This window comes from Candidatus Methylomirabilota bacterium (genome assembly GCA_035315345.1).
In the GTDB taxonomy this organism is placed as follows: domain Bacteria; phylum Methylomirabilota; class Methylomirabilia; order Rokubacteriales; family CSP1-6; genus CAMLFJ01.
The window spans coordinates 1-56,783 of sequence record DATFYA010000152.1 but is presented as its reverse complement, the minus strand read 5'-3'; the positions used below and the strand labels follow the sequence as shown (position 1 = coordinate 56,783).

54 protein-coding genes and 1 pseudogene (1 of these 55 running past the window's edge) are annotated in these 56,783 nt (G+C 70.5%); 26 read left to right on the top strand and 29 right to left on the bottom strand.

Annotated features, from left to right (window positions below; translation table 11 throughout):
* The 5 genes and pseudogenes from VKN16_20160 to VKN16_20140 all read right to left on the bottom strand — a co-directional run.
* On the bottom strand, positions 1–315 hold the start of the coding sequence (locus VKN16_20160) for an acetamidase/formamidase family protein (GenBank protein ID HME96520.1). Its footprint begins 792 nt before the window's first position; 315 of the gene's 1,107 nt are visible here — the first part of the coding sequence; it begins with the start codon at positions 313–315; the stop codon falls past the left edge of the window.
* 16 nt (positions 316–331) lie between these two features.
* Positions 332–508, bottom strand: a pseudogene (locus VKN16_20155) (amidase).
* Between the two features lie 80 nt (positions 509–588).
* Positions 589–2,412 carry a hydantoinase B/oxoprolinase family protein gene (locus VKN16_20150; protein ID HME96519.1) on the bottom strand — a complete coding sequence of 608 codons (1,824 nt, stop codon included), beginning with the start codon at positions 2,410–2,412 and terminating at the stop codon, positions 589–591.
* A gap of 98 nt (positions 2,413–2,510) precedes the next feature.
* Positions 2,511–3,032, bottom strand: coding sequence for a hypothetical protein (locus VKN16_20145; GenBank protein ID HME96518.1), 522 nt, complete (start codon positions 3,030–3,032; stop codon positions 2,511–2,513).
* 11 nt (positions 3,033–3,043) lie between these two features.
* Positions 3,044–5,164 carry a hydantoinase/oxoprolinase family protein gene (locus tag VKN16_20140; GenBank protein ID HME96517.1) on the bottom strand — a complete coding sequence of 707 codons (2,121 nt, stop codon included), beginning with the start codon at positions 5,162–5,164 and terminating at the stop codon, positions 3,044–3,046.
* 155 nt (positions 5,165–5,319) lie between these two features.
* Between VKN16_20140 and VKN16_20135 the strand changes: the two genes are divergently transcribed.
* Together VKN16_20135 and clpB are read left to right on the top strand one after the other, a co-directional pair.
* Positions 5,320–6,390: a DnaJ C-terminal domain-containing protein gene (locus tag VKN16_20135; GenBank protein HME96516.1), complete on the top strand. Its 1,071-nt coding sequence runs from the start codon at positions 5,320–5,322 to the stop codon at positions 6,388–6,390.
* A gap of 1 nt (position 6,391) precedes the next feature.
* On the top strand, positions 6,392–8,989 hold the full coding sequence (gene clpB, locus VKN16_20130; protein ID HME96515.1) for an ATP-dependent chaperone ClpB: 2,598 nt from the start codon (positions 6,392–6,394) through the stop codon (positions 8,987–8,989).
* A 94-nt stretch (positions 8,990–9,083) separates the two neighbouring features.
* Here the strand turns inward: clpB and VKN16_20125 are convergent, their stop codons facing one another.
* Entirely contained in the window at positions 9,084–9,458 is a 375-nt protein-coding gene (locus VKN16_20125) for a response regulator (protein ID HME96514.1), read from the bottom strand.
* Between the two features lie 338 nt (positions 9,459–9,796).
* Between VKN16_20125 and VKN16_20120 the strand changes: the two genes are divergently transcribed.
* The 4 genes from VKN16_20120 to VKN16_20105 all read left to right on the top strand — a co-directional run bounded on the left by VKN16_20120 (position 9,797) and on the right by VKN16_20105 (position 15,432).
* Positions 9,797–11,299 carry an amidohydrolase family protein gene (locus VKN16_20120; protein ID HME96513.1) on the top strand — a complete coding sequence of 501 codons (1,503 nt, stop codon included), beginning with the start codon at positions 9,797–9,799 and terminating at the stop codon, positions 11,297–11,299.
* A gap of 154 nt (positions 11,300–11,453) precedes the next feature.
* A complete protein-coding gene (locus tag VKN16_20115) occupies positions 11,454–12,737 on the top strand; it encodes an MFS transporter (protein ID HME96512.1) in 1,284 nt (427 codons plus the stop codon).
* 54 nt (positions 12,738–12,791) lie between these two features.
* Positions 12,792–15,197: a GAF domain-containing protein gene (locus VKN16_20110; GenBank protein HME96511.1), complete on the top strand. Its 2,406-nt coding sequence runs from the start codon at positions 12,792–12,794 to the stop codon at positions 15,195–15,197.
* Between the two features lie 13 nt (positions 15,198–15,210).
* On the top strand, positions 15,211–15,432 hold the full coding sequence (locus tag VKN16_20105; GenBank protein ID HME96510.1) for a hypothetical protein: 222 nt from the start codon (positions 15,211–15,213) through the stop codon (positions 15,430–15,432).
* Positions 15,433–15,440: 8 nt separating this feature from the next.
* Here the strand turns inward: VKN16_20105 and VKN16_20100 are convergent, their stop codons facing one another.
* Genes VKN16_20100 through VKN16_20080 form a run of 5 tightly spaced genes read right to left on the bottom strand, consistent with a single transcriptional unit; the run spans position 15,441 to position 20,674 of the window.
* A complete protein-coding gene (locus tag VKN16_20100; GenBank protein HME96509.1) occupies positions 15,441–16,232 on the bottom strand; it encodes an SDR family oxidoreductase in 792 nt (263 codons plus the stop codon).
* 25 nt (positions 16,233–16,257) lie between these two features.
* Positions 16,258–17,004 (bottom strand): hypothetical protein, encoded by a 747-nt coding sequence (locus tag VKN16_20095; protein ID HME96508.1) that lies wholly within the window; start codon positions 17,002–17,004, stop codon positions 16,258–16,260.
* On the bottom strand, positions 16,998–18,767 hold the full coding sequence (locus tag VKN16_20090) for a gamma-glutamyltransferase (GenBank protein ID HME96507.1): 1,770 nt from the start codon (positions 18,765–18,767) through the stop codon (positions 16,998–17,000). Before VKN16_20090 ends, VKN16_20095 begins: the two co-directional genes overlap by 7 nt.
* 44 nt (positions 18,768–18,811) lie before the next feature.
* On the bottom strand, positions 18,812–19,681 hold the full coding sequence (locus tag VKN16_20085) for an LLM class F420-dependent oxidoreductase (GenBank protein ID HME96506.1): 870 nt from the start codon (positions 19,679–19,681) through the stop codon (positions 18,812–18,814).
* 3 nt (positions 19,682–19,684) lie between these two features.
* Positions 19,685–20,674: a glycosyltransferase family A protein gene (locus VKN16_20080; GenBank protein ID HME96505.1), complete on the bottom strand. Its 990-nt coding sequence runs from the start codon at positions 20,672–20,674 to the stop codon at positions 19,685–19,687.
* A gap of 71 nt (positions 20,675–20,745) precedes the next feature.
* On the opposite strand from VKN16_20080, the gene VKN16_20075 reads away from it, so the two are divergent.
* The 4 genes from VKN16_20075 to VKN16_20060 all read left to right on the top strand — a co-directional run bounded on the left by VKN16_20075 (position 20,746) and on the right by VKN16_20060 (position 24,856).
* Positions 20,746–21,411: a NeuD/PglB/VioB family sugar acetyltransferase gene (locus VKN16_20075; protein ID HME96504.1), complete on the top strand. Its 666-nt coding sequence runs from the start codon at positions 20,746–20,748 to the stop codon at positions 21,409–21,411.
* A gap of 26 nt (positions 21,412–21,437) precedes the next feature.
* Positions 21,438–22,667, top strand: a complete 1,230-nt coding sequence (locus VKN16_20070) for an aminotransferase class I/II-fold pyridoxal phosphate-dependent enzyme (GenBank protein ID HME96503.1) — start codon at positions 21,438–21,440, stop codon at positions 22,665–22,667.
* Positions 22,668–22,676: 9 nt separating this feature from the next.
* A complete protein-coding gene (locus VKN16_20065; protein ID HME96502.1) occupies positions 22,677–23,402 on the top strand; it encodes a gamma-glutamyl-gamma-aminobutyrate hydrolase family protein in 726 nt (241 codons plus the stop codon).
* Positions 23,403–23,518: 116 nt separating this feature from the next.
* On the top strand, positions 23,519–24,856 hold the full coding sequence (locus VKN16_20060; GenBank protein ID HME96501.1) for a type II CAAX endopeptidase family protein: 1,338 nt from the start codon (positions 23,519–23,521) through the stop codon (positions 24,854–24,856).
* 6 nt (positions 24,857–24,862) lie between these two features.
* Here the strand turns inward: VKN16_20060 and VKN16_20055 are convergent, their stop codons facing one another.
* The gene (locus tag VKN16_20055; GenBank protein HME96500.1) at positions 24,863–25,795 is read right to left on the bottom strand and encodes a metallophosphoesterase; all 933 of its coding nucleotides are present in this window, start codon (positions 25,793–25,795) and stop codon (positions 24,863–24,865) included.
* Positions 25,792–26,136: a cupredoxin family copper-binding protein gene (locus tag VKN16_20050; protein ID HME96499.1), complete on the bottom strand. Its 345-nt coding sequence runs from the start codon at positions 26,134–26,136 to the stop codon at positions 25,792–25,794. Before VKN16_20050 ends, VKN16_20055 begins: the two co-directional genes overlap by 4 nt.
* 171 nt (positions 26,137–26,307) lie before the next feature.
* On the opposite strand from VKN16_20050, the gene VKN16_20045 reads away from it, so the two are divergent.
* Both VKN16_20045 and VKN16_20040 read left to right on the top strand, forming a co-directional pair.
* Entirely contained in the window at positions 26,308–26,844 is a 537-nt protein-coding gene (locus tag VKN16_20045; GenBank protein ID HME96498.1) for a sigma-70 family RNA polymerase sigma factor, read from the top strand.
* Positions 26,841–27,629, top strand: coding sequence for a zf-HC2 domain-containing protein (locus VKN16_20040; GenBank protein HME96497.1), 789 nt, complete (start codon positions 26,841–26,843; stop codon positions 27,627–27,629). Before VKN16_20045 ends, VKN16_20040 begins: the two co-directional genes overlap by 4 nt.
* Here VKN16_20040 and VKN16_20035 read toward each other — a convergent pair.
* Both VKN16_20035 and VKN16_20030 read right to left on the bottom strand, forming a co-directional pair.
* The gene (locus VKN16_20035) at positions 27,557–29,200 is read right to left on the bottom strand and encodes an amidohydrolase (GenBank protein ID HME96496.1); all 1,644 of its coding nucleotides are present in this window, start codon (positions 29,198–29,200) and stop codon (positions 27,557–27,559) included. The two genes, VKN16_20040 and VKN16_20035, sit on opposite strands and share 73 nt — an antisense overlap.
* A 22-nt stretch (positions 29,201–29,222) precedes the next feature.
* Positions 29,223–30,074 carry an MBL fold metallo-hydrolase gene (locus VKN16_20030; protein ID HME96495.1) on the bottom strand — a complete coding sequence of 284 codons (852 nt, stop codon included), beginning with the start codon at positions 30,072–30,074 and terminating at the stop codon, positions 29,223–29,225.
* 105 nt (positions 30,075–30,179) lie between these two features.
* On the opposite strand from VKN16_20030, the gene VKN16_20025 reads away from it, so the two are divergent.
* The 3 genes from VKN16_20025 to VKN16_20015 are packed head-to-tail and all read left to right on the top strand — an operon-like array spanning position 30,180 to position 32,892.
* Positions 30,180–31,175 (top strand): TRAP transporter substrate-binding protein, encoded by a 996-nt coding sequence (locus VKN16_20025; GenBank protein ID HME96494.1) that lies wholly within the window; start codon positions 30,180–30,182, stop codon positions 31,173–31,175.
* 5 nt (positions 31,176–31,180) lie between these two features.
* Positions 31,181–31,618 (top strand): TRAP transporter small permease, encoded by a 438-nt coding sequence (locus VKN16_20020; GenBank protein HME96493.1) that lies wholly within the window; start codon positions 31,181–31,183, stop codon positions 31,616–31,618.
* Positions 31,615–32,892 (top strand): TRAP transporter large permease, encoded by a 1,278-nt coding sequence (locus tag VKN16_20015; protein HME96492.1) that lies wholly within the window; start codon positions 31,615–31,617, stop codon positions 32,890–32,892. Before VKN16_20020 ends, VKN16_20015 begins: the two co-directional genes overlap by 4 nt.
* Before the next feature lie 170 nt (positions 32,893–33,062).
* Here the strand turns inward: VKN16_20015 and VKN16_20010 are convergent, their stop codons facing one another.
* From VKN16_20010 to VKN16_19950, 13 genes are all read right to left on the bottom strand, one after another.
* A complete protein-coding gene (locus VKN16_20010) occupies positions 33,063–33,752 on the bottom strand; it encodes an ABC transporter ATP-binding protein (GenBank protein ID HME96491.1) in 690 nt (229 codons plus the stop codon).
* Positions 33,753–33,754: 2 nt separating this feature from the next.
* The gene (locus tag VKN16_20005) at positions 33,755–34,501 is read right to left on the bottom strand and encodes an ABC transporter ATP-binding protein (GenBank protein HME96490.1); all 747 of its coding nucleotides are present in this window, start codon (positions 34,499–34,501) and stop codon (positions 33,755–33,757) included.
* Positions 34,498–35,424: a branched-chain amino acid ABC transporter permease gene (locus VKN16_20000; protein ID HME96489.1), complete on the bottom strand. Its 927-nt coding sequence runs from the start codon at positions 35,422–35,424 to the stop codon at positions 34,498–34,500. The genes VKN16_20005 and VKN16_20000 overlap by 4 nt, the downstream gene beginning before the upstream one ends.
* Positions 35,421–36,287, bottom strand: coding sequence for a branched-chain amino acid ABC transporter permease (locus tag VKN16_19995; protein HME96488.1), 867 nt, complete (start codon positions 36,285–36,287; stop codon positions 35,421–35,423). Before VKN16_19995 ends, VKN16_20000 begins: the two co-directional genes overlap by 4 nt.
* 22 nt (positions 36,288–36,309) lie before the next feature.
* Positions 36,310–37,527, bottom strand: coding sequence for an ABC transporter substrate-binding protein (locus tag VKN16_19990; GenBank protein HME96487.1), 1,218 nt, complete (start codon positions 37,525–37,527; stop codon positions 36,310–36,312).
* A gap of 102 nt (positions 37,528–37,629) precedes the next feature.
* Positions 37,630–38,466, bottom strand: a complete 837-nt coding sequence (locus VKN16_19985; GenBank protein HME96486.1) for an extradiol ring-cleavage dioxygenase — start codon at positions 38,464–38,466, stop codon at positions 37,630–37,632.
* Between the two features lie 195 nt (positions 38,467–38,661).
* Positions 38,662–39,063: a RidA family protein gene (locus tag VKN16_19980; GenBank protein ID HME96485.1), complete on the bottom strand. Its 402-nt coding sequence runs from the start codon at positions 39,061–39,063 to the stop codon at positions 38,662–38,664.
* Complete coding sequence (locus VKN16_19975; protein ID HME96484.1) at positions 39,060–39,467, bottom strand: acyl-CoA thioesterase; 408 nt, start codon at positions 39,465–39,467, stop codon at positions 39,060–39,062. The genes VKN16_19980 and VKN16_19975 overlap by 4 nt, the downstream gene beginning before the upstream one ends.
* Positions 39,468–39,477: 10 nt before the next feature.
* The gene (locus VKN16_19970; protein HME96483.1) at positions 39,478–40,962 is read right to left on the bottom strand and encodes a benzoate-CoA ligase family protein; all 1,485 of its coding nucleotides are present in this window, start codon (positions 40,960–40,962) and stop codon (positions 39,478–39,480) included.
* Between the two features lie 11 nt (positions 40,963–40,973).
* A complete protein-coding gene (locus VKN16_19965; protein HME96482.1) occupies positions 40,974–41,690 on the bottom strand; it encodes a hypothetical protein in 717 nt (238 codons plus the stop codon).
* 98 nt (positions 41,691–41,788) lie between these two features.
* Entirely contained in the window at positions 41,789–43,108 is a 1,320-nt protein-coding gene (locus VKN16_19960) for a response regulator (protein ID HME96481.1), read from the bottom strand.
* Positions 43,109–43,121: 13 nt separating this feature from the next.
* Positions 43,122–44,258: an acyl-CoA dehydrogenase gene (locus VKN16_19955; protein ID HME96480.1), complete on the bottom strand. Its 1,137-nt coding sequence runs from the start codon at positions 44,256–44,258 to the stop codon at positions 43,122–43,124.
* Positions 44,259–44,261: 3 nt separating this feature from the next.
* Positions 44,262–45,461: an acyl-CoA dehydrogenase family protein gene (locus tag VKN16_19950; GenBank protein HME96479.1), complete on the bottom strand. Its 1,200-nt coding sequence runs from the start codon at positions 45,459–45,461 to the stop codon at positions 44,262–44,264.
* A 144-nt stretch (positions 45,462–45,605) separates the two neighbouring features.
* Between VKN16_19950 and VKN16_19945 the strand changes: the two genes are divergently transcribed.
* The 11 genes from VKN16_19945 to VKN16_19895 all read left to right on the top strand — a co-directional run bounded on the left by VKN16_19945 (position 45,606) and on the right by VKN16_19895 (position 56,165).
* On the top strand, positions 45,606–46,835 hold the full coding sequence (locus VKN16_19945; protein ID HME96478.1) for a M20 family metallo-hydrolase: 1,230 nt from the start codon (positions 45,606–45,608) through the stop codon (positions 46,833–46,835).
* A gap of 115 nt (positions 46,836–46,950) precedes the next feature.
* Positions 46,951–47,217 carry a hypothetical protein gene (locus VKN16_19940; protein HME96477.1) on the top strand — a complete coding sequence of 89 codons (267 nt, stop codon included), beginning with the start codon at positions 46,951–46,953 and terminating at the stop codon, positions 47,215–47,217.
* Between the two features lie 18 nt (positions 47,218–47,235).
* Positions 47,236–48,276 carry a cytochrome c oxidase subunit II gene (gene coxB, locus VKN16_19935; protein ID HME96476.1) on the top strand — a complete coding sequence of 347 codons (1,041 nt, stop codon included), beginning with the start codon at positions 47,236–47,238 and terminating at the stop codon, positions 48,274–48,276.
* Positions 48,277–48,286: 10 nt separating this feature from the next.
* Entirely contained in the window at positions 48,287–50,152 is a 1,866-nt protein-coding gene (gene ctaD / locus VKN16_19930; protein ID HME96475.1) for a cytochrome c oxidase subunit I, read from the top strand.
* A 10-nt stretch (positions 50,153–50,162) separates the two neighbouring features.
* The gene (locus VKN16_19925) at positions 50,163–50,768 is read left to right on the top strand and encodes a heme-copper oxidase subunit III (GenBank protein HME96474.1); all 606 of its coding nucleotides are present in this window, start codon (positions 50,163–50,165) and stop codon (positions 50,766–50,768) included.
* An 11-nt stretch (positions 50,769–50,779) separates the two neighbouring features.
* The gene (locus VKN16_19920) at positions 50,780–51,115 is read left to right on the top strand and encodes a cytochrome C oxidase subunit IV family protein (protein ID HME96473.1); all 336 of its coding nucleotides are present in this window, start codon (positions 50,780–50,782) and stop codon (positions 51,113–51,115) included.
* 2 nt (positions 51,116–51,117) lie between these two features.
* Positions 51,118–52,011, top strand: a complete 894-nt coding sequence (locus VKN16_19915) for a cytochrome c oxidase assembly protein (protein ID HME96472.1) — start codon at positions 51,118–51,120, stop codon at positions 52,009–52,011.
* A complete protein-coding gene (locus VKN16_19910) occupies positions 52,008–52,895 on the top strand; it encodes a COX15/CtaA family protein (protein ID HME96471.1) in 888 nt (295 codons plus the stop codon). Before VKN16_19915 ends, VKN16_19910 begins: the two co-directional genes overlap by 4 nt.
* Positions 52,885–53,823 (top strand): heme o synthase, encoded by a 939-nt coding sequence (cyoE, locus tag VKN16_19905; protein HME96470.1) that lies wholly within the window; start codon positions 52,885–52,887, stop codon positions 53,821–53,823. The genes VKN16_19910 and cyoE overlap by 11 nt, the downstream gene beginning before the upstream one ends.
* A gap of 84 nt (positions 53,824–53,907) precedes the next feature.
* Entirely contained in the window at positions 53,908–55,218 is a 1,311-nt protein-coding gene (locus VKN16_19900) for a UDP-glucose/GDP-mannose dehydrogenase family protein (GenBank protein HME96469.1), read from the top strand.
* A gap of 11 nt (positions 55,219–55,229) precedes the next feature.
* Positions 55,230–56,165 carry a UDP-glucuronic acid decarboxylase family protein gene (locus tag VKN16_19895; GenBank protein HME96468.1) on the top strand — a complete coding sequence of 312 codons (936 nt, stop codon included), beginning with the start codon at positions 55,230–55,232 and terminating at the stop codon, positions 56,163–56,165.
* A gap of 29 nt (positions 56,166–56,194) precedes the next feature.
* On the opposite strand, the gene VKN16_19890 is transcribed toward VKN16_19895, so the two are convergent.
* Positions 56,195–56,783, bottom strand: a 589-nt coding sequence (locus VKN16_19890) for a hypothetical protein (protein HME96467.1), incomplete at its 5' end; no start/stop codon positions are given.

Sequence of the window (56,783 nt, the reverse complement as noted above, 5' to 3'; positions counted from 1 at the left end):
GGGGAAGATGCCGGTGAAGGCGTGCGGCTGCGGCAGGACGTCGACGAACTCGATCTCGAGCAGATCGCCCGGCCGCGCGCCCTTGACCAGCACCGGTCCCGTGATCGGATGGATGGCGCCGCCGTCCATCGAGGCCATGGCCTCCGCGGCCACGCCGGGCCCGAACTGCCCGTCGCAGCCGTCGCGCGTCTCGAGCACCACCTCCTCGCCTTCGCTCACCTCGAGGATGGGCGAGATGTCCGGGTGCCACCGGTTGTGACCGGTCCCGGGCTGATCGATCAGCCGCCTGCTCCGGTCGATCTCGACGCTCTTCATGCTCGCGGCTCTCCCGTCACGCGGTGACCTTCATCCAGTCGTGGGACTGCTCGAACGCGTGCGCGGCGCGGTGGATGGTGGACTCGTCGAACGCCTTGCCGATCGGCATCAGCCCGGCGGGCAGGCCGTCGCTGAGAGCCCGCACGGCAACGGTCATGGCGGGATGGCCGGTCACGTCGAAGGGCGCGGTGTTCGGCCGCATCCCAGTTGACGACCCACGCGGGCCAGCTCGGCGGGAGCCGGAGGCTTCATGCCCATGACGTGCTCCTTCCGTCAGGAGGCCCGGAACGCGCGCCAGCGCGCCTCGGCCTCCGCAAAGCCGGGACCGCGATCGATGAGCGGCAGGTCGCGGGCGCGGCGGGCCCGCTCCTCCTGGGTGGCGGTCTTGTCGATCTCGAGCGTCGCGTCGTCCAGCGCGACTCCGTAGTCGGCGAGCGCCCCGCGCGCGGTGATGAAGCCGCGCGCCACGTCCTGGCGCACCCGCTCCGGCTCGCGGGCCAGCGGGTCGCCCCAGCCGCCCCCGCCGCACGTCTCGAGGCGCAGGAGGTCGCCGCGCTCGAGCACGATGCCGTCGCCCAGGGCGGGCAGCACGCGCTCCTGCGGCGTGTGCGGGTTCAGCACGATGCGGCCGGTGCGTCCCGCGCTCCCGCCCGCAACCCCGTATGGCGCGACCAGCGTGTTCTCCATGCGAGTGGCCAGCTCCGCGCGCTCGGCGAGCACCCGCACGTCGCGCACCACGCCGGTGCCGCCGCGGTAGAGCCCGGGGCCCCCCGAGTCCGGTCGCACCGCGTAGCGCTCCACCCGCAGCGGGAAGTCGCGCTCCACGTACTCGACCGGGTAGTTCTCCTGGGCGATGTAGTAGATGACGTCCACGCCATCGGCGAACGGCCGCGCTCCGAGCCCCACGCCCAGCCCCTCGATGCAGAGGATCGGGCGTTGCCGCACCGGGTCCCACGCGCGGAAGTAGTAGAGCACGTAGACCGGCGAGCCCGCGGGAACGCGGCCGCCGTTGGCCTGGGCGAGGGTGCCGAAGATGCAGGACATCACCCGGAAGCGGGTATTGGCGCGCATGCCGAGGGGCGCCGGGAAGCGCGGCTTGAGGAGGCTCCCCTCGCGGGCGATCCACTCGTCCAGGTTGTGGAGCAGGCCCTCGTTGACCTCCAGATCGGCATCGAGCGACTGCAGATAGCGACCGAAGGCGATGCGCAGCAGCCCGGGATTGGTGGTGAAGTTGATCGGGCCGCGCGCCTGGTCATCGGAATTCGAGCCGTCCAGGCTCACGTGGTCGCCCCGGCGCTCCAGGGTGAGGTCGATGCGATAGGGCCGCTCCTCGCGGCCGCCGTCGCTATCGAGGAAGTCGTGGAAGCGCCACCGCCCCGATGGGACCAGCTCGAGGAACAGCTCGCGCGCCCGCTCCGCGGTCTGGGCGATGCATGCCTCGAAAGCGGCCAGCACGGTGTCGACCCCGTAGCGGCCGCACAGCTCGCCGAGCCGCGTCTCGGCCAGCCGGCAGGAGGCCATCATCGCGCGCGTGTCGCCCTCGACCAGATCGGGCAGGCGCGAGTTGCGCAGGAAGATCCGGTAGGCCTCTTCGTTCAGGTGGCCCTCGCGGACGATCCGCACGGGGGGCACCAGCACGCCCTCGTGGTAGATCTCGGTGGCGTGCGGCGAGATGGAGCCGGCGCGCAGCCCGCCGATGTCCTGGTAATGCCCGAAGGTGGTGGCGAAGCCCACCAGCCGGCCCTCGTGGAAGATCGGCACCGCGAACACCATGTCCTGGTGATGCTGCACCGCCCCGTCGGAGACATACGGGTCGTTGAACCAGTACACGTCGCCCGGCCGCATGGTCTCGAGCGGATACGTCTTCATGATGGCCTGCAGCATGCCGGGCCCGCTGCCCGAGATGTGGCAGGCCACGATGCGCCCCCGGGTGTCGAAGATGCCGACGAAGTAGTCCTTCTTCTCCTTGATGAACGGCGACATCGCGCACCGCTCCATCAGGAGCTCCATGTCGCGGATGGCCGAGCCCAGGCTCCCCCGGATGATCTCGAGCGTGATCGGATCGACCGTCGTCTCGAGTCGAGCGGGCTCAGCCATGCGAACGCTCCTCGCGCATCGGGCCATCAGGGTGCGCCCGAGGCCGCCACATTGTCAACGCGACCCAGGCCGTCGCGGACCCGCCCGGCGCGACGCGCTCATCGGCCGGCCAGCTCGGCGCTGCACGTCTCGTCGCCGGGATTGCGCGGATCGCCACGCTCCGGATAGCGACGCAGGATGTCCGCAGCCTCCGCGCAGTAGTTGTGGCCGATGGCCTGACGATCCCCGCGCAGGCGCTTGAGATAGACCAGGTGCCGGACGGTGGTCCGCACCGCCACCGCCTCGGTGTCGCCCCAGGCCTGCAGCACGCGGACGGCCCACGCGTTCGCGGTCATCTCGGAGTCGAGCGTCCCGCCGCAGGAGCGGCTCAGATGGTGACCCAGCTCGTGTGCGAGCAGCCACCGGGTGTCGCCGTCGGCGCCCAGCTGCAGGACCCGCGTCTCGCAGTGATAGCGGCCGAGGCTGCCGCTGACCAGCGTGACGTGGGCCGGCGGAGCGCCCAGGCGAGTGGTCGCCTCGTCGGCCAGGGCCTGCCAGCGTGTCTGCTCGGATGTGCGCATCGAGGCGCAGCCGGTCAGGACGAGCGCGAGCGTCACGAGCCCGAGGCGCGCCGCGGCCACGATGGCCGCTCCTATGCCGTCTGCGCCGCCGCCCCGCGCTCCCCCACCCCGCGCACCGCCGTCTCGCGTCCCACCACGAGATTGTGGGCGGCGTCGACGCGCGCGTGGAACCCCGGGGCGATCAGCGGAGTGGCGTCGCTCTGCTCGACGATCGCCGGCCCGGTGAGAGTCATGCCCGGGCCGAGCCGGTCGCGCGCGTAGGAGGGCGTGTCGAGGAAGCCGGCACCCCGGAAATACACCGGGCGGCTCCCGACGCGGGCTTCCGCGAGGCGCCCCACCCCGGCCGCCGGCACGTGAGGGGCGCGACGCGGGAGGGCTCCGACCGCGGTGAGCCGCAGGTTCACCAGCTCCACCGGCGCCGACGGCAGATCGTAGCTGTAGAGCCGCCGATGCTCGGCGTGAAAGGTGCCGACCAGTCCCTGCAGCGCGACCGCGGTGATCGACCCCTCGCCGAGCGGGCACGTCAGCTCGAAGCTCTGGTGCTCGTAGCGCAGGTCGGCCGCGCGCTCGAAGCGCCGGCGCTCGGGCGGCACCTGCTCGCCGGCGAGCCAGGCCTGCGCCTGCCGCTCCAGGCCGGCCCAGGCCGCTTCGAGCTCGGAGACCGGGGGGCCCGCGTCGGCGAGCCGCCGATGGGCCACGCCCGCGGTCCTCACGAAGGTAGCGCGGATGTCGGTGTCGAGCAGGCCCCACGTCGACAGCACGCCGGGCCGGGGCGGGACCACCACCGTCGGGATCTCGAGCAGCTCGGCGAGGCGGCAGGCGTGCAGCGGGCCCGCGCCGCCGAAGGCCACCAGCGCGAAGCGGCGCGGGTCGTGCCCGCGCCCGACGGAGACCGTGCGGATGGCGCGCGCCATCGCGTTGTCGATGATCTCGATCACGCCGGCCGCCGCCTCCTCGACGCCCAGGCCGAGGGGCCGGCCGATGCGGTCGGCCATCGCCGCGCGCGCCGCGGCCACGTCGAGCGGCAGCTCGCCGCCCAGCAGAGCGGGCGGGATGCGGCCGAGGATGAGGTGCGCGTCGGTGACGGTCGGCTCGTGGCCTCCACGGCCGTAGCAGACCGGCCCCGGCTCGGCGCCCGCGCTGCGCGGCCCCACCGTGAGCCGTCCCGCGCCGGTCACCGTGGCGATGGAGCCGCCGCCGGCCCCGATGGTGTGGATGTCGACCATCGGCAGCTTGAGCGGGAACGGGCCGATCATCCCGTCCTTCGTGACTTCCGGTCGGCCCGCGCGCACCAGGCAGATGTCGGCGCTCGTGCCACCCACGTCGATCGAGATGATGTCGGCGTGGCCGGCAGAGTGTCCGACCGACACCGCGCCGACCACCCCCGCGGCGGGACCCGAGAGCACGGTCTGCACCGGCTGGCGCACGCACGTCGCGGCGCTCGTCACCCCGCCGTCCGACTTCATGATCAAGAGCGGCGCGCCCACGCCTTCTCCGTCCAGGGCCTCGCGGAGCACGCTCACGTAGCGGCTGACCGGCGGCATCACCGCTGCGTTCAGCGCGGTGGCCATCGTGCGCTCGAACTCGCGGAACTGCGGCAGCACCTCGGAGGACAGCGACACCAGCACGTCCGGACACTCCTCGGCCAGGATCGCCTGCATGCGCTGCTCGTGCGCCGGATTGGCGTAGGCGTGCAGGAAGACCACCGCCACCGCGGGAACACCGAGCGGGCCGATCTGACGCGCGAGCGCCCGCGCCGCCGGCTCGTCCAGCGGGGTGAGCACCGAGCCGTCGGCGTCGAGCCGCTCCGAGATCTCGAACACGCGCTCCGGCGTGACGGGCCGGGTCGGCTTGGACCAGCCGTACAGGTTGCCGTGGCGCGGGATGTCGTGCCGTCCGATCTCCAGCACGTACTTGAAGCCGGCGGTGGTCACGAGCGCGGTCGGCGGCGTCTTGCCTTCGAGGATGGCGTTGGTCGCGGTGGTGGTGCCGTGAAACACGCGCAACACGTCGCCGGGGCCGCGGCCGGCCAGCGCCAGCACCTTCCTCACCGCGGTGATGAACCCGGTCGACAGGTCGCCGGGCGTGGACGGCGTCTTCGCGACCCAGAGCGCGCCGGTGGCCGCATCGGTGAACGTGATGTCGGTGAAGGTCCCGCCGACGTCGATCGCGAGGGTGCAGGTCCTGGTCACGGGCCCGGCCATTGTAGACCCGCCGGGTACTGCGTAAAAGTGACCCCCGCCCCGGCCAAGCGCCGATCCGTCTGCTACACTTCACCCGGAGCGGACGAGGCGGCGCGGGCCACGGGCCGAGCGCCGCCGTGCCGTCTAAATAGGCGTCGCGACGAATGGAATACAAGGACTACTACAAAGCGCTGGGGGTCGACCGGACGGCCGACGACAAGGCCATCAAGACGGCGTATCGCCGGCTGGCCCGCAAGCACCACCCCGACGTCAACCGAGGCAACGCCGAGCGCTTCAAGGAGATCAGCGAGGCCTACACGGTCCTCTCCGACCCGGAGAAGCGCAAGCGATACGACACGCTCGGACCGGACTGGGAGCGGTACGCGCAAGCGGAGACCGGAGGCGGAGGCCGCTCGCCCTTCGAGGGGCGCCCCTTCGGCGGATCTGGTGGGCGGTTCACTCAAGGGGACGCGGCCGGGTTCTCGGACTTCTTCCGCACGATCTTCGGCGACCTGGGCGGCTTCCGTCGCGCGCAGCCGGGCGCGGGGCCCTCGGCCGAGTTCGAGTTCTCGGATCTCGGCGATCTGGGCGGCGGCTTCGGCGGAGGCTTCGGCCCGGCCGGCAAGGGCAGCGACGTGGAGGCGGGCATCCAGCTCACGCTCGAGGAGGCGTTTCAGGGCACGCGGAAGGCGATCTCGATCGAGCTGAACGAGCCGTGCCCGCAATGCGGCGGCTCGGGCAATGTCAACCGCCGCCCGTGCCCGCGCTGCCGCGGCGGCGGCTGGACCAAGGCCACGCGCAACCTGGAGGTCAAGATCCCGGCCGGGGTGGACACCGGCTCGCGGGTGCGCGTGGCCGCGGAGGGACCGGGCGGCGGCTCCGGCAACCGCACGGACCGCGGCGACCTCTACCTGCGGGTCACGGTGGCGCCGCACCCGCGCTTCGAGCGCAAGGGCGACGACCTGCACACCGACCTGGCGCTGCCGATGACGGTGGCGGCCCTCGGCGGCGAGGTCTCGGTACCGACGCTCAAGGGCCCGGTGTCGATGAAGATCCCGCCGGAGACATCGAGCGGCAGGACGTTCCGGCTGCCCGGCCGCGGCATGCCGCATTTGAAAGGCGACGGTGCCGGCGACGAGTACGTGAAGGTGCAGATCGTGATACCGACCGGGCTCAGCCCGAGAGAACGAGAGCTCTTCGAGGAGATGAAGAGGCTCAGAGCGGAGACCAACTGAGATGAGGCTGGACAAGCTGACCGTCAAGGCCCAGGAAGCGATACAGGCCGCGCAGTCCCTCGCCGACCAGGGCAACCACCAGGCCATCGAGCCCGAGCACCTGCTCCAGGCGCTCCTGCAGCAGCAGGAGGGCGTGGTGGGGCCGCTGCTCGCGAAGCTCGGCGCGCGTCCCGAGACGCTCGCGCGCCAGGTGCAGGCGGAGATCGAGAAGCTGCCCAAGGTGCGCGGCGGCGGCGGCCGGCAGTACGCCTCCCCACGCTTCGAGGGCATGATCACCCGTGCCTGGGAGGAGGCGGAGCGGCTCAAGGACGAGTACGTCTCGACCGAGCACCTGCTGATCGCCATCGCGCAGGAGAAGGGCGGCGGGGCCGCCCGCCTGCTCGCCGCGGCGGGCGTGACCCCGGAGGCCATCTACCGCTCGCTGGTGGACGTGCGCGGCAGCCAGCGCGTGACCGATCCGAACCCGGAGGACAAGTACCAGGCCCTGCAGCGCTATTCCAAGGACCTCACCGAGCTGGCCCGCAAGGGCAAGCTCGATCCGGTGATCGGCCGCGACGAGGAGATCCGGCGCGTGGTCCAGGTGCTCTCGCGCCGGACCAAGAACAACCCGGTGCTGATCGGCGAGCCCGGCGTGGGCAAGACCGCCATCGTGGAAGGGCTGGCCCAGCGCATCGTCGCCGGCGACGTGCCGGAGGGGCTGCGCAACAAGCGGCTGGTCGCCGTCGACATCGGCGCGATGGTGGCGGGCTCGAAGTACCGCGGAGAGTTCGAGGACCGTCTCAAGGCGGTGCTGCGCGAGATCACCGAGTCCAACGGCGAGATCATCTGCTTCATCGACGAGCTGCACACCCTGGTGGGCGCGGGCGCGGCGGAGGGTGCGGTGGACGCGGCCAACATGCTGAAGCCGGCCCTGGCCCGCGGCGAGCTGCGCTGCGTGGGCGCCACCACGCTCGACGAATACCGCAAGCATGTCGAGAAGGACCCCGCGCTCGAGCGGCGGTTCCAGCCGGTGATGGTGCGCGAACCCTCGGTGGAGGACACCATCGCGATCCTCCGAGGCCTGAAGGAGAAGTACGAGGTGCACCACAAGGTGAAGATCAAGGACGCGGCGCTGGTGGCGGCCGCGGTGCTGTCGCATCGCTACATCGCGGACCGCTTCCTGCCCGACAAGGCCATCGACCTGATCGACGAGGCGGCCTCGCGGCTGCGTATCGAGATCGACTCGATGCCCGCGGAGCTGGACGAGACCAAGCGCCGCATCATGCAGCTCGAGATCGAGCGGGTGTCGGTGGCGCGCGAATCGGACGAGGTCTCGCGCGAGCGCCTGGCCCGGCTCGACGCCGAGGTGGCCGAGCTGCGGGAACGGTCGGCCCGCCTCACCAGCCAGTGGGAGGCCGAGAAGCACGCGATCCTGACCATCGGCAAGACCAAGGAGGAGGCCGAAGTGGCCCGCGCGGCCATGGCCGACGCGGAGCGGCGCGGAGATCTACAAAAGGCGGCGGAGCTGCGCTACGGCACCCTCATGGAGCTGGACAAGCGCCTGACCGCCGAGAACGCGCGGCTCGCGGATCTCCAGAAGAGCGGCCGCATGCTACGCGAGGAGGTGGACGAGGAGGACGTGGCCGAAACGGTGGCCAAGTGGACCGGGATCCCGGTGACCCGGCTTCTCGAAGCCGAGGTGCAGAAGCTCGTGAAGATGGAGGAGCGCCTGGGCGAGCGGGTGATCGGTCAGCGCGAGGCGATCGTGGCGGTGTCCAACGCGGTCCGGCGTGCGCGCTCCGGCCTCTCGGATCCGAACCGGCCCATCGGCTCGTTCCTGTTCCTGGGCCCCACCGGCGTGGGCAAGACCGAGCTGGCCCGCGCGCTCGCCGAGTTCCTGTTCGACGACGAGCGGGCCATGATCCGCATCGACATGTCGGAGTACATGGAGAAGCACACGGTGTCTCGCCTCATCGGGGCGCCCCCCGGCTACGTGGGGTACGACGAGGGCGGCCAGCTCACCGAAGCGGTGCGCCGGCGGCCCTACTCGGTGGTGCTCTTCGACGAGATCGAGAAGGCCCACGGCGACGTCTTCAACGTCCTGCTCCAGCTGCTGGACGACGGCCGCCTGACCGACGGCCACGGCCGCACGGTCGATTTCCGCAACACGGTGGTCATCATGACCTCGAACCTGGGTAGCCAGTTCTTCCGCGAGGAGACGGATCTCCAGCGGGTGCGCGCGCTGATCCTGGACCTGCTCAAGCAGGCGCTGCGGCCGGAGTTCCTGAACCGCATCGACGAGATCGTGATCTTCCAGCCGCTCGGCCGGGAGGAGATCGCCGCGATCGTGGAGATCCAGGCCCGGCACCTCGTGAAGCGGCTCGCCGACAGGCGGGTCACGCTCGAGCTGCGCCCGGCCGCCAAGGCGCTGCTCGCCCAGGAAGGCTACGATCCGGTGTACGGGGCGCGGCCGCTCAAGCGGACCATCCAGCGGATGATCCAGGACTCGCTGGCCCTGGAGCTGCTGAACGGTACCTTCGGCGAGGGCGACACGGTGGCGGCCGACGTCGACCACGGCAAGGTCGTCTTCCGCAAGACCGCAGAGGCGACGCCGGCCTAGTCCGGGGTCAGGTCTTGCATTACGACATTTTTGTCGCTACGGCCGACGTCGGCGCGCGCCACGAAAATGTCGTAATGCAAGACCTGACCCCGTTCTAGCCGGCGAGGATGGCGGCGACTGCGCGCGAGAGCTCGTCCACGTCGAAGGGCTTGAGCAGGACCTGCACCCGCGTGCCCTGGAGGAAGCCCGCGTACTCGGGTGACTCCACGAAGCCGGAGATGAACAGCAGGTGCGGTCGCGTATCGGGCCAGCGGCGGGTGAGCTCGAGATAGAGGCTCGGCCCGTCGAGCCCCGGCATCTTCAGGTCGCTCACGATCAGGTCGTAGCCCGGCTGGCCGTCCAGGATTCGTAGCGCATCGGCGCCGTCGCGCGCGGTCTCCACCGCGTGGCCGTCCGCGGCCAGCACCGCGGCCACCAGCTCCCGCACCGGCGTTTGATCGTCCACCACGAGCACTCGCTTGGTCATCATGACGGTTCCTACCCGCGAGACGGAGCAAGGCCCGTTCCAGCGCGCCAGGGCTCGTTCCAGTACGCCACCTTATGCGTGTCGGCGCAGTTAGGCGCGATTGAGGCCGCCCGGTCGAGTGCCGTACGTTGTCGCTGGAACACGACGGACGTCCGCCTTCCGTCGCACAAAAACTTCCGGGCGCGCCGCGCGCAGATCGTGCGCGCCGCGGCACCTCCCGCGCGCTCGAACCGGCGACGCGCAGCGACTTGACACGGCGAGGAATGAGCCTAGTCTCCTGGCCAGCGCTCGGAGACCCGGGGCTGCTCGATCCCAACCCCTTCACCCGAAGGAGGTCCACCATGGCCCACTACCTCAGCGACGAGGAGCTGTCGCGAACGGCGCCCGCCGAGGTCGCATCGTTCCCCTCCCCCGTCCCAACCCAGATCGTGTCGAACGGAGAGTTCAACCCGGTGCCTCAGACGCGGGAGCAGCAGCGCGTGGAGGCGCGCATCAAGGAGCTGGCCGAGAGCCTGGGACCGCGGCACGGCATGGACCGGCGCCAGTTCCTCGCCTCGAGCGCCGGGATGGCCGCCGCGTTCCTCGCCATGAACGAGGTGTTCGGGCCGCTCTTCGACGTCAGCCGCGCCGAGGCCCAGACCCCGGGAGTGGCCAACCAGCGGGCGGGCGGGCTCGCCAAGCAGTTCATCATCGACGCCCAGACCCACTTCGTGCGCGACGACTTCAACCAGGCCGGCCTGCTCGACCTCGCCAAGTACGCCAAGCAGAACTGGAATCCCACGCTGTGGGGCGAGAACACGCTGGCCCGCTACAAGTTCGAGAACTACGTCAAGGAGATCTTCGTCGACAGCGACACCAAGGTGGCACTCCTGTCCGGCGCGCCCTTCGACGACCCCGCCTGGGACTTCCTCAGCAACGACCAGATGGCGATGGCGCGCGCCTCGATCAACAAGATCAGCGGCTCGCGACGTCTGCTCGCGCACTCGGTGATCACGCCCAAGCGGGCGGGCTGGATGGACGAGGTCGACCGCTGCATCGCCACCATCAAGCCCGATTCCTGGAAGGGTTACACCATCGGCGACCCGCTGTTCCCCTCCAAGCAGCAGTCCTACTGGCGGCTCGACGACGACAAGCTGATGTACCCGTTCTACGAGAAGATGAGCAAGTCCGGCATCAACACGATCTGCATCCACAAGGGGCTGCTCCCCGCCGACTACGAGAAGTCGTGGCCCGGCGTCTGGGAGTACAACACGGTGTGGGACGTGGGGAAGGCGGCCAAGGACTGGCCGAAGCTCAACTTCGTGATCTACCACTCGGCGCTCCGGCCCTTCCTGGAGACGCCCGACGACGCGCTCGCCGAGTTCGACAAGACCGGCCGAATCCAGTGGGCCACCGATCTGGCCGAGATCCCGTCCAAGTACGGCGTCCGCAACGTGTACGGCGAGATCGGCACCGCCTTCGCGAATTCCGCGGTGGCCAATCCGCGGTTCGCGGCCGCGTTCATGGGCACCATGATCCGCGGTCTCGGCGCCGACCACGTCATCTGGGGCACCGATTCGCTCTGGTACGGCTCACCGCAGTGGCAGATCGAGGCGCTCCGTCGGCTGGAGATTCCCGCCGACATGCAGAAGAAGCACGGCTTCGCCGCCCTGGGGGCCGCCGACGGCCCGGTGAAGACGCAGATCTTCTCCCGCAACACCGCCCGCCTCTATCGCCTCGACATGAAGGCGGCCCAGGGCGCCCTCACGAGCGACAAGATCGCGGCCATCAAGGCCGAATACGTCGCGCTGGGAGGCGAGCGCAGCAACGCCCGCTACGGCTACGTGCATCGTGTGACCGGCTAGGGCCCGCCTCACCGCGCCGATTGGCCGGCCGTCCGGGCCGCCGTTGGATGATCCGGGACAGGCCGGGTCGGAATCTCGACCCGGCCTGTTTGCCATCGAAAGGAGCACCAGCGTAAGCTGGTCGGGTTTTCCCCCATTCGCCGAGGAGGCGCCGGTGAGGGCATCGCGCGGCAAGGTTCACTACGCTTGGGTCGTCCTCGGCGCGCTCGTCGGCGTCATGCTGCTCGCCTCCGGCCTGCGGGCCGTCTTCGGGGTCTTCATCAAGCCGATGGAGACCACCTTCGGCTGGGATCGCGCCGCGCTCTCCGGCGCCGCCGCGGTGTCGCTCCTGCTGCTGGGCGCGGCCGGACCGATCGTGGGCTGGCTCGCGGACCGCTGGGGCCCCCGGCGGGTCATCATGGTCTCGGCCGTCGTGCTCGGCGTGGGCACGCTCCTCACCGCACGCGTCACCGCGCTCTGGCAGGTCTACATCACCGCCGGCGTGCTGATGGCGCTCGGGTCGGGCGGCGTCGGTATGTCCACCGGCGCGGCCATGGCGGCGCGCTGGTTCGAGGGGCGCCGCGGGCTCGTGATGGGGGTCGTGGGCGGCGCGATGTCGGCCGGCCAGCTCGTGATCATCCCGCTGGCGGTCTGGCTCACCATGACCTACGGGTGGCGCCAATCGTTCGTCTACCTCGGCATCCTGCTCTTCGTGATCGCGCTGCCCCTCACGCTGCTCCTGCGCGACGATCCCGCCCAGATGGGCCTGCGCCCGTTCGGGGCCGACGCGCCGCCCACGTCCACCGGCGCCGCGCCGACGCCGGCGGCCACGCGAACGTCGGTGGCCGACGCGATGCAGGTGCCCGCGTTCTGGCTGCTGGCCGGGACGTTCTTCGTCTGCGGCTACACCTCCAACGGCCTGGTGCTGACCCATCTGGTGCCGCACGCCGCCGAGCACGGCTTCAGCGAGATGCACGCCGCGCAGGCTCTGGGCGTGATGGGCGCCATGAACATCGTGGGCACGGTGGCCTCGGGCTGGATCTGCGACCGCTTCGGGCGCAAGGGGCCGCTCGCCTTCTACTACGGGGTGCGGGGCCTCTCCCTGCTCTTCCTGCTGTACGTGTGGAACGTGCCCTCGCTGCACATCTTCGCGGCCGTCTTCGGCCTCAACTACATCTCGACGGTGCCGCCCACCACCACGCTGACCGCCAACATCTTCGGCCGCTACTCGGTGGGCGCGCTCTCCGGCTGGATCTACTTCGCCCACCAGTGCGGGGCGGCCCTGGGCGCCGCGGTCGGCGGCTGGATCTTCCAGGCCACCGGCTCCTACTCGTGGGCATTCACCTCCGCGGCCCTGCTCGCGTTCCTGGCGGTGCCGCTGGCCCTGGCCATCAAGGAGGCGCCGGTGCGGCGGACCCCGAGCCCCGCTCCGGCCGGCCTGCCTGCCACGGCCAGCTGAGCACGCGCCGACGGACGCGGAGAGCCGCCAACCGGCAGGAGTAAAATGATGAGCATGAACGAGCCACGGACGTCGCTGGCGGCGCTGCAGAAGGATTTCCCGTTCGAGAGTCGGCTGAGCCTCGGCCTGCTGATCCGCTTCTGGGAGGAGCAGGCCGCCGACCCCTCGGTGCGCGGCGAGAGCGCGCGCGCCCTCCTCAACCGGCTGCGGCAGGTTCCCGAGCTGAGCCGTCCCATCGACGACATCACCCTGCTCGACGTCCACGCGCCGCTGGTGGACGCGCTGATGAGCGCGGTGTTCCCCGCCGCGTTCCTCGAGCGCGCGTACATGGGCGCCCTCATCCCGTTCACCCTGCGCAGTGTGTACGGCACCGCCGCCTTCGAGAACATCATGGGCGCCGACGGCGTGCTCTACGGCAGCCTGAACCTCGAGATGGCCGCGCTGAAAGACTTCCGGCTGCTCAACGCCTACGCGCTCGCCCTGGAGCGGCTGTACGGGATCGAGTTCCCGGTGGACTACCCGCTCATCCTGACCAAGCCGGAGCCGGACAGCGGCCTCGAGCGTCACTTCAAGATCCAGTTCGACGGCCGCTTCGTGGAGGTGGAGCGTCTGCTCCCGATTCCCCCGCTCTCCGACGACATGCGCAAGCGGCTGGCCGCGCAGGCCCTGGACCTGGACGGGCTCGCCGCGCTGATCCCGCCCGGGAGCGTGCGCTTCTCGGGCTTCACGGTGGTCAAGGCCGCCGACGTGACGGATCAGGAAGTGCTGTCGTCCATCAAGCGGGACCTGATCGACAAGGAGTCGATCGTCTCGAACGCGCGCTTCGAGAAGCTGCAGGCCAAGCTGCGGACCCTGTTCCGCCGCCCCGAGCTGCACCTGAGCCTGGCCGCCTTCGAGGGCGAACGGATCCTGCTCCTCAACTCCGGGCACCAGCTGCAGCAGGGCCACGGCTGCATCTTCGCGGGCTCCGCCCACGGCAAGATCAGCGACTACGTCGGCTCGGTATACGAGCGGGCGAGCCGGCGCCGCGAGCCGATCTTCGTGGAGGACGTGGCCGCGCTGACCACCCGCTCCGCGAAGGAGGAGGCCATCCTCCGCAAGGGCATGCGCAGCCTGGTGGTCGCCCCGTTGCACTACCAGGGCGAGCTCATCGGCATGCTGAGCCTCACCTCGCCCAATCCGGGCGACATCAACGCCCTTCTGGGCCCGCGCGTGCGCGAGGTCCTCCCGCTCTTCTCGATGGCGGTGCGGCGCAGCGTGGCCGACCTGCACTCCCGCGTCGAGAGCTTCATCAAGGAGCAGTTCACCGCCATCCACCCGGTGGTGGAGTGGCGGTTCCGCAAGGCGGTGCTGGAGAGCATGGAGCACGGCTCCGAAGACCACGAGCCGGGCGGCGAGATGGACCCGATCGTGTTCCGCGACGTCTACCCGCTGTACGCGGTGTCCGACGTCCGGGGCTCTTCCACCCATCGCGCGTGGGCCATCCAGGCCGATCTGCTCATCCAGCTGGGCCTGGCCCGCGACGTGCTCCGGGCCGCGCACGACGCGCGGGCTCTGCCCATCCTCGACCAGCTGACCCATCGCATCGACGGCCACGTGGCCGAGATCGAGGTCACCCTGCGATCCGGCGACGAGCTGGGGGTGATGAACTTCCTGAAGGCCGACGTGGAGCCGCTCTTCGACCACCTGCAGACCTTCGGCGACCGGGTCCGCGAGCGGATCGACGCCTACCGCACCACGGTGGACCCGGGAATCGGCCTGGTCTACGCGCGGCGGCGGGAGTTCGACGAGAGCATCACCATGATCAACGAGGCGGTGTCCTCCTACATCGATCTCGAGGAGCAGGCCGCGCAGGACATGTTCCCGCACTACTTCGAGAAGCAGAAGACGGACGGCGTCGACTACACCGTCTACCTGGGCGGCGCCCTCCGCGAGGACGGCAGCTTCGACCCGCTCTACTTGAAGAACATGCGCCTGTGGCAGCTGATGGTGGCGTGCGGGGTCGCGCTGCGGGTGGAGCGGCTGAAGGACCGGCTGCCGGTGCGGCTCGACATCACCAACCTGATCCTGATCCAGCACGCCCCGCTGTCGATCCGCTTCCGCTTCGACGAGAAGCGCTTCGACGTGGACGGCGCCTACAACGTCCGCTACGAGATCATCAAGAAGCGCATCGACAAGGCGATCATCCGCGGCACCACCGAGCGACTGACCCAGCCCGGCAAGATCGCGCTGGTGTACTCGCACGGGAGCGAGGCCGCGGAGTGGCGCGAGTACATCGAGTACCTGCAGCGGCTCGGCTATCTCACCCGGGAGACCGAGGACGTGGAGCTCGACGAGCTGCAGGGCGCCCAGGGCCTGCGCGCCCTGCGGGTGACGGTGGACCTGGCCAACCGCGAGCTGGACGTCCCGAGCAGCGCCGCCCTGCCCCGCGCCCAGGGCGAGAGCACGCCCGCCGCGTAGCGCCATCGCGCGCATGCGACGTTTGGGCGCGACGCTCCTCGCCGCGGTCCTGCTGGCCGGATGCGCCACGTCGGGCCCGCCGCGGCCCCGTCTCATTGCCGCCGACGCGACGCAGACGCCGCGACGCTGCTCGCCCGCCGATCCAGACCGCTGGGCGTGGTTCTGCGTGGTCGGTCAGGTGCTCTACGACGCCGCCGCGTTCTTCACCCCGGTCAACGAAGTGACCATGCGATAGGCGCCCGCTCAGCTGCCCATCACGATTCCGCCGTCCACGTTGATCGCCTGCCCGGTCATGTAGTCGGAGTCGGGCCCGGCCAGGAACGCGACCACGCTGGCCACGTCCTCGGCCCGCTCCGGCCGCCCGAGGGGGATGTGCCGGATGCGGCGCTTCCACGCCTCGCCCTGCCCGAGCCCTTCCAGGGCGCCCCACTCGCGGTCGATCTGCTCCCACATCGGCGTCTCGACCGCGCCCGGGCACACGCAGTTCGAGGTGATGCGCTCGGGCGCCAGCAGCTGCGCGGCCGACCGGGTGAGGCTGACCACGCCCGCCTTCGAGGCCGAGTACGGCGTCATGAGGTGGTTGCCGCCGCGGTACGACGCGATGGACGCGGTCGCGATGAGCTTGCCCCGCAGCTCCGAGCCGGGCATCAGGTCCTGGGTGACCATGCGCTTCGCCACCGCCTGAAGCACGAAGAACACCGCGCGGAGGTTCACGTCCATCACGCGGTCCCAGTCCGCCTCGGTCACGTCGAACATGGGCTGCACGCGGATGACGCCGGCGTTGTTGAACAGCACGTCGAGCCGGCCCCAGCGCCGGTACGGCTCGTCGACCATGCGCGCGATGTCGGCCGGCTTGGTGACGTCGGCCCGCAGCGCGACCTGGCCCAGCTCGCCGGCCAGCGTGTCCACCCCTGCGCCGTCCTGATCGGCCAGCACGAGGCGCGCGCCTTCGCGGGCGAGGCGGCGGGCGCAGGCCGCGCCGATTCCGCGGGCGGCGCCGGTGATCAATATCGTGCGACCTTCGAGGGTGGCCATCGCGTCTCCTTTCGTCGCTACCCGGTCAGGGCACCCCGAGCAGCTTGCGGAACTCCTCCAGCTCCGGCTTCGGCACGTCGGGCCGCGCCTTGAGGCGCGCGTACACGTCGGCGGGATTCTCCTCGATCAGGCGGATCACCTTGGCGAACACCTTCAGGAGGGTGCGGGCCTCGCGGTCGGCCTTCCGCTGGACGAGCGGCCCGCCCACCTTGCCGATCACGCGAATGACTCCGCTGTCGATCTCCACGAACGAGGTCACCGTGGTGGCGACCTGCGGCCGCCCGGTCGGGCTGGGCTGAAAGCCGTAGGCCAGCGCCACCACCGCGCGGCCCTTGATGTCGGGCAAGGCGGACTGGTACGCGCCCTGGGCCATCATCAGGCGCAGGCCGGGCTGCGCGTAGACCGTCCAGAACGTGCCGCGCACACCCCAGCCGTCGTCGAGCCACAGCGCGCCCTGCTCCTGCCAGATGCGATAGCGGGCGGCCTTGAGCGCGCGCGTGACGTGGCTGGCGAACTCGGGGTGATCCAGCAGGTACTCGAAGATCTCGGGGCGGACGGGATAGGCGTCGGCCGACTGCTGGGTCGAGACGAAGGATTGCCTGACGACCTCCTCGAGCCGCTTCCGGTCTCCCGCCGGCACCGCGGACGGGATGGGCAGGGTGACCGCCGCCTGCAGGGGCCGGAAGGTGCCCAGCGTCGCTCCGACGGTCAGGACGAAAGCGGCGACCAGGCAGCGGCGCCGCGCCAGGCGCGCCGTCGGGCGATCTACCAACCGATCGAGTGCGCGCCGCGACGCGGATCCGCGCCGCCCAGGCGAGTGCCGTGGGGGCCCACCACCGACGCGCACACCGCACCGGCCCGCCAGTCGTAGTCCGGCCAGTCGTTGATCACGTGGCCGAGCTGGGCCAGGGCCGCGCGCGTGTCCGGCGCGATCCGGGCCTCCACGTCGAGCCGGCCCGGCGAGTTGGTGTGCGGCCAGAACGAATCGGGGAACGAGCGGGTGGCCAGCCGCGGGGCTTCGATGGCCTGCTGCGGTCGCATCCCGAATGCGGTCGAGTTGAGCAGCACCTGCAGCATGGCCTGCTGCTGCACGTCGCCCCCGGGCGTGCCGAAGGCCATGAAGGCGCGCCCGTCGCGCAGCACCATCGACGGCGCCGGGGTCAGCCGCGGCCGCTTGCCCCCCGCCACCTCGCTCGCGTGCCCGGGCACGAGCCAGCCCTGCGAGCCGCGGGGCGAGACCACGCAGCCGACGCCGGGAACGACCGGCGAGTCCACCCCGCCCGGATCGCTGGGCGTCGCCGAGAACGCGTTGCCCTCGGCGTCGATCACCGAGACGTACGAGGTGTCGAGGGTCCCGGCCGCCGACGGCGCGCCGACCTTGGACGCGGCGCCGTGACCGTTGCGCACCGCCGCCTTGCCCTCCGGGTCACCCGCGGGCGGCATGTCCGGCCACGCGCGATCCTCGCGGATCAGCCCGCGGCGCAGGTCCGCGTAGGCCTTCGACAGCAGCGCCTCGGCGGGCACGTGCACGAAGCGCGGGTCGCCGTAGTAGGCCTCGCGATCCGCAAAAGCCAGCTTCATGGCCTCGACCAGGATGTGCAGCGCCCGCGGGGTGTTGTGGCCGAGCGCGGGCCAGTCGTAGGGCTCGATGAGGTTCAGCATCTGGAGGAACACCGGGCCCTGGCACCAGAAACCGCACGCCGCGACTTCGTAGTCGTGGAACGTGGTGGTCAGCGCCGGCGCCACCTCGGCGTGAAAATCGGCGAGATCCTCGTAGGCGAGCAGTCCGCCCTCGCGGGCATGGTAGTCGGCGATCCGGCGCGCGATGTCGCCCTTGTAGAAGGCGTCGCGGGCGGCCTGAATGGCGCCGACGCGGCCACGCTTGGCAGCGCGCAGCTCCGCGGCCACCATCTCCTTGATGGTGGCGGCCAGCTCCGCCTGCACGAAGAGCTGGCCCGGCGCGTGCGGCTTGCCTCCGGGCAGGAAGATCGCGGCCGAGGTCGGGAAGCGCTGATACCGCTCGGCGTTGTTGGCCATGATCGACGCCGAGAACGCCGAGGTCGGGAAGCCGTGCTCGGCGCACTCGAGCGCGCCGGCGACCGCGTCGGCGAACGACCGCGTGCCCCAGCGCTGCAGGGCCACGCACCACGCGTCGGGCGACGCCGGCACCACCGTGCGCAGCAGGCCGGCCGGCATGTCGCCGCCGTGCTGCGTCCGGAAGTACTCGGCGCTGGCGCGGCGCGGATAGGGCCCGACCCCGGAGACCTCGAACGTCTCGCCCGTCGCCGCGAGGTGGACCAGGATGGGGGCGACGCCCGCAAAGCTCACCATGTCGGGATGGACGACGCCCAACATCAAACCGGCGGCGACTCCGGCGTCGATCGCGTTGCCGCCAGCGGCAAGCACGCGCGCCGCGGCCTGGGCTGCGAGCGGATGGCCGGCCGACACGATCCACTGCCGCCCCATCACCTGGTTCATCGGGCCCGAGCCGGCCGGTGCAGCGCTGCGCTGGTACTGCGCGGAGTCGAGTGTCATGGCGCGTATGCTAGCACATCGGGCGCCTCAATGGCGGCGGGCACTTAGCAGTGCGCGCGGAAGCGCTCGAGGGCCTTCACGTGGTCTTCGGGACGGGTCAGGCCAGAGCCCATCGTGTTCACGCAGAGGTGCGTGATGCCGCGCATCGCCCGCCACGCCGCCATCTCCGGCTCGTGCTGGTCCGGCGCCAGCCGGGCCAGGGCCACCCGTCCCTCGATGCCGAACGTGGCCGGATCGCGGCCGGCCTCGCGGACCAGCCCGTGGAGGCGATCGATGGTCTCCTGCATGGCGGGGCCGGGCCGGACGGTCTGCAGTGTGATCCAGCCGGCGGCGAGGCGGGCCATGCGGCGGAGCACCGTCTCGTGCTCGCCGCCCATCCAGAGCGGAATGGGCCGCTGCACGGGCAGTGGATTGAGGCCGGCGTCGAGCACGCGGTGCCACCTGCCCTCGTAGGTCACCAGCTCGCTGGTCCAGAGCGCGCGCATGACGTGGACCTGCTCCTCGATGCGCTGGCCGCGATTGTCGAGCGTCTCGCCCAGCGCCTCGAACTCCACCGGGCTCCAGCCGACGCCGACGCCCAGACGCAGCCGGCCGCCCGAGAGGACATCCACCGCCGCGGCCTGCTTGGCGACGAGCGCGGTCTGGCGCTGGGGCAGGACGAGCACGCCGGTGACCAGCTCGATGCGGCGGGTGACCGCCGCGCAGAAGCCGAACAGCACGAACGGCTCGTGAAACGGGTGCCGGTAGTCGTAGGGGCTGTCCCAGCCGCCCGGCCGATCGGGATTGGCGCCGACCACGCTGTCGAAGGCGAGGATGTGCGTATAGCCCAGGGCCTCCACGGCCTGCGCGTAGTCGCGGATCACCGACGGGTCCTGGCCGATCTCCGTCTGCGGGAAGACAACGCCGATGCGCATGGCCTAATCGGCCGCCCGCCACAAGCCGCGCGCTTGCCGCCAGCACTGCGCGAGGGCCGTCACCACCGCGGGGGGCAGGGCCAAGGCGGCCAGGTAGAGCGCAGCGCGGGATTCCCGCGGGGCCAGTCGCCGCAGCTTGAGGAGACTCGCCCGCGCGTAGGCACGATCCTGCCGGTATCCGTAGTGGAACGCCTTCAACGCTGCGCCGCGGGCGATCTCGCCCAGGCGCGACGCGACCATCGAGCGGTGCTGCGGCGCGCAGAGGGCCCGGTGACGGCTCAGCACCGACACCGCCATCACCGCCCATTCGATCGACCGCCGCTCCGCGGGCCCGGACACGCTGGAAGCGAGATAACGCCACCGCACCAGCCGGTCCCGGAGAAACGTCACCGGGTAGTCGTGCGCGATTCGCAGATAGTAGTCGAGGTCCGAGGCCTCGCCACGGGTCGTGGCCAGGACGCCGGTGCGCTCCATCACCGCCCGCGGGATGAGGGTCTGGGCCGGGCACGCGACCTGGTTGCTGTCGAGGAACTCGTAGTAGAAGCGATCGGTGATCTCGGTTCCGGTCGCCGCGGCGAACCGCCGCCGGAGCGTCGGACTGTAGAGGCTCTCGCGCAGGATCCGCTCACCGTCGAACTGCACGCCGTCGCACACGATGAGACCGCTCTCCGGGTGCCGCGCGGCTACCGCGATCTGAGTCGCGAGCTTGTCGGGGAGCCAGACGTCGTCGTGATCCAGGAACGCGATGAAGTCGCCCGAGGCCGCCCGGACGCCGGTGTTGCGGGCCGCCCCCGCCCCCGCGTTCTCCTGACGGATATGCGTGACGGCCGACTTGTACGGCTCGAGGAGCGCCCACAGGTCCACCGTGGAGCCGTCGTCCACCACGATGACCTCGCGGCGCGGCCAGGTCTGGGCGAGCGCGCTCTCGACGGCCTCGATGAGCCACGCGCCGCTGTTGTAGGCGGCTATGACCACACTGACCAGGGGTTTCAATGCCGGGCGCTCCTCCAGAATCCGGGTGGCGGTCGGTCCGAAGCCGTGCGATTCTACCACCCCTCATCACCGTGAGCAGATCCCTGGAAGACCCCGGCAAGCACAAGCTGATCATCCTCGGCACGCGGACCTTCGCCGAGGAGGTGGCCGATCTCGTGAGCGACAGCGACGAGTACGCCCTCGAGGCCTTCGGCGAGAACTGGGAGCGGGAGCGCTGCGGGCGTCCGCTGCTGGGCCGCCCCGTCATCTGGGTGGACGACCTCGCGCCCCTCGCGGCCACCCACTACGCGGTCTGCGCGATCGGCACCCCGCAGCGGTCGCGCTTCGTGGACCAGGCCGCGAGGCTCGGGTTCCGGTTCGCGATCCTCCGGCACCCCGCCGCGCGGGTCTCGCGCACCGCGGGCCTGGGCGGCGGCTCCATCGTGAGCGTGGCGGCGGTGATCGCGGCCCACGCGGTGATCGGCGATCACGTGATCGTGAATCGCGGCGCCCTGATCGGCCATCACACTCGCGTCGGCGACTTCACCACCATCTCGCCGGGGGCCAACGTCGCGGGCTCCGTGGAGATCGGGGCGGGCAGCTACATCGGGATCGGCGCGGTCATCTCCGATCACGTCAAGATCGGCGCCGGCTGCGTGGTGACCGCCGGGGCGGTGGTGATCGCGGACGTGCCGGACCGCACGCAGGTCGGCGGCGTGCCCGCGCGCGCGCTCCGGACCCTCGGGGGAGACGCCTGAGCCCGGCCACCGGGGCGACGGACGCGATGGTCGGCAAGGAGCGGGTGGAGGATCTGGCGATCGCGGGCGGGCCGCCCGCGTTCCGCGAGTCCCTCCACGTCGGCCGCCCGAACATCGGTGATCGCGCCCGCCTGCTCGAGCGCATCAACGACCTGCTGGACCGGCGCTGGCTCACCAACGACGGCCGCTACGTCCGCGAGCTCGAGGCGGAGCTGGCCCGGCGGATCGGGGTGCGCCATTGCCTGGCGGTCTGCAATGCGACCCTCGGGCTGCAGCTGGCCGCCCGCGCCCTCGACCTGTCCGGCGAGGTGATCGTACCGGCCTTCACCTTCGTGGCCACCGCCCACGCGCTGCAGTGGCTCGGCATCGCGCCGGTCTTTGCCGACATCGACCCTCGCACCCACAACATCGATCCCGCGCACGTCGAGGCCCTCGTGAACGAGCGGACCACCGGCATCCTCGGCGTGCACCTGTGGGGCCGGGCCTGCGACGTGCGCGCGCTCGCCGCGATCGCGCGCCGCCACCGCCTGCGCCTGCTCTTCGACGCGGCCCACGCCTTCGGATGCTCGCACGACGGACGCAGCCTGGGCAGCTTCGGCGACGCCGAGGTGCTGAGCTTCCACGCCACCAAGTACGTGAACAGCTTCGAGGGTGGCGCGGTCACCACCGACGACGACACGCTGGCCGCGCGCGTCCGGGCCATGCGCAACTTCGGCCTCGCGGGCGGAGATCGGGCGGCCTCGCTCGGCACCAACGCGAAGATGAGCGAGGTGGCCGCGGCCATGGGCCTCACGTCGATCGAGGGCGCGGAGGAGGTCGCCGCGATCAACCGCGCTCACCACGCGGCGTATCGCCGCGGGCTCGCCGGCGTGCCCGGCCTCGCGGTGGTGACCTATCCGGACGGCGAGCGGCACAACCACCAGTTCGTCGTGCTCGAGATCGACGCGGGGCCGGCCGGCCTCCATCGCGACGACCTCGACGAGGTGCTGCGCGCCGAGGGCATCCTCGCGCGTCGGTACTTTCATCCCGGATGCCACCGTGCGGAGCCGTATCGGTCCCGTCCGAGCGCGAGCGAGCTGCCGCACACCGACGCGGTGGCCGCGCGAGTCCTGTCGCTCCCCACCGGTCCCGCCGTGGACGTGGAGAGCATCGCCCTGATCTGTCGGATCATCCGGCTCGCGGTGGACGCGGCCGACCGGGTGCGCGCGCACGTGGCGAACGCCCGGCGCGGCCGGGGCGCCGAGGGCGTGTGCTAACATGACGTCATGTCGCGGTCCGCTCCGCTCATCGGCGTCAGCACGTCGATCACCGTCGCCAAGCATCCCGAGCGCGCGTACCTGAACTCGGCGTACCTGCACGCGGTGCAGCAGGCGGGCGGCGTGCCGGTGCCGCTGCCTCCGCAGCTCTCCGCCGCATCGCTCGAGCAGCTGGGGGCCGGGCTCCACGGCCTGTTCCTCACCGGTGGCGGCGACGTCGATCCCGCGCTCTTCGGCGAGGCCCCTCATCACACGCTCTACGATGTGGCGCCGGCGCGCGACACCCTCGAGACCGCGGCGCTGACCCTGGCTCTGCGCCGCGGGCTGCCGGTCCTCGCGGTGTGTCGCGGCATCCAGGTGCTCAACGTGGCGCTGGGCGGCAGCCTCCACCAGGACGTCGGTACCGATCCCGGTACCGAGATCCCGCACAGCCAGACCGAGCCGCGGGACCAGCCCACCCACAAGGTGAAGGTGACGCCGGGCAGCCGGCTCGCCGAGATGCTCGGCACCGACGAGCTCGAGGTCAACAGCATGCACCACCAGGCGATCAAGCGTCTCGGACGCGGACTCACCGCGGTGGCGTGGGCGCCCGACCAGGTCGTGGAGGGCGCGGAGCTGGACGACCCGACCCGCTTCGTCCTCGGCGTGCAGTGGCACCCCGAGGAGCTGGTGGGCCACTCCGAGCCGGCCCGGCGTCTCTTCGCCGCTCTCGTGGCCGCGGCCCGCCGGTCCTGACCCCGCTCGACGAGCTCGCGCCGCCGGCGCCCGACCTGCCGGCGGATTCTCCGGTCGCGGCCGCGCCCGCGCGCCACTTCTCGCGGTGGGGCACCGCCCTCTACGCGGTGCTCACCGTGCTGCTGGTCGCCTTCTTCTACTATTCGTGGGGCTCGCCGCTCGGCAATCTCCAGCGGCCGGAGGAGTCGCTGGAGCGGCTCGTCTCCCGCGAGATGGATCTGGATCAGGCCTTCCAGCACCTCCCGCCCTGGGAGCGGCGCCTCTACGAGATGACCGGCTCCGATCCCGAGACCTTCGACGACGCGATCGCGCGCTTCGACGAGTTCGAGGACGACGAGCGCTCCGCGCGCACCGATCTCGACCTGGTGGTCCTGCTCGGCGAGGCGGGGCTGCTCGAGCGGACCGGCACCATGATCGAGTCCTTCGAGGACAACGACGCCGTCGCCGGCCAGTACGGTCGGTGGCTCGAGGCGGCCTACCTCGACGCCCCGCGGCCCGAGGAAGCCGTCGCGATGGCGGAGGAGATCCGTCGCGAGCTGCCCCGGGACTGGTTCACCGACACGCTCGTGCGCCGGATCGCCACCCGGGTCGACGACGCGACCCTGCAGGCCGAGGCGGAGGCCGGGATCGAGGAGCGCGGCCGCTCGCTCCTCGTGCGCGTGCGGCTGCTGACCATCATCGGCGCGCTGCTCCTCGCGGCGAGCGCGGTCGTGCTGTGGCGGCTCCTGCGCGGTCGGCACGGCGCCCGGGTCGCGAGCGCGCCGCTGCCGCCGCCGTGGGGGATCGCCGACGGCCTCGGCCTCTTCTTCCGATCCGCGTTCGCCTATCTGCTGATCCCGGCGGTGGTCGTCACGCTGTTGCCCCGCACCCCGGAGGGCACCGCGATCATGGGGCTGGTCGGCGGCCTTCCCATGCTGTGGTGGGCGCGGCGGTACCTGCACGCGCGCGGCCGGACGCTGCGCGGCACGTTCGGCCTGGGCCTCGATGCGCCGCCGGGCGCGGGCCGCCGCCTGATCGCGTGGAGCCTGGTGCTGCTCGCACTGTCGATCGTGGGCGAGAGCCTGCTCTCGATGGGCCTCGGCGCCCTCGGCGTCACCTCGCACTGGGCCGACGGATTCCTCGAGGAATTCCTCTGGGGCTCGCCCGCCACGGTGGCCGCCGGCACGCTCGACGGCGTCGTGTGGGCCCCCGTCTTCGAGGAGCTGGCCTTCCGCGGACTACTCTTCCCCACCCTGCGCCTCCGCCTCACCGGATGGAGCGCGGCTCTGCTGAGCGCGGCCATCTTCGGCATCGCCCACGGCTACGGCGTGCAGGGCTTCGCCGCGGTCACCTGGAGCGGCATGATCTGGGCCCTCGGCTACCAGCGCACCCGCAGCCTGCTGCCCGGCATGCTGGCCCACGCGGCCAGCAACCTCCTCGCCACCGCCAGCTTCCTCCTGCTCCTCCGCTTCTAGCGGCCGCTACGCGAGCGTGGGGTCCACCACCGCCAGGGCATCGCGACCCGCGGCGTAGGTGAGCTCGCGGATGCCCAGCACGCCGCGCAGAGTGTCGGCCGGCACCTTCATCGGTCCCGGGGCCGGCGCGGCGCCCGGCGCCGGCTGCGGGAACGCGGTGGAGCGCGCGGTGTGGAAGGTCACGTTGCCTTCGACCTTCTGCATGATCTGGTGGATGTGGCCGTTCAGCACGGTGACCGAGCCGAAGCGCTTCAAATAGCCGAGGGCCCGCCCCGCATCGTCGGTCACCCAGCCCCACTGCGGATACACCGCCCAGAGCGGCACGTGGGCGAACACCACGATCGGCGTGCTGCTGGCGAGGCCCGCGACGTCACGCTCGAGCCACTCGAGCTGCTCGGCGCCCAGGTTGCCCACCCCGCCCGCCTTGTAGGTGAGGACGTTGACGAGGCCGACGAAGTGGACGCCGCGGTAGTCGAAGCTCTGCCAGCCGCGACCCGGCGGATCGGTGGCGAAGCGTTCGAGGTATTCCGCGCCGCCGTCCGCGAACACGTCGTGCTCGCCCGGCACGTAGAACGTGCGCTCCACGCCCGCGGACTGCAGCGCCTGGCGGGCGGTGTCGAACGCGCCGGCCTTCTGCGCGTGGGTGATGTCGCCGGTGTGGATCAGGAACGCGGGCTTCGGGTCGAGCGCCCGGATGCGCGCGATCGCGGTCTGGAAGGTGGCCAGCACGTCGCGGTTGGCCTCGCCCTTGAACCCGAGGTGGGAATCGCTGATCTGGGCGAAGCTGAAGGTGGCCGGCGGTCCGGCCGCTTCCGCCGCCTCGGCGCCAATCGGCCGCGACGAGAGCACCCCGCCGCTCACCGACCACAGCAGGCCGGTTCCGGTCCACGCCATGCACTGGAGGAATGCTCGACGGTCGACGTCCACTCGCTCGCTCATGATCCGCTCCTCACGATGACCGTGCCGGTCATCAGTGGATGCAAGGTGCAATAGTAGGGGTAGGTGCCCGGCCGCGTGAAGGTGAAGGCCCACGTCTCGTCGGTGTCGAGACCCGGCGACCGGAAGGCGTTGTCGGTCGAGGTCACGGTGTGGGGATCGTCGTCGTGATTGATCCACGTCACGGTGGTCCCCACCGGCACCGTCAGCTCGGGAACGTCGAAGCCGTGCGCCTTGATCTCGACCCGCGTGCCCGCACTCTCCGCGGCCGCGCCCACGCTCGCGACCAGCAGCAGCGCCGCCATCGTCACGATCGTCGTCAAGATTGCTTTGGATGTGCCCATGTCCGGTTCCTCCTCGCTCCTGCCAACGCGAGAGCGCCGCCGCCGTTCCTCGATGAAAAAGATCGGCGGGTGGGAACGGTCGGGCGCTCCGCGCGTTGCGGTGGTGAATGGCGACGGTGGGCGACGATGCGTCGTTGGCACAGCGGCGTGACCGGTGCGTATGATCTCGACATGGCATGGGGGGAGCGGGCGGATCCGGGCCGGCTCGGGCGCGAGGCCCTGGCCTACGCGGACACGCTCTACCACCTGGCCCGCTACCTCACCCGCAGCCCCACCGACGCGGAAGATCTCGTGCAGGAGACCTACGCGCGCGCCCTCGGCGCGGCGCACCAGTTCACGCCGGGCACCAATCTCAAAGCCTGGCTGTTCCGCATCCTCCGCAACACCTTCCTCAGCCAGTACCGTCACGAGCGGCACAACCCGACGGTGGGCGGGCTCGACACGGTGGCCCCGACCGAACCTGCGCCGGCTCAGTGGCTGCGCGATGATCTCGAGCTGGACCGGCTGCGGAAGGTGGTCGGCGAGGAGATCGAGCGCGCGCTCATGAGTCTGAGCGACGAGGCGCGCACCGTGATCCTGCTGGACCTCGAGGGCCTCACCGAGTCCGAGGTCGCGGCAGTGGTCGGCTGCGCGGTCGGCACCGTGAAGTCTCGCCTCGCGCGGGCGCGGGCGGCCCTGCGCGAGCAGCTCCGGGACTACGCGCGATGACCTGCCACGAGGCCCGCGACCGGCTGCTGGACGCCCAGCGTGACCGGCTCACCCCGGAGGCGCGCGCGGCGTTGCAGGCGCACCTGCACGCGTGCGCGGCGTGCGCGCACGAGGAGCGCGCCGAGGCGCTCCTGACCGAAGCGCTCGAGCAGCGCCTGCCCCCGCACGCCGCCCCGCTGGCCCTCAAGCGCCGACTGGCCGCGGGCTGGCCCACGCCGGCCGTCGCGACACCGGGGAGCCGACGGCGCTGGCCGCGCTACCTCGTCCCGGCCGCCGCGATGGCCGCGCTCCTGCTGGTGGCGCTGCCGCTCGTGTCGCGGCGAGCCGACGAGCGCGACGCGGGCCGCATGGTCGCCGAGGCGGTTAACGATCACCTGCGGATCCTCGCGAGCCAGCATCCGCTGGACGTCGAGAGCGGCGGCATGCATCAGGTCAAGCCGTGGTTCGCGGGCCGCCTGGACTTCGCGCCCGTGGTGCGCTTCGAGGGCGATGCCGACTTCCCGCTCCGCGGTGGCGCGGTCGGCTACTACCTTGACCGCAAGGCCGCGGTCTTCGTCTTCGGCCGGCGCCTGCACACGATCTCGCTGTTCGTGTTCCGCGCCGACGGGCTGCCGTGGCCGAGCCAGGGGCTGCAGCGGGTGGGGGGCACGCAGGCCCGCGTCACGACCTCCCGGGGGTTCACCTCGGTGCTGTGGCGAGACGGGGAGCTGGGCTACGCGCTGGTGTCGGACGTCGAGCTCGCGGACCTGATCCGGCTCGCCGAGCGGCTCGCGCCCGGCGCCTGATCCGTCGCGTGCACCACCACGCCGCCCACCATGGTGAGCACGGGCGCGAGGCCGGCGATGCGCGCCTCCGCGCAGGTGAACACGTCGTCGGAGAGGGCGATCAGGTCCGCGCGCTTGCCCGGCTCGAGCGAGCCCTGATCGGCGTCGCGCCCGATGGATCGCGCGTTCCAGATCGTGAACGCGCGCACGGCCTCCTCGCGCGTCATCCGCTGGGCGAGCGGCCAGCCGGGATCGTCGCCTTCGCGGGGCCGCCGCGTCACCGCGGCGTGCAGGCCGTGGAACGGATTGGCGTCCTCGACCGGGAAATCGGAGCCGCCCGCGATGTAGGCGCCCGAATCCAGCACCGAGCGCCAGGCGTACGCGCCGGCGAGTCGCTCGGCCCCGAGGCGCTCCTCGGCCCAGCGCATGTCCGAGGTGCAGTGCGTCGGCTGCATGCTGGGCACCACCCCCAGGCGGGCGAACCGCGGAATGTCGGCGGGGGCCAGGATCTGCGCGTGCTCGACCCGCAGCCGCGGTGGCGGCCCGCCGGCCGCGAGCACGCGCTCGAACACGTCGAGCACCAGCGTGTTGGCCCGATCCCCGATGGCGTGCACCCAGACGTGGAAGCCGCGCGACACCGCGTCGCGCGTCAGCCGATCCACCTCCTCGGGCGGCACCAGCACTAGGCCGGTGTTCGCGGGGTCGTCGCAGTAGGGGGCGTGCAGCGCGGCGCCGCGCGAGCCGAGCGCCCCGTCGAGCCACAGCTTGAGCGCGCCCACCGTGAGGTGGCCGTCGCCGACCGACTCGGGCGCCCCTCGCTCGCGATACTCGCCCCAGGCCTTTCGTCCGGAGAGCGCCGCGAACACGCGGAAGGGAAAGCGGCCGCGGCCGATCAGCCGCGTGTACGAGGCCACCGCGCTCAGATCGAGCCCCGGCTCGTGCGCGCCGGTGAGCCCCTTGGCCAGGCACTCCGCGATCACCGCCTCGACCGCCGCGTCGAAGCGCGCCTCGGACGGCGGCGGCACCCGCGCGCGGATCTGGTCCTGGGCCAGGTCGATCAGGACGCCGGTCGGCTCGCCGTGCTCGTCGCGGAGGATGCGGCCACCCGCGGGATCGCCGGAGTGGCGCGTGATGCCCGCGCGCTCGAGCGCGGCCCCGCTGGCCCACGTGGCGTGACCGTCCACGCGCACGAGCGCCACCGGATGGCCGGGCGCGGCCCGATCGAGCGAGGCACGCGTGGGGAACCGCTGCCCGGGCCAGCGCGTCTGATCCCAGCCGCGGCCGCCGATCCACTCGCCGGGCGCCAGACGCGCGGCCGCCGCCGCCACCATCCGGGCGATCTCTTCCTCCGATCCCGCCGAGGCCAGATCCAGCTCGAGGCGGGCGCGCGCGAGGAGCATCAGATGCCCGTGGCCATCCACCAGCCCGGGGAGCACGCGGCGGCCGCCGAGGTCGAGCACGGCCTCGCCGACGGCCGGGTTGACGTCGGCCCGGCGCCCCGCGAAGGCCACCCGCCCGTCGCGCACGACGAGGGTGTCCACCACGGACGCGTCGGCGTCCATCGTGTGGATGCGTCCGTTGGTCAGCAGCACGGAGACGGCCGGGCGGCGCGGGCTAGACGAGGGCCCAGCGCGAGGGGCCGCCCGCCACCGTCTCCTCGCGCACGCGACCCTCGGCTCGGAGCTTGCGGAGATGCGAGTGCACGGACATCGCGGCCACGCGGTGCAGCGCGTTGCTCACGTCGGCGTAGATGATCTTCACGATCTCCGGGATCGCGCGCGGGCCGCCGCCGAGCGTCTCGAGGATCTGTCGCTCGCGGAGCATCCGGTGATCGATGAACTCGGCGATCTTCGCGGGCCCGTCCTCGATCACCGCCCCGTGGGCCGGATAGATGCGGCGGATGTCGAGCGCCTGTAGCCGGCGCAGCGAGTCCATGTACAGCGCGAGGTCGCCGTCCTCGTCGGGGATCACGGTGGTGGAGCCGTTGAGGATCAGGTCGCCGCTGAACAGCGCGCGCTCTTCCTTCAAGTAGAAGCAGAGGTGGTCGGAGGCGTGGCCCGGGGTGTGGATCGGGACCAGGCTGACCCCGTCGCCCTCCACCGTCTCGTCGGCGCGCAGCATCTCGACGTCGTCGGGCAGGCCCGAGTCGCGATAGATCATCTTCGCGACCGGCACGCCCGGGAACAGCTCGCGCAGCTGCCCGACGCCGCCCAGGTGATCGCGATGGCGATGCGTCAGGATGATGCGCTCGGGTCGCCGCCAGCCGCGCTGACCGAGATACTTCTGGAAGAGCGCCGGGTAGTCCGCTTCCCCCGCCCCGGTGTCGATCAGGATGGGATAGCGGCGGCCCACCAGATAGGTGTTGGTGCCGGGGCCGGTCATCATGCCGGGATTCAGCCCGAGCACGCGGCCCACCAGATCGCTCGGCGTGGCGCTGCGCGGAAAGTCCGGATCGATCCAGCTCATGGCCTCCGAGTGTAGCATCCCGCGGCGCGCCCTTGCGGGGCGCGGGCGCACCGCGGTATAAGCGTGCCAGATCGAAGCCGTCATCCCTGCCGTCGGAGGCCGCTCATGGTCCTGCGCTTTGCCCTCGTCGCCGTCGTCGTGCTCGGGCTCGTCGCGCCCGCGCTCGCCCAGACCGTCACCCTCAAGCTCGCGACCATCGTCGGGAACGACAACCCGTTCACGACCTCCGCGTACAAGTTCAAGGAGATCGCCGAGGCCAAGAGCGGGGGCAAGATCAAGGTGGAGGTCTATCCGGCCGGCCAGCTCGCGAAGAACGAGATCGTGGTGCTCGAGGGCATGCAGCTCGGCACCGTCGACATCGCGGCGGTGTCGCTGCCCTCCGCGGGCGGCAAGTTCGATCCCAGGCTGCTGGCGCCGGACGTACCGTTCCTCTACCAGAATCGCGAGCACGTGTGGCGCGTGATGGACAGCGCGGTCGGCAAGGACATGCTGAAGTACTTCGACCCGCTCGGGGCGAAGGGCTTCTGCTACGGCGGCGGCTTCGGGTTCCGCGGCGTGCTCTCCAACAAGCGGCCGGTGATGGTGCCGGACGATCTCAAGGGCCAGACCATCCGGGTCCCGCCCATCCCGACCCTCGTCGAGGTGTTCAAGCAGTTCGGCGCCAACCCGGTGCCGATGATCTGGGGCGAGGTGTACATGGCGGTGCGCCAGGGCACGGTGGACGGCCTCGAGCTGCCGGTGACCACCGTGGTGTCCGACAAGTTCCACGAGATCACCAAGTACTACTCGAAGACGCAGCACTCGTACCCGGCCGCCGCGTGGCTCATGGCCAAGGCGCGTTACGAAGCGCTGCCGCCGGATCTGAAGAAGGTGATCGACGAGACCATGACCGCCTCGTGCGCCCAGCACCGGCAGGACGAGCTGAAGGCCGAGGTCGAGGGGCTCGCGGCCATGAAGGCCAAGGGCGTGCAGGTCAACGACGTCCGGGACCTGCGCCTCTTCCAGGAGCGCGCCCAGCCGGTGTGGAAGTTCCTCGAGCAGAAGGCGGGCAAGGAGCTGGTCGACCGCGTGATCGCGGAGGCGAAGGCCACCGCGAAGTAGCCCGCGTGATCGTCGACTGGATCTGCCTGGGGCTGATGGTGGCCCTGGTGGTGGACGTCTTCCTGGGCGTCTTCAGCCGCTACGTGCTGCACGCGACCTTCCAGTGGTACGACGAGGTCGCGCGGCTCTGCTTCGTGTGGATGGTGTTCCTCGGCGCCGCGGTGGCCGTCCGTCGCGGCGCGCATTTCCGCCTCCATCTGCTGATCGACCGCTTCGGGCCGCGCCTGCGTCACGCCGCCGACCTCGCGGTGGGCCTGCTGGTGCTGGCCTTCGGCGGCGTGCTGGTCGCGGGGGGCATCGCGATGTACCCGGTGGCTCGCCGTCAGGTCACCGACTCGCTCGAGCTGTCGATGCTGTGGTTCCACGGGGCGCTGCCGGTCGGCGGCGCGCTGATGGTCCTCTTCGCGCTGCCGCAGCTCTGGCGGCTCCTGCGCGCCCGATGATCCTGGTCACCGTCGTCTTCCTGCTGCTGCTCGCGATCGGCGTGCCGGTGGCGGTCACGGTGGGGCTCGCCGGCTACGTCGGCGCGCTGCTGGCGGCGCCGGCGCCCCTGGCCGTGACGGTGCAGACGATCCTCCACCAGGTCGATTCGTTCGTGCTGCTCGCCCTGCCGCTCTTCATCCTGGCCGGCGCGCTGATGGAGACGGGCGGCATCGCGCACCGCCTGGTGCGCCTCGCGGTGGCCCTGGTGGGCTGGGTGCGCGGCGGCCTCGGCATGGCGGTGGTGGCCGCCGAGTACATCTTCTCGGGCATCTCCGGCTCCACGGTGGCCGACGTCTCCGCGGTGGCCGCGACCACCATCCCGGGCATGGTGCGCGCCGGCTACAGCCGCGAGCTGGCGGTGGCGGTGGTAGCGGCCGCCTCCGCGATGGGCATCCTGGTGCCGCCGTGCATCCTGATGATCGTGATCGGGTCGGTGGCCAGCCTGTCGGTGGCCGCGCTCTTCACCGCCGGCTTCCTGCCCGCGGTGGTGATGGCCATCGTGCTCATGGGCTACATCTGGCGCACCGCGGGCCGGGTGGGCATCAGGGCCGAGCCGCGGCCGACCCTCCGCGAGCTGGGCGTGGCCTTCCGCCAGGCCCTGATCCCGCTCGGCATGCCCGCGATCATCTTCGGGGGCATCCTGGGCGGCATCATGACCCCCACCGAGGCCTCGGTGCTCGCGGTGCTCTACGCCGCGGTCGTCGGCCTGTTCGTGTACCGCGAGATCAAGTGGAAGGAGCTGCCCGCGATCATGATGAACGCGGCGATGATCACCGGCGCGGTCGGCCTGCTGCTGGGCACCGCCGGCGTGGTCTCCTGGTTCCTCACCGTGCAGCAGATGCCGGCCGCGATGATCCGGCTGATGACGGTGGTGCCGGGCAGCAGCCTCGTATTCCTGTTCCTCACCGCCGCCATCTTCATCTTCTTCGGAGCGGTCATCGAGGGGTTGCCCGCGGTGGTGATCCTGCTGCCGAGCCTGCTCCCGGTGGCCGGCGGACTCGGCATCGATCCGATCCACTACGCGATCGTGATCGTGGCCGCGGTGGGCATCGGCCTCTTCCTGCCCCCGATCGGCGTCGGCCTGTTCATCGCCTGCGGCATCGCCGACCTGTCGGTCGACCGAGCCACGCGCGCGATGCTGCCGTTCGTGGCGGTGCTGGTGATCGGGCTCGTGATCATCATCCTGGTGCCCGAGATCACCCTGATCCTCCCTCGCCTCTTCCACCTCCTCTAGCTCGGAGGCCCGCCAACGACTGGGGAGTGCGGGGGTCATGTCCGGGCCCGTCGGTGTCCGCTGAATGGGGGAGTGCGGGGGCCATGTCCGCGCCCGTCGGTGTCCGCTGAATGGGGGAGTGCGGGGGCCATGTCGGGGCCCCCGCAGCTGAACACGGGTCACGGTGGTGCTCACGCCACCCCGAGATACCGACGTTTGACCTCCTCGTCGGCCTCGAGCGCGGCCGGCGGGCCCTCGTACACGATCTGCCCCTTGTTCATCACGTAGACGCGATCGGCCACCCGCAGGGCCAGGTGATAGTTCTGCTCGACCAGCAGCAGCGAGAGCCGCTCGGCCTTGAGGGTTTGCAAGATCCGTCCGATCTCACGGACGATCCGCGGGGCCAGTCCCTCCGAGGGCTCGTCGAGCAGGATCAGGCGCCCGTTGGTCATCAGCGCGCGACCGATGGCCAGCATCTGCTGCTCGCCGCCCGACAGCGTCCCGCCGGCCTGGCCCTCGCGCTCGCGCAGGCGCGGGAACAGCGCGAACACGCGCTCGAGCGTCCAGCCCTCCGCGCGGGCGCCCAGCATGAGGTTCTCGCGCACCGAGAGCGGGGCGAAGATACGCCGGCCCTGGGGCACGAGGGCGAGGCCTTGCCGGGCGATGCGGTAGGACGGCCAGCGCTCGATCGCTCGGCCCTCGAACACCACGCGGCCGGTCCGGGGCGGCGTGAAGCCCACGATGCTGCGGATCGTCGTGGTCTTGCCGGCGCCGTTGCGCCCGAGCAGGGCCACCGCCTCCCCCCGCGCCACGCGCAACGACACGCCGTGCAGCACGTGGCTGTCGCCGTAGTAGGTGTGGATGGCTTCGACGTCGAGCATGCTCAGGCGCTGCCCAGGTAGACCTCGTACACCCGCGGATCGGCCTTCACCTCGGCGAAGGTGCCCTCGGTCAGCACCTCGCCGTAGTGCAGCACGGTGACCCGGTCCGCGAGAGAGCCCACCACGTCCATGTCGTGCTCGATGATCAGGAGCGTCACGTCGCGCGGCAGCGCCTCCAGCATGCGCGTCATTCGCTGCGTCTCCTCGGGCGACATGCCGGCGGTGGGCTCGTCCAGCAGGAGAAGCCGGGGCGAGGTGGCGAGCGCCACGCCCACCTCGAGCTGACGCTGCTCACCGTAGGAGAGCAGCCCGGCCGGCACCGCGAGCCGCTCGGTGAGGCCGACGATGTCGGCGACCTCGCGCGCCCGGGCGCGCGGACCCGGCTGCCCTTCGATTCGGCCCAGCAGGCTCCAGGTGCCCGGTGCGCGGGCCGCGGCGGCCAGCCGCAGGTTCTCCAGCACCGCGAGCTTCGGGAACAGGTTGTTGCGCTGGAACGAGCGCGAAACTCCGCGACGGGCCACCGCGTGTGGGCTCAGGCCCTGGATCGGCCGCCCTTCGAGCAGGATGCGGCCGCCGGTCGGGGCCAGCTGCCCAGTGATCAGGTTGAAGAGCGTCGTCTTGCCGGCGCCGTTGGGGCCGATGATGGCGCGCCGCTCGCGCGAGGCCACCTCGAACGAGACGCGATTGAGCGCGCTGAGGGCGCCAAAGGCGCGGCTCAAGCTCTCGGCGGCCAGGAGGCCGGCGGTCACGCCCGCAGCCCGATCCGCCCGCGCAGGGCTCCCACGATGCCCCCCGGGGCGAACAGCACGAACAAGATGAAGGTCGCGCCGAGGATCAGCATCCAGCGCTCGGTGTAGGTGCTGACCAGGCTCTGCAGCAGGATGAACGCGGCGGCTCCCAGCATCGCGCCGCCGAGCGTGCCGGTGCCGCCGATGATCACCATCAGCAGCGCCTCGCCCGACGTCTGCCAGTAGAATGCGTCCGGGGTGATCGAGCCGTTGAACTGGGTGTAGAGCGACCCGGCCACGCCCGCGATGACGCCGGCGATCACGAACGCGACCAGCTTGTAGCGGTCCACCGGGTAGCCGAGCGCCTCCATGCGCGCTTCGTTCTCGTGGATGCCGCGCAGCACGTGACCGAACGGCGAGCGCACCACCCGCCACAGGACGAGCGCGGCCAGCGCCACCAGCACGAGCAGATAGGCATGGAAGCCGCGCAGGCTTCCCAGGTCCCAGCCCGGCACGCGCGGGCGCGGAATGCCGACCAGCCCGTCCTCGGCTCCGAGCCAGGAGACCTGGAAGGTGTAGGCGAAGAACATTTGCGAGAACGCGAGCGTGAGCATGATGAAGTACACGCCGCCGACCCGGATGGAGAAGAAGCCGATCACGAGGGCGGCGAGGCCCGCGGCCAGCGCGGGCAGGAGGAGCGCCGAGACCAGCCCCGGATTCCTGGCCAGCGCGAGCGCGGCCACGTAGCCGCCGATGCCGAAGAACGCGGAGTGGCCGAACGAGACCATGCCGGCGTAGCCCATCAAGAGATCGAGGCTCATCGCGAAGACTCCCATGATGAGGATCTCCTGGAGGAGCTTGACCGGATAGTTGCCGGCACCGAGGGGAAAGAGGGCGAGCGCGACCACCACCAGCGCGAAGGCGGCGAGCCGGAGCCCGGTCACTTGAGCGGCCGGCCGAAGAGTCCCTGGGGGCGGATCAGCACGATGCCGGCCATGACCACGTAGATGATGAGCATGGCTGCGTCGGGCAGCCACGCCTTCCCGAACGTCTCGGCCTGGCCGATGACGAGGCTGCCGACCAGCGAGCCCTTGAGGCTGCCCAGCCCGCCCACCACCACCACGATCAGGGCCGGGATCAGGATGGTGACGCCCATGGACGGGAACGCGGACTGGATCGGCCCCGCGATCACCCCGGAGAGCCCGCCGAGCGCGGCGCCGAAGGCAAACACCGCGGTGAACACGCGGTGGATGTTGATGCCCATGCCCGCGGTCATCTCGGCGTCGAACACGCCGGCGCGAATCACCGCGCCGAGACGGGTGCGCTCGATCAGGACGTAGAGCAGCACCGCCATCACGAGGCCGAACACGATGACGAACAGCCGGTACGACGGGATGATCGTGCCGCCGAGGGAGACCGAGCCGGAGAAGAGGTCCGGAGGCGGGATCGAGCGGATGCGCCCCCCCCAGATCCACTTCACCAGGTCCTCGAAGAGGTAGATGAAGCCGAAGGTGAGCAACACCTGGTCGAGCGGAGGCCGCCGGTAGAGCGGACGGAGACACGAGCGCTCGATGAGCGCGCCGATCAGCCCGACCGCGAGCGGAGCGGCCAGCAGCGCCAGCCAGAAGTTGTCGGTGGCCGCGATGAGCGAGAGCCCCGCGTAGGCACCCAGCATGTAGAAGGAGCCGTGAGCGAGGTTGATCACGTCGAGCATCCCGAAGATCAGCGTGAGCCCGACGGATAACAAGAACAGCAGCACCCCGTATGCCAGCCCGTTCAGGGCCTGCCCGAACAGATCGACCGGCATGCGGGGTGCGACGTCGCCTCGACTACGCGGGCAGCGTGCAGCCCGTGCCCGGGTCGGCCACGTTGGCGACTTTGTCGATCGGCACGTTGTTGAGGCCGCCCGCCACCTCCTTGACCTCGCGGATGTAGACGTACGGCTGGATGACGTTGTGGGTCTTCGGATCGAAGCGGAAGCGGCCCCGGGGGCTGTCGAACTCGCTCTTGGCGATCACGTCGACCAGCTTCTCCTTGTCCTGGGTGTTGCCGTTGACCGCCTTGAGCGCGCGCACGATCACTTCCGCGGTGTCGTAGCCCTGGCAGGCGAACCCGTCCGGCATCTTGCCGCCGAACTTGGCCTGGAACTCCTTCACGAAGCGCTGGTTGGTGGGGTTGTCGAGCACCGGCGTGTAGAAGTGGCCCGTGATCACGCCGAGCGCCGCCTTGCCCTGGGCGGGCAGCACGTCCGGCTCGGTCAGGAAGCCGGCGCCGGTGAGCTTGATCGATTGCTTGAGGCCGAACTGATCGTACTGCTTGACGAAGTTGACCGCGTCCGTGCCGGAAAAGAACGCGAACACCGCCTTGGCCCCCGACTGCCGGATCTTCGTCAAGTAGGGCGCGTAGTCGGTCTCTCCCAGCTTCGGGTAGTCCTCGGCCACCACCTTGCCGCCGGCGGCCACGTAGGTCTCCTTGAACGCGTTCATCATGTCCTTGCCAGCCTGGTAGTTCGGCGCGGTCAGGAACACATCCTTGGAGACGTGCTTGGCCACCCAGCCGCCCATCGGCTGGCAAGGCTGCCAGTTCGAGAACGAGGTGCGAAAGATCCACTTCGAGCACCGCTCGCGGCTGATGGCGTCGGCGCCGGCGTTGGAGACGATCAGGATCGTCTTGCTGTTGTGGACCTTGTCGCGCATGCCCATCAGGATGCCGCTGTGCACCGGACCCGTGAGGATGTCCACCTTGTCGGAGTCGATGAGCTTCTCGGTCTTGCGGACGCCCACCGGCGGCTTCATCTCATCGTCTTCCTTGATCATCTCGATCTTGCGCCCGGCCACCGTCCAGTTCTCGCGGGCGAACACCAGCTCCATGCCCTGGGTGATGGACTCGCCGAGCACCGCGTACACGCCCGAATACGGCAACACGAGGCCGATCTTGACCGGGTCCGATTGCGCGCCCGCGCGTCGCACCCACGGCCCCATCGCCGCGCTGGCGGCCGCGAGCCCGGCCGTCCCGATGAACTTCCGCCGCGTGACTTCATCCATCATGATGTTCCTCCCGAGGTGGTTGAGCGTCGTCGTCGACGCCTGAGCCCTACAAATCTACACGAAATCCGCCGATTTGATAACGAACTGCCGGGCGCGCCGGTTTCAGGCCGCCAGCAGGGAGATCACGTAGTTGCCGCTGCCCGACGACGGCCCGTAGGCGTGCACGATCGGCACGAACCGCTGCCGCGATTCCATGACCACCCCGAGCAGCATGGCCAGGTGCCGGCCGCCCATCTCGGCCTGGCTGCTCGACGTGAACTCGGGCAGCCACGCCCACAGCTTCTCGAACTCGCCGTCGGCCAGCAGCCGGGCGAACCGATGGTCCAGCTCCTGATCCGCGGGCAGCGGCATGCGATCGGGTCCCCGCACCAGCTTGTGCGAGACGCTGCCGCTCGCCACGAAGCCCACGCGCTTGCCGCTCTCCGCGGCGACCCGGGCGGTCAGGCGGCCCCATTCGTGGGCTTCGTTGAGGTCCGCGGACAGGCAGACCGACACCGGGACGATCGGGGTGCGCTGCGACCGGTCGAGGTAGCAGACCATCGGCATCACCGTCCCGTAGTCGAGCGGATAGTGGACGTCGTTGGCGAGCACGCACTGCTGCCCGGCCGCTTTCCCGCCGGCGATGAGGCGGGCGGCCAGATCGTAATCACCGGGATAGTCGTAGCCCACTCCGTGGATGATCTCGGGCGCCTCCTGGGCGGTGAGCACCCCGCGATGCCGCGGGGTCCCGTCCACCACGGTGGGAAACGTGGTGATCAGGTGGCACGAGTTGATCACGGTCACATCGAGCCTCGCCCGCTCCACCACCTCGCCCTGCGCCACGAGGCCGTCGCGCACGGGGCGAAAGGCCTCGGACGCGAGCTTGCCCTCGAAGGCCGCCTCCAGCGTGCAGTAGCGCGGGGTGTGGACGGTCAGGAACGCACCGGCAAGTGGGCTCATGGGCTAGTTCTCCATGGAACCGGCTATTTCTTCAAGCTCTTCAGCTGCGGGGGCCCAGATGGCCCCCGCACTCCCCCACATAGCGGACAACCGCGGCGGACAACCGGCTACTTCTTCAAGCTCTTCAGCTGCGGGGGCCCCGACATGGCCCCCGCACCCCCCCACATAGCGGACATTCAAGCTCCTGCCGGGCGCTCACGGCACCCAGGCCACCGCGTCGATCTCGACGTTCACGCCCTTGCGAGGAGGCGCGGCCTCGACGGTCGTCCTGGCCGGCTGGACGCCCTGGAAATACTCCTTGAAGACGCGGTTGAAGACCGCGAAGTCGTCCATGTCGCGCAGGTAGACCCCGACGCGCACCACGTTGGCGATCGAGGTGCCGCCGGCTTCCAGGACGGCGCGGACATTGTCCAGCGTCACGCGCGTCTGCTCGGCGATGTCTTCGGACACGATGGTCTTGGTCACCGGGTCGAGCGGGCCCTGGCCGGAGACGAAGAGAAGGCCGCCGCACTTGACACCCTGGGCGATCGGCGACTCGGTTCCCTCGGAGAATCCGGTCTTCGGCGCCGACTTCGTGAACACCACCTCTGGCTTCATGGACGGGACTCTCCTTTGAGGAGGGCGACGATGCGCGCCGGAATGGCCCGGGCCGCCAGCGCCCCGTTCGGCGCCTCCGGTCGCGCCACCCACGCGCGAACCTCGAAGCCGCTCGCGCAGCGCCGCTGGCCCACGGACACCTCGTGCTCCACCCGGAACGTCTTCTCGTGCACCTCGCTCACCGTGGTGTGGATCCGCACCTGATCCCCGTAGCGTACCGGAGACGCGAAGCGAGCGCCCGACTCCACGATGGGCACGCCCACGATCCGCTCGGCCGGAAACATCTCGGTCCAGGGCAGCCCGAGCGACTCGAAGAGCGCCTCCGTCCCCAGATCGAACCACTCGAAGAACCGCGGGTAGAACACGATGCCGGCCGGGTCCGACTCGCTCCACCGGACCTTCACGGTCACCGCGCTACTGACCATCGACCATCTGGCGCAGCCGATACCGCTGCAGCTTTCCGGTGTCGGTGCGCGGCAGCTCGGCCACGATCCTGATCTCCCGCGGCCGCTGGTGCGGCGCCAGGGCGCCCTCCAGGAACCGCTGCAGATCTGCCCGCAAAGCCTCCGGCTCCGCCGTCGCATCCCGGGCCACCACGAACACGAACGGCTTGACCAGCCCGCCGGACTCGGCGGCCGCGACCACGCCCGACTCGAGCACGCCCGGGTGCCGGAGCAGGACCGATTCTACATCGGCCGGGACCACCCACTGCCCCGCCACCTTGAAGAAATCGTCCTCGCGCCCGCAGTGCACGTGGACCCCGTCCGGCTCACGGCGGACCACGTCGCCGGTGCGAAACCAGTCGCCCACGAAGGTCCGGCGGGATTGGTCGAGCCGCTGCCAGTACTGGGCCGCCTGCGACGGCGTGCGGACCCAGAGTACGCCCTCCTCGCCCTCGGCCGCCGGGCGCCCGTCGGCGTCGAGCACGCGCGCCTCGGTGCCCGGCACCGGAAAGCCCACGGAGCCCGGCCGGCTCTGCCCGGGCCGGTTCGAGAGCACCATGAAGATGGTCTCGGTCGCGCCGATGCCGTCGAGGATCTCGACCCCGAAGCGCGCGCGCCACGCCTCGTAGATCTCGGCGGGCAGTCGCTCTCCCGCCGAGACGCACGCCCGGACCGAGGCGAAGGCATCCGACGGCAGATTCGCGCGCAGGAACCGGGCATACATGGTGGGCACCGAGAAGAAGAGCGTGGGCCGGAACTCGCCCATCACGCGCGCCACCGCGGCCGGATCGGGCCACGCCGGATCGAGGTAGGTGGCCGCGCGGGCCAACAGCGGGATCAGCAGCGCGTTGCCCAGGGCATACGCAAAGAACAATCGTGACGTCGCGAAGATCCGATCCGCCGAGGTGACGCCCAGCACGTCGATGCCGTAGTGACGGCACGCCGGGAGCGTACGATGGCAGTGAACCGCCGCCTTGGGCGAGCCGGTGGTGCCGGAGGTGTACAGCCAGAATGCCATCGCGTCAGGCCCCATCGGCTCGGGCCGGACCGGCGCCGACGGGGCGTCGGCGACCAGCGAGTCGAAGTCCCGAACCGGCGCGGCCGGCGCGCCCCGCTCGATGTCGGTCGTCGGCTGGGTCACGAGCACCTTGGGTCGGCAGTCGGCGAGCACGGTGCCGAGCGCGGCGGGAGCGAGCCGGGTGTTGATCGGCACCGCCACCGCGCCCAGCTTGATGGCGCCGAAGAACGTGGCGGCCCACGCGGGGCCGTCGGGAAGCCGGATGGCCACGCGCTGCTCCGGCTCGACGCCCAGGGCGCGGAGGCCGTGGGCCGCGCGGTCGGTCAGCCGCTGCAGGGACGCGTAGGTCACCGGCCCGGACGGGGTGACGAGGGCAGCGCGGTCGCCATGCCCCTCGTGCACGGGCCCGTCGATGAACAGGGCGGCTGCGTTGTCCATGCCCGACGCGCTCAGGGCTGGCCGCTTCGCTTGCTACGCGGGATCGCGAAGCCGGCGGCCTCGATGCGATCGGTGATGCCGTGGAACTTGTGCCGCCCGTCGGTGTGGGCCGTCCAGACCGACCCGAGGTCGTCGAAGCCGGAGAGGTACCGGAGCCCGCAGTCCGCCGGCTCGGCCATCTGCATGTCGCCCGCGAGAAAGCGCCGATGGCCCTCGGCGGGATCGATCCAGAAGCCCTCGGAGGCCTCGCCGCCCAGGAGCCGGGGCTCCTGCCCCACGGGCACCGGCGCCAGGAAGAACCGCGCGGTGAAGCGGATCGGGCTCGAGGGCGGCGTGATGAAGTGCGAGAGGTAGCGGAAGGGCGCGAGGTCGAGGCGCCAGCCTTCGCGCGCGAGGAGGACGTGGAACGGCGCGTCCTCGGCGACCAGCGCGTGGCGCAGGCTCTCGACCCGCTCGCGCACGACCGGATCGCTCGTGTCCACCGGCCGGCCGCCCTCGTCGCAGCCCACCAGCAGGCCGGTCTCCTCGACCAATTCGCGGGCCGCGGTCACCCAGAAGGCGAGCGGCGGCAGGCCGTCGGAGACCGGGAACGAGCGCAGAGCCTCGGCGGTCGAGATGCCGCGGCAGCATCGGAGGGCTTCCTCACTGGCGTCGGTCGCCTCGACCTTGCCGCCCGGGAACGCGTAGAAGCCGCCGAGAAAGCGCATGCTCTTCTGCCGCCGGATCATGTAGACCTCGACCGGGCAGGCCGTGGCCGGTCGGACCAGCAGGACGGAGGCGGCGGGCCGTGGAGTCGCCGGAGTGGCTGGCGCGGCCGGCTCGGCGGTCACGCGGGGGGAACGCGGGAGCGGGTGAGACCGGCCAGCTGATCGAGCAGCGCCTCGGCCGATACCGGCTTGGCGATGACGCGATCCACGAACTGCATCGACTCGTGGGCGGAGACGCCCTCTCCCCAGCCGGTGAGGATGAACACCGCGGTCGCGGGCGAGCGCGTCTTGATCCGCTCGGCCACCTCCCAGCCGTTCATCCGGGGCATGCCGAGGTCGGTGATGACCACGTCGTGCGCGGCGGGATCGAAGACCGCCAGCGCCTCCTCCCCGTTGGCCGCGATGGTGATGGCGTGACCCTCGGTGCGCAGCACGTCGGAGAGCACGGTCAGGAGCCGCGGGTCGTCGTCGACCAGCAGCACCCGGGCCGCCTGCTCGGGCGGGGTCTGGCGCTCGGCGGGTCCCTCGGAGGCCGGGATGATCTGGAAGCGGCTGGCGTGTAAGCGCAGCCGCACGGTGGTGCCCTTGCCGATCTCGCTGTCGATGGCCACGGAGCCGCCGTGACGCTCGACGATGTCGTACACGTGGGCCAGGCCCTGGCCCGACTGCAGCCCGCGCGCGTGCTCGGCCAGCCGGCGCCGCATCTCCTCCGACATGCCGATCCCGGAGTCGCGCACCTCGACCACGACCCAGCCCGAGGCCTCCGAGGCGGCGCGGATGGCGAGGGAGCCGCCGCGCGGCATGGCGTCCACCGCGTTGTTGATGAGCCGCACGAGCGCGTCGCGCAGCTCGAAGGCGTTGCCCTCGACCGGGGGCAGCGCCTCCATGTCCTGGGTGACCGCAATGACCGTCCCCTTGCGTTCCGCCTCGTCGCGCCAGCGAGGCGCGGTCAGCTCGAGCGCCTCCGCGATCACCGCGGGCAGGCCCACCGGGCCGAAGGCCACCTGGGGCTGTCGCGACACGAACTCCTGCAGCTTGCGAACCGTCGCCGAGGCCTCCAGGGCCACGTCGCGAATCACCATCAGGCGCCGCCGCGCCGCCTCGGACTCGCTCTCGCGCAGCATCAGCTCGGTGTAGGCGAGGATCGCGGCGAGCGAGTTGTTGAAGTTGTGCGCGAGGCCGCCCACCGTCTCGCCGAGCGCGCGCAGGTCCTCGTTGCGGGAGAGCCCGCGCGGGCCCTCCGCGAGGCGGCGGCCCAGGTCGCGGGCCCAGCTCCGCATGGAGAGCACCGTGCGGTCCATCTCCACCTTGGTGCGGCGGATCTGGCGGGAGATGTCGCGGATCTCCTCATGATCCGCGAAGAGCAGGGCGTCCGGCGCGGTCGCTCCCGCGTCGCGTCGCATCCATCGCCCGACCTGCTCCCGGACGCGCTTGATCATGAGGAGCGGAGCGCTACAGGTTCACCAGCTGGGCCACGCGCTCGCGATGATGGGTCGCGTCGCCGAAGGTGAACTCGGAGCCCTTGGCGCGCTTGAAGTAGAGGTGGAGGTCGTGCTCCCAGGTGAAGCCGATACCGCCGTGCAGCTGGATGCCCGCCGCGGCGACGCGGCGGAAGGCGTCGGAGACGTAGGCCTTGGCCATGCTGACGGCCAGCGGCGCCTCGGGCGAGTTCTCGTCGAGGGCCCACGCCGCGTAGTAGGTGATGGACTTGCTGTTCTCCACGTCCACCAGCATGTCGGCGGCACGGTGTTTCACGCCCTGATAGGAGCCGATCGGCCGGCCGAAGGCCTGCCGGATCTTCGCGTACTCGACCGTCATGTCCAGCACCTTCTGGGCTCCCCCGCACATCTCGGCGCAGAGCGCGACCGTCGCGCGGTCGAGCACGCGGCCGAGCGGGGCCCAGCCGCTGCCCGCGGCGCCGAGCAGCGCGTCTGCCCCCACCGTGACCTCGGAGCAGGTGACCTCGCACAGCTTGCGGGTCTGATCCATGGTGGGCAGCAGCGCGACCTCGAGGCCCTTCGTCGCCTTGGGGAGCAGGAAGAGCGAGACGCCGTCGGCGCCCGCGCCGGGTCGCGTCCGCGCCGCGACCACCAGCGCGTCGGCGGTGTGGGCGTCGTGCACGAAGAGCTTGGTGCCGGACAGCGTGTAGCGCCCGCCCTTCTCGACCGCGGTGAGCGCGATGCCCGCGGGCCCCAGCTGCGCGCTCGGCTCCATCCAGGCCAGGGCGACGCGCTTGTCGCCGGCCGCGATCCGCGGCAGCCATTCCTTCTTCTGCGCTTCGTGGCCCGCCTCCAGGATGGCGAGGCCGCCCAGGAGCACCGAGGAGAAGTACGGTCCCGGCACCACCGCGCGGCCCATCTCCTCCATGAGCACGACGAGATCCACCAGCCCGAGGCCCATGCCGTCGCAGGACTCGGGATAGATCAGGCCGAGCCAGCCCTGCTCGGCGATCTTCTTCCACAGCTCGGGGCTGATGCCCTCGGGGGTCTCCATCAGGCGTCGCACCGTGTCCGAGCCGCACTCGTTCTCGAAGAACTTGCGGGCGGTGTTGCGCAGCAGCTCCTGCTCGTCGTTGAAGCCGAAGTTCATGGCTTAGCCTTTCGGGAGGCCGAGCACGCGCTCGCCGATGATGTTGCGCTGGATCTCGGTGGTGCCGCCCTCGATCGAGTTGGCCCGCGAGCGCAGGAAGCTGTGCTGCCAGAGCCCGTCCGCCACCGCCCACTCGCTGCCGTGGCTGAGCTGACTGAACGGCCCCTCGATCTCCATGGCCAGCTCCTGCAGGCGCTGGTGGCCCTCGACCCACATCATCTTGCCCGCGGACGCCTCGGGCCCCGGCAGCTCGCCGCGCAGCAGCTTGGTGATGGCGCGCGCGCCGGTGTACTTGAAGACCTCGGTGTCGATCCACATCTGGGCCAGCTTCTGCCGCATCACCGGGTCCTGGGTCACCGGGATTCCGTTCTTCTTGGTCGCGCGCGCGAGGTCCAGCAGGCTGTCCAGCGCGATGCGCAGCCGCACCTGCAGGCCGAAGCCCAGGGCGAGCCGCTCGTACATCAGAGTGGTGAGCCCGACCGCCCAGCCGTTGTTCAGCCCGCCGAGGATCTGCGACTCGTGGATCCGCACGTTGTCGAAGTACACCTCGTTGAACTCGGCGTCACCCGTCAATTGCTTGAGCGGCTTCACGGTGACGCCGGGCGTCTTCATGTCGAGGAGGAAATAGGTGATGCCCTTGTGCTTCGGCGCGCTCGGATCGGTGCGGGCCAGCAGCATCATCCAGTCCGCGATGTGGGCGAGCGAGGTCCAGACCTTCTGGCCGTTAATCACATAGTGCTGATCGCCGTCCTTCTCCGCCCGGGTCTGCAGCGACGCCAGGTCCGAGCCCGCGTTGGGCTCGGAGTAGCCCTGGCACCAGATCTCCTCGCACGAGAGCATCTTGGGCGGATAGCGCTTCTTCTGCTCGTCGGTGCCGTAGGCGATGATGGTGGGCCCGGCCATGCCGATGGCCAGGATGTTGAGCATCGGCGGCGCCTTGGCCAGCGCCATCTCCTGCTGGAGGATCATCTCCTCCATGAAGGTGAGGCCGCGGCCGCCCGCCTCCTTCGGCCACGTGAGCCCGACGAACCCGGCCTCGTACATCTTGCGCTGCCACTGCCGCAGCAGGTCGTAGGCCTCGGGGCGCGGGATGTCCGAGCCGCGCTGCAGGCGCGCGACGCAGTCCTGATGGACGTTCCGACCGAGCCAGGCGCGCACCTCGTCGCGGAAGGATTCCTGCTCTGGGGTCAGCGTGAAGTCCATATGCTCTCCCGCGCTCTGCGGCCCACGCTCAGGTGGGTTTCGGTGAGGTTGACCGGGACGGTGCTGAACGAAGATTCAGTTGCCATGATACGAGCCCGCGTCAGAAAGTGTCAAGCATCGCGGTGCGGTATACTCGCGGCGTCCATGGCCCCCGGGATCTCGCTGCCTCGCCTGAAGAGCCACATCCAGACACTGGCGACCTACGGCCGAAATCCTGACGGCCGCGGCATCACGCGCTCCTGCTGGAGTCCGGCCCACGAGGAGGCGCGCGCCTGGCTCGTCGGCAAGATGAAGGAGGCCGGGCTCGAGACGCGCATCGACCCCGCCGGCAATACCTTCGGCGTGCTGCCGGGGGAGGGCGCGGCGGTGTTGACCGGCTCGCACATCGACACGGTGCCCGAGGGCGGACCGCTCGACGGCGCGCTGGGCGTGCTGGCCGGGCTCGAATGCCTGCAGACGATCCGGGAGGCGCGCCTGCCGGTGCGGCGCCCGCTCGCGGTGGTGGCGTGGAGCGACGAGGAGGGCCGCTACGGGAGCCTCTTCGGCTCACGTGCCTTCACCGGCAAGCTCGACCCCAAGACGATCCCGGCCCTGCGCGCGCTCGACGGCGAGAGCCTCGTCGACGCGATGGCGCGCGCCGGCTACGAGGCGTCGCGCGCGCCCGATGCCCGGTGCGACCCGCGGGCGATCCACGCCTACGTCGAGCTGCACATCGAGCAGGGCCCGCACCTGGAGGCGGCGCGCCTGCCCATCGGCCTCGTGGAGGGCATCGTGGGCATCCGCCGCAACCGCCTGACCTTCGTCGGCGAGCCCGACCACGCGGGCACCACGCCGATGGCCTGGCGCAAGGACGCGTTCCTGGCCGCGTGCGAGTACGCGCTGAAGGCCCGCGAGCACATCGTGAAGAAGGGCAGCGGCCGGAGCGTGACCAACTTCGGGCGCATCGAGCTGGCACCCGGGGTCTCCAACATCGTGCCCGCGCGCGCGGTGCTGATGCAGGAGATGCGGGAGCTGGACGGCCGGATCCTCGCGCGGCTGGACCGCGAGTGCGTCGCCCTCGCGCGCGCGGTGGCTCGCCGGCGCGGGCTGCGCGTGGCGGTGGACACGCTCTCGCGCACGGAGCCGGCCCGGTGCGCGCCGCGCGTCATGGAGGCGGTGCAGGCCGCTTGCGAGAAGCTGCGGCTCGCCTACAAGCGGATGCCGTCGGGGGCTGGCCACGACGCCCAGAACCTGGCCTCGGTGACCGCATCGGGCATGCTCTTCATCCCCTCGCGCGGCGGACGCAGCCACCGACCCGACGAGATGAGCGACTGGAAGGCGATCGGGCGCGGCACCAACGCACTGCTCCACACACTGCTCGATCTGGCCGGGTGAAGTTGCCTCCGGCGGGCCGTTCGGAGCGCGCATGTGAAAGTTTCCACTTGGCAATCGTCGGCGGGATCAAGTACACTCCGCCTGATTCCAGCGCCATAACTTTCAAGAGGATGCTGTGCCCACGATAGTGCACCTGCTGCTCGCTCTGATCCTGACCGTCTTTCTGGCCGCCCAGGCCAGCTCACTGGTGTTCGTGGTGCGGTCGCGCCGCGCGGTCTCGGCCCGGAGCGCGCGCCGCTTCACCGACCTGCTCTGGACGTGCATCCCGGTGCTCCTCGTGCTGTTCCTGGCCGCCCGCAGCTGGATGGCGGTGATCGACGTTCAACGGCCCGCCGTGGCCGCGACCGGGATCTCGGTCCCGACGTCGGCGGCTCCGCGCTAGAGGAACCCACCCGACGCCATGACTGAGCCCGCCCGCCCCCTCCCGAAGCGCTTCGACTGGACGCTGGCCTGTCTGCTGGGCGGAGTTCTCCTGCTCGCCAGCTCGTGCAGCTGGGTGGGCTGGAACTGGGACACTCCGATGAGCACCGTGATGCCGAAGTCGGACTTCGGCAAGGTCACCCACGACATCTTCATGCTGATCTCGTGGTGGACCCTCGGCATCTTCATCGCGGTGGAGGCGGCCCTGCTCTGGGTGTGCTGGCGCTATCGCGATCGCCCCGGTGCGCCGATCCCGAAGCAGGTGCACGGCCACACCGCGCTCGAGGTCAGCTGGACCATCGCCTTCGCGGTCATCCTGCTCATCTTCGCGATCCCCACCATCCGGGTGATCTTCAAGACCCAGGAGGCCCCCGCGGCCACCGCGCTGCGCGTCGAGGTCTTCGGCAAGCAGTGGTGGTGGGAGTTCCGCTACCCGCAGCTGAAGATCACCACCGCCAACGAGCTCCACCTGCCCAAGGGGCAGACCGCGGCCTTCCTCCTGAACGCCCCGGACGTCATTCACTCGTTCTGGATGCCGCAGCTCGGGGGCAAGCGCGACGTGGTACCGCATCGGGTCAACCACATCACGTTGACCCCGGAGGTGTCGGGCGAGTACCCCGGCCAGTGCGCCGAGTATTGCGGCGTGTCGCACGCCAACATGCGCTTCCACGTCATCGTCCACGAGCCGGCCGAGTTCGAGCGGTGGGTCAAGAACCAGCAGGGGCCGCCGGTCGAGTCGACGGATCCCCTGGCCCAGCAGGGCAAGACGATCTTCAGCCAGTCGACGTGCGTGGGCTGCCACACCATCAACGGGATCTCGGCCGGGCACATCGGGCCCGACCTGACCCACTTCGCGAGCCGCAAGCGGTTCGCCGGTTACCTGATCGACTCCACGCCGGACAACCTGGCGAAGTGGATCGAGAATCCCGATCACCTGAAGACCGGCGCGCTGATGCCGAATCTCGGAATGACGGCCGAGCAGAGCAAGGCCCTGGCCGCCTATCTCCTCAGCCTGAAATAAGGGGATCCCCATGGCCACTCAGGCCGCATTCATGCCGGGCTCGAAGGTCGAGACCGAGACGTTCTGGGGAACGGTCTGGTCCTGGCTCACCACCGTGGACCACAAGCGGATCGGGATCCTCTACGGCACCTCCGCGTTCATCTTCTTCCTGATCGGCGGCATCGAGGCGCTCATCATGCGCCTGCAGCTGGCCCGCCCGGACAACACCCTGGTCGGCGCGGAGCGGTTCAACGAGCTGTTCACGATGCACGGCACCACCATGATCTTCCTGGCCGTGATGCCGTTGAGCGCGGCCTTCTTCAACTACATGATCCCCCTGATGATCGGCGCGCGGGACGTGGCCTTCCCCCGCCTGAACGCGCTGTCATACTGGATCTTCCTCTCCGGAGCCCTGTTCCTCAACTCCAGCTGGCTCTTCGGCCTCGCCCCGGACGGCGGATGGTTCGGCTACGCCAACCTCACCACCGCGCAGTTCTCCCCACGCCACACCATCGACTTCTGGATGCTGGGACTGCAGATCCTCGGGGTGTCGTCGATGCTGGCCGGCTTCAACTTCCTGGTGACCATCATCAACATGCGGGCGCCCGGCATGACCCTGATGCGCATGCCGGTGTTCGTGTGGATGAGCTTCGTGACCCAGTTCCTGCTCGTCCTGGCCTTCCCGGCGATCACGGTGGCCCTCATTCTGCTGATGTTCGACCGCTTCTTCGGCACCCTGTTCTACGCGCCGGCCGCGGGAGCCGATCCGCTGCTCTGGCAGCACCTCTTCTGGATCTTCGGCCATCCCGAGGTCTACATCCTGATCCTTCCCGCGATGGGCATCGTCTCCGAGGTCCTGCCCACCTTCGCGCGCAAGCCCCTCTTCGGCGCCCCGGTGGTCATCTATTCCGGCATCATGATCGGCTTCTTCGGCTTCGGGGTGTGGAGCCACCACATGTTCTCGGTGGGCATGGGCCCGGTCGCCGACTCCGCGTTCTCCATCGCCACCATGCTGATCGCGGTGCCCACCGGCGTGAAGATCCTCAACTGGATCGGCACCCTGTGGGGCGGCAGCATCCGTTTCCGGACCCCGCTCTACTTCGCGCTCGGCTTCATCGCCATGTTCACGATGGGCGGCCTCTCCGGGGTCATGCACGCCTCCCCGCCGGTCGATCTGCAGCAGACCGACAGCTACTTCGTGGTGGCGCACTTCCACTACGTGCTGTTCGGCGGGTCGATCTTCGGCCTCTTCGGGGGCATCTACTACTGGTGGCCGAAGATCAACGGCAAGCTGCTCGACGAGCGCCTGGGCCTCTGGCACTTCTGGCTCATGATGATCGGCTTCAACGTGACGTTCTTCCCCCAGCACTACCTGGGGCTCATCGGGATGCCCCGGCGCATCTACACCTACGCGCCGGACCTCGGGTGGAACTTCTGGAACCTCATCTCGACGATCGGGGCGTTCCTGATCGCGGTGTCGCTGCTCTTCTTCATCGTCAACGTGATCCGGACCATGCGCTCCGGGAAGATCGCGGGCAACGACCCGTGGGATGCGCGGACCCTGGAGTGGGCGATCCCGTCGCCGCCGCCGGTCTACAACTTCGCCCGCGTTCCCCACGTGCACGACCGCGACGACTACTGGCTGCAGAAGCACGGCGACGGCCACGGCGGGGCGCCCGCGCCCAGGCCGGCGCCGGTGACCGCGGCGGAGATCGCGGCGATCCACATGCCGTCGCCCTCCTTCTGGCCGCTGCTGCTGGCCCTCGCGATGGCGGTCATGATCTCGGGTCTGATGATCAGCATGTACCAGGTGATCGTGGGCGGCCTGCTCACCCTCTACCTCATGTACAAGTTCGCCATGGAGCTGCACCGCCCCGCCGAGGGGCACGGACACTAGGAGAGCCCCCGTGGCCGACCACGCCGCCGCTCACGTCATTCACGACCCGAACATCGGCAACACCGGGCTCGACAACCGCAAGATGGGAATGTGGGCCTTCCTCGGCTCCGACTGCATGTTCTTCGGGTCGCTGATCGGCACCTATCTCGCCTACAAGGGCAAGTCGCTCTCCGGGCCGGGACCGCACGACGTCTTCGACATCCCGCTCACCTCCTACAGCGCCGCACTCCTGCTCGCCTCGTCGCTCACCATGGTACTGGCCCTCGCCAACCTGCAGCACAACCGCGTCAAGTCGGCGGCGCGCTGGCTCCTGGTGACCGCGCTGCTCGGGCTCCACTTCGTGTTGAACCAGGTCTACGAGTTCACCACCTTCGTGCTCCACCACGACCTCAAGCTCTCCACCAATCTCTTCGGATCGAGCTTCTTCGTGCTCACCGGCTTCCACGGGGCGCACGTCACCGGCGGCGTCATCTGGCTCCTGATCCTGGTCGGGCTGGCGTGGCGGAGGCAGCTCGACGTCCGCGACTACACCAAGGTCGAGATCGCCGGCCTGTATTGGCACTTCGTCGACATCGTGTGGATCGCGATCTTCACCGTCATCTACCTGATCCCCTAGGGGGCCGCGACATGGCCGATCAGCACGCTGTCGCCGCGACGCACGAGGGAGGCGGGCACGCGACCGTCCGGACGTACGTCAACGTGGCGATCCTGCTGGCGATCATCACCGCGCTCGAGGTCGCCACGCTCTACGTCCCGGGCATCCCCAACGTCCTGCTCGTGTCGAGCCTGCTCGTGATGTCGGCGATCAAGTTCTTCCTGGTGGTGGGCTTCTTCATGCATCTCCGCTACGATCATCCGATCCTCCGGGCTCTCTTCGTGGGGCCGCTGATCATTGCCATCGCCATCATCATGGCGGTCATGGCGCTCTTCAGCGCCTTCCTGCTGCTGCCCCGTCCCCACTAGCCATGGCGCACGTAGTACCCGGGGCCGCGGGGCCGCCGCCCCTCGGGCCCGATGGCTTCGACTGGACCGCCTGGCAGGCCGATCCGGTCGTGGTCGGTGGGCTCGTGGCCCTCGGCGCCGCCTACGCCGCCGCGACGTTGTGGCGCGGCCGTCTCGACCCGCGCGCCGGAGTGGAGCCGCTCCGGATCGCCTCGTTCGGGGGCGCCCTCGGGGTGCTCTTCGTGGCCCTCACCGGCCCCATCCACGATCTCTCGGACTACTACCTCTTCAGCGCGCACATGGTGCAACACATGCTGCTGGTCTTCGCGATGCCGCCGCTGCTGCTCTACGGCACCCCCGGCTGGATGGTGCGGCCGCTGCTGTCGGATCCTCGTCTGCGCTCGCTCGGGCGCACGCTCACGAAGCCGGCCGGCGCCTTCGCCACGTTCAACGTCGTGCTGGTGGTCTGGCACCTGCCTCCGGTCTACAACCTGGCCATGGACCAGCATCAGGTGCACATCGTGGGGCACCTGCTGATGATGGCCGCCTCGGTGATCCTGTGGTGGCCGGTGCTCTCCCCGGTGGGCGAGCTGCCGCGCGCTCCGTATCCGATCCAGCTCCTGTACCTGTTCGTGGTGGGACTGCCCATGGTCATGGTGGCCATCTTCATCTCGATGGCGGACGGCATCCTGTACCCGTACTACTCGACCTCGCCGCGCATCTGGCCGTGGCTCACCCCGCACGCCGACCAGCACCTGGGCGGCCTGATCATGTGGATCCCGGGCGGGCTCGTGTTCCTGCTCGCGGTATCGGTGATCTTCTTCCGCTGGCAGGGCGCCGGGGGCGACGATCTGGCGCTGCGCCAGGCGGAGGGCGAGCCGAGCGGCTATCGCGCGGGCAAGGGGGCATCCGGTTGACCGCCGCGCGCGTCGCCTTCGCCGCGGTGGCGGCGGTCTTCATCCTGATGACGCTCGGCAACGTGGTGAGCGCGACCGGGTCGGGCCTCGCCTGCCCCGACTGGCCGCTCTGCCACGGCTCGGTGATCCCTCCGCTTCGCGCGGACGTGCTGATCGAGTACGGCCATCGCCTGGCCGCGCTCGCCGCGAGCGTGCTCATCGTGGCCACCACGGTGGTGACGCTGGCGCAGACGCGCGCGCCCGGCCTGCGTCGGCTCGCGTGGCTCGTGCCGATCCTGCTGGTGGTGCAGATCGCGCTCGGGGGCGTCACGGTGCTGCTGAAGCTGCCGGACCTGATCAGCACCGCGCACCTGATCAACGCGCTGCTCATCCTGGCCGCGCTCATCGTGCTGGGCCTCGGGCTGCGCGGCGCCGCGGCCGCCCCGTCGGACCGCCCGCGGCGTCTCGCCCGGGTGGGGCTGATCGTCCTGCTCGTTCAGCTGGCCCTCGGCGGCTACGTCCGTCACTCGGGCGCGGGGCTCGCCTGCCCGGACTTCCCGCTCTGCAGCGGCGACGTGTTCCCGATCGGCTGGCTGCCCTCGGTGCACTGGGCGCACCGCTGGCTCGGCGTGCTGCTGCTCGGCCTGTTCATCCATCTCGCGCTGGCCGGGCGGACGGTCGCGGCGCGACTCGTGGCCGCGCTCGCGGTGCTGCAGGTCTCGCTCGGCATCGCCACGGTGCTGCTGCAGCTCACCCCGGTGATCCGCGCGGCCCACGCCGCGGTCGGGTACTCGCTGTGGGCGGTGCTGGTCTGGGTGAGCGTCGAGGCCGGTGGCTGGCCCGGGTTCGTGCCGTCGGCCGCGCGGAAGGCCTCGAGGCGGGGGGACATGGCCCATGCCGCCTAGGGCCGCGGCGGCCGCCTCGCGGCACATCGGCACCCTCCGCGTGACCGAGCGCGTCGGCGCGTACGCCGAGCTGTCGAAGTTCGGCATCGTGCTCCTGGTGCTGGTGTCGGCGGGGGCCGGCTTCATGCTGCGCGCCCCGCTCGGCCCGGAGTTCCCGTGGGCGCAGGGCCTGTTGATGCTCGCCGGCGTGATGCTCCTGTCGTGCGGCGCCTCCGCCCTGAATCAGGTGCAGGAGCGCCGGCGCGACGCCCTGATGGCCCGGACCGCGGGCCGGCCCCTACCGTCCGGTCGGCTCTCGCGCGTGCAGGGGCTCGCCTTCGCGCTGCTCGCGATCGCGGGCGGCGCGGGCATCCTCTGGCTCGGCGTCGGCCACACCGCCGGCATCCTCGGCCTCATCGCGAGCGCCTTCTACAACGGCGTCTACACGCCCTGGCTGAAGCCGCACTCGCCGTTCGCGGCGGTGCCGGGCGCGATTCCGGGGTCCATCCCGCCGGTCATCGGCTGGGTCGCGGGCGGCGGCCATCTCGCCGATGCGGGCGCGCTGATGCTGTTCGGCATCCTGTTCCTTTGGCAGATGCCGCACTTCTGGGCGCTGGCCCTGCGCTATCGCGCCGACTACGCGGCCGGCGGCTTTCCGATGGTCTCGGAGCGGGTCGGCGTCGAGGGCACCGCGCGGCTCATCCTGCTCTATGCGCTCGGCCTCACCGCCTGGTCGCTGGCCGCTCCCACCTTCGGGCTGGGAGGACCGGTGGCGCTGGTCGCGGCCGCCGCCCTCGGGGGCCGGCTCATCTGGCTCGCGACCAAGTTCGCCCGGCAGCCGGAGGACCAGCGCGGGTGGCTCTCGCTGTTCCTGTTCTCCAACTTCTATCTGCTGCTGCTGTTTCTGGCCCTGGTGGTCGAGCGGCTGGTCCGGCACGCCCTCCTCTGAGGTAGCGGTCCGCCGGTCGCCGGCCCGTTGGCGCGGGGATGTGCTCGTCTGTTATCCTGACACCCCGTCTGGAGGTCTGATCGAATGAACATCTGCGTGGTGGGAACCGGGTACGTGGGGCTGGTGACCGGAGCCGTCTTCTCCGATCTCGGCAACGACGTGGTCTGCGTGGACAACGATCAGGCCAAGATCGAGGCGCTGCGGGCCGGCCAGATGCCGATCTACGAGCCGGGCCTCGAGGAGATGGTGATCCGGAACAAGGACGATGGCCGGCTCACCTTCACCATCGACCTGACCGCCGCGGTCCGCCAGTCCGACGTCATCTTCATCGCGGTCGGCACCCCGCCCAAGGAGACCGGCGAGACCGACCTCGCCCACGTCGAGGCGGTGGCCGCCGCGATCGGGCGCGCGATGGACCGGTACAAGGTGGTGGTGAACAAGTCCACGGTCCCGGTGGGAACCGGCGAGTTCGTCCGCGAGGTCATCACGAAGCACCAGCCGCGCCCGATCGACTTCGACGTGGTGTCGAACCCCGAGTTCCTCCGGGAGGGCTCGGCCATCGAGGACACGCTGCGCCCCGACCGCATCGTCATCGGCGCCCCCAACCAGCAGGTGGCCATGACCCTGGTGGAGCTCTACGCCCCGCTCGAGCGGCCCATGATCATCACCGATCTGCCGTCGGCCGAGGTGATCAAGTACGCGTCCAACGCCTTCCTGGCCGCCAAGATCTCGTTCATCAACGCGATCGCCAACATCTGCGAGACCGCGGGCGCCGACGTGAGCCAGGTGATGAAGGGCATGGGCCTGGACAGCCGGATCGGGATGCAGTTCCTCCAGGCCGGGCTCGGCTACGGCGGCTCCTGCTTCCCCAAGGACGTCGACTCCCTCATCCACACCGCGGCCCGCTTCGGCTACGATTTCAAGCTCCTGCGCTCGGTGGTGGAGATCAACCGGGAACGCGCGGCGCACCTGGTGGAGATGATGCGGAAGGCGATGGGCCCGCTCGAGGATCGCACGATCGCGGTGCTGGGTCTGGCCTTCAAGCCGAACACCGACGACATGCGCGAGGCCAAGAGCCTCGAGGTGGTGCGTCTCCTTCACGCGGCGGGCGCGCAGCTGCGGGCCTATGACCCGGTGGCGATGGACAACGCGCGACCGATGATGCCCGAGGGCGTGGTCTTCTGCGAGTCGGCCTACGAGGCGGCGGCGGGGGCGGACGGCGTCGCCCTGCTCACCGAGTGGAACGAGTTCAAGTACCTGAACCTCGACCGGCTGGGCGGCCTCCTGCGGCGGCGCGTGATCTTCGACGCGCGCAATCTGTACGAGCCCGAGCGCATGCGTCGGCTCGGCTTCGAGTACTACTCGATCGGGCGCAAGCCCGTGCTCGCGGGCTGAGGGCCGGCCCGGTGCGCGTGCTCGTGACGGGCGGGGCCGGCTTCATCGGCTCCCATCTCTGCGACTTCCTGCTCGCCCGGGGCTGCGAGGTCGTGTGCATGGACAGCCTGCTCACCGGGTCGACCGACAACATCGCCCACATCAGCGACCCGCGCTTCCTGTTCGTCAAGCACGACGTCACCAACTACATCGTGGTGGGCGGCGCGCTCGACTACGTGCTCCACTTCGCCAGCCCCGCGTCGCCCATCGACTATCTCGAGCTGCCCATCCAGACCCTGAAGGTGGGCGCCCTCGGCACCCACAAGGCGCTCGGGCTCGCCAAGGAGCGGCGCGCCCGGTTCCTGCTCGCCTCCACCTCCGAGGTCTACGGCGACCCGCTCGTGCATCCCCAGCGCGAGGACTACTGGGGCAACGTCAACCCGGTGGGGCCGCGCGGGGTCTACGACGAGGCCAAGCGCTTCGCCGAGGCCATCACGATGGCCTACCACCGCTACCACAAGGTCGAGACGCGGATCATCCGGATCTTCAACACCTACGGCCCGCGCATGCGGGTCGAGGACGGCCGCGCGATCCCCGCCTTCATGAGCCAGGCGCTGCGCGGCGAGGACGTCACGATCTTCGGCGACGGCAGCCAGACGCGCTCGCTCTGTTACGTATCGGACCTCGTGGACGGCATCTACCGGCTGATGATGTCGAACACGTCGGATCCCGTGAACATCGGCAACCCGTACGAGCTCACGATCCGCCAGCTCGCCGAGCGCGTCGTGGCCCTCTCGGGCTCGCGCTCGAAGATCGTCGAGAAGCCGCTGCCTGTGGACGATCCCAAGGTCCGCCAGCCCGACATCACGCGCGCCCGCACTCTGCTCGGCTGGGAGCCGAAGGTCCAGCTCGACGAGGGCCTGCCGAAGACCCTCGCCTACTTCCGGAGCAAGCTGGGCGTCGCCTAGCTATCGCCCCACACGCAGGCTTCAGCGCGTCAGCGCGCAGGCTCGAGCAGCCGCGGCCAGTTCAGGATGAGCTTGAAGCCATCGGAGTCGGTCTGCGACCGCTGCACGGTGGCCAGGATCCGCCCGTCCGGGCCGATGTCGTACACGGGCCGCCAAGGTTCTCCGCCCGGCAGCTCGAAGACCGATTCGCCAAGGCCGAATCTGGGCTCTTTGCCGAGCTCCATCGCGACGATCTTCAGGTTGTGGTCGGCGCCGTGGAAGAACAGCGCGCGTCCTCCCGGGGCCCACCGGGGAGTGAATCCGCCGCCGCTCGAGACCTGCCATTTCCCGGGCCCGTCGAAGGTGGGCACGACGTAGACCTCGAGCCGGCCCGACTCCATCGACGAATAGGCGAGCCATCGTCCGTCCGGAGAGAAGTTCGGCTCGGCCTCGAAGGCTGGCGTGGCGATCCTGGCTTTGGCCGTGCGCGACAGCAGGTCGAGGAGCAGGATGTCATCGCTCGCCTCGAAGGCGATCCAGCGGCCATCCGGCGACCACGACAGGTTTCGTACAACGCTGGGCGAGGAGTACAGCATCTCCGGCTCTCCGAGGACGGAGGAGCGGCGACGCCATATCTCG

What these genes read in the sequence shown, in the direction of transcription:
- VKN16_20040 (HME96497.1), top strand. Translation starts at nt 26,841, where the DNA reads ATGACCTGCCACGAGGCCCGCGACCGGCTGCTGGACGCCCAGCGTGAC.
- VKN16_19900 (HME96469.1), top strand. Translation starts at nt 53,908, where the DNA reads ATGAACATCTGCGTGGTGGGAACCGGGTACGTGGGGCTGGTGACCGGA.
- VKN16_20010 (HME96491.1), bottom strand. Translation starts at nt 33,752, where the DNA reads ATGCTCGACGTCGAAGCCATCCACACCTACTACGGCGACAGCCACGTG.
- VKN16_19965 (HME96482.1), bottom strand. Translation starts at nt 41,690, where the DNA reads ATGATCCGGCGGCAGAAGAGCATGCGCTTTCTCGGCGGCTTCTACGCG.
- VKN16_20135 (HME96516.1), top strand. Translation starts at nt 5,320, where the DNA reads ATGGAATACAAGGACTACTACAAAGCGCTGGGGGTCGACCGGACGGCC.
- VKN16_20125 (HME96514.1), bottom strand. Translation starts at nt 9,458, where the DNA reads ATGATGACCAAGCGAGTGCTCGTGGTGGACGATCAAACGCCGGTGCGG.
- VKN16_19920 (HME96473.1), top strand. Translation starts at nt 50,780, where the DNA reads ATGGCCGATCAGCACGCTGTCGCCGCGACGCACGAGGGAGGCGGGCAC.
- coxB (HME96476.1), top strand. Translation starts at nt 47,236, where the DNA reads ATGACTGAGCCCGCCCGCCCCCTCCCGAAGCGCTTCGACTGGACGCTG.
- VKN16_20085 (HME96506.1), bottom strand. Translation starts at nt 19,681, where the DNA reads ATGCGCATCGGCGTTGTCTTCCCGCAGACGGAGATCGGCCAGGACCCG.
- VKN16_20105 (HME96510.1), top strand. Translation starts at nt 15,211, where the DNA reads ATGCGACGTTTGGGCGCGACGCTCCTCGCCGCGGTCCTGCTGGCCGGA.
- VKN16_19960 (HME96481.1), bottom strand. Translation starts at nt 43,108, where the DNA reads ATGATCAAGCGCGTCCGGGAGCAGGTCGGGCGATGGATGCGACGCGAC.
- VKN16_20150 (HME96519.1), bottom strand. Translation starts at nt 2,412, where the DNA reads ATGGCTGAGCCCGCTCGACTCGAGACGACGGTCGATCCGATCACGCTC.
- VKN16_20050 (HME96499.1), bottom strand. Translation starts at nt 26,136, where the DNA reads ATGGGCACATCCAAAGCAATCTTGACGACGATCGTGACGATGGCGGCG.
- VKN16_19995 (HME96488.1), bottom strand. Translation starts at nt 36,287, where the DNA reads ATGCCGGTCGATCTGTTCGGGCAGGCCCTGAACGGGCTGGCATACGGG.
- VKN16_20025 (HME96494.1), top strand. Translation starts at nt 30,180, where the DNA reads ATGGTCCTGCGCTTTGCCCTCGTCGCCGTCGTCGTGCTCGGGCTCGTC.
- VKN16_20030 (HME96495.1), bottom strand. Translation starts at nt 30,074, where the DNA reads ATGAGCTGGATCGATCCGGACTTTCCGCGCAGCGCCACGCCGAGCGAT.
- cyoE (HME96470.1), top strand. Translation starts at nt 52,885, where the DNA reads ATGCCGCCTAGGGCCGCGGCGGCCGCCTCGCGGCACATCGGCACCCTC.
- VKN16_20120 (HME96513.1), top strand. Translation starts at nt 9,797, where the DNA reads ATGGCCCACTACCTCAGCGACGAGGAGCTGTCGCGAACGGCGCCCGCC.
- VKN16_19945 (HME96478.1), top strand. Translation starts at nt 45,606, where the DNA reads ATGGCCCCCGGGATCTCGCTGCCTCGCCTGAAGAGCCACATCCAGACA.
- VKN16_20110 (HME96511.1), top strand. Translation starts at nt 12,792, where the DNA reads ATGAACGAGCCACGGACGTCGCTGGCGGCGCTGCAGAAGGATTTCCCG.
- VKN16_19950 (HME96479.1), bottom strand. Translation starts at nt 45,461, where the DNA reads ATGGACTTCACGCTGACCCCAGAGCAGGAATCCTTCCGCGACGAGGTG.
- VKN16_19990 (HME96487.1), bottom strand. Translation starts at nt 37,527, where the DNA reads ATGATGGATGAAGTCACGCGGCGGAAGTTCATCGGGACGGCCGGGCTC.
- VKN16_20015 (HME96492.1), top strand. Translation starts at nt 31,615, where the DNA reads ATGATCCTGGTCACCGTCGTCTTCCTGCTGCTGCTCGCGATCGGCGTG.
- VKN16_20090 (HME96507.1), bottom strand. Translation starts at nt 18,767, where the DNA reads ATGACACTCGACTCCGCGCAGTACCAGCGCAGCGCTGCACCGGCCGGC.
- VKN16_20070 (HME96503.1), top strand. Translation starts at nt 21,438, where the DNA reads ATGGTCGGCAAGGAGCGGGTGGAGGATCTGGCGATCGCGGGCGGGCCG.
- VKN16_20055 (HME96500.1), bottom strand. Translation starts at nt 25,795, where the DNA reads ATGAGCGAGCGAGTGGACGTCGACCGTCGAGCATTCCTCCAGTGCATG.
- VKN16_19970 (HME96483.1), bottom strand. Translation starts at nt 40,962, where the DNA reads ATGGACAACGCAGCCGCCCTGTTCATCGACGGGCCCGTGCACGAGGGG.
- VKN16_20065 (HME96502.1), top strand. Translation starts at nt 22,677, where the DNA reads ATGTCGCGGTCCGCTCCGCTCATCGGCGTCAGCACGTCGATCACCGTC.
- VKN16_19985 (HME96486.1), bottom strand. Translation starts at nt 38,466, where the DNA reads ATGAGCCCACTTGCCGGTGCGTTCCTGACCGTCCACACCCCGCGCTAC.
- ctaD (HME96475.1), top strand. Translation starts at nt 48,287, where the DNA reads ATGGCCACTCAGGCCGCATTCATGCCGGGCTCGAAGGTCGAGACCGAG.
- VKN16_19915 (HME96472.1), top strand. Translation starts at nt 51,118, where the DNA reads ATGGCGCACGTAGTACCCGGGGCCGCGGGGCCGCCGCCCCTCGGGCCC.
- VKN16_19955 (HME96480.1), bottom strand. Translation starts at nt 44,258, where the DNA reads ATGAACTTCGGCTTCAACGACGAGCAGGAGCTGCTGCGCAACACCGCC.
- VKN16_20045 (HME96498.1), top strand. Translation starts at nt 26,308, where the DNA reads ATGGCATGGGGGGAGCGGGCGGATCCGGGCCGGCTCGGGCGCGAGGCC.
- clpB (HME96515.1), top strand. Translation starts at nt 6,392, where the DNA reads ATGAGGCTGGACAAGCTGACCGTCAAGGCCCAGGAAGCGATACAGGCC.
- VKN16_20100 (HME96509.1), bottom strand. Translation starts at nt 16,232, where the DNA reads ATGGCCACCCTCGAAGGTCGCACGATATTGATCACCGGCGCCGCCCGC.
- VKN16_19980 (HME96485.1), bottom strand. Translation starts at nt 39,063, where the DNA reads ATGAAGCCAGAGGTGGTGTTCACGAAGTCGGCGCCGAAGACCGGATTC.